This is a genomic window from Ferrimicrobium sp. (genome assembly GCA_022690815.1).
Classification (GTDB): domain Bacteria; phylum Actinomycetota; class Acidimicrobiia; order Acidimicrobiales; family Acidimicrobiaceae; genus Ferrimicrobium.
The window spans coordinates 57,672-115,342 of record JALCZJ010000003.1 but is presented as its reverse complement, the minus strand read 5'-3'; the positions used below and the strand labels follow the sequence as shown (position 1 = coordinate 115,342).

At 57.9% G+C, this 57,671-nt stretch carries 44 protein-coding genes and 1 tRNA gene (2 of these 45 cut by a window edge); 19 read left to right on the top strand and 26 right to left on the bottom strand.

The genetic code is table 11. From position 1 onward, the window contains the following. Both MP439_01815 and MP439_01810 read right to left on the bottom strand, forming a co-directional pair. Positions 1 to 1,514, bottom strand: the 5' portion of a protein-coding gene (locus MP439_01815; protein ID MCI2974801.1) for a hypothetical protein. The gene continues 4 nt to the left of window position 1, outside the view; only the first 1,514 of its 1,518 coding nucleotides appear in the window; the start codon lies at positions 1,512 to 1,514; its stop codon lies beyond the left edge, outside the window. After that, the gene (locus tag MP439_01810) at positions 1,511 to 2,119 is read right to left on the bottom strand and encodes a hypothetical protein (GenBank protein ID MCI2974800.1); all 609 of its coding nucleotides are present in this window, start codon (positions 2,117 to 2,119) and stop codon (positions 1,511 to 1,513) included. Before MP439_01810 ends, MP439_01815 begins: the two co-directional genes overlap by 4 nt. Positions 2,120 to 3,003: 884 nt before the next feature. Here MP439_01810 and MP439_01805 point away from each other — a divergent pair. Genes MP439_01805 through MP439_01795 form a run of 3 tightly spaced genes read left to right on the top strand, consistent with a single transcriptional unit; the run spans position 3,004 to position 6,363 of the window. Then, a complete protein-coding gene (locus MP439_01805; protein MCI2974799.1) occupies positions 3,004 to 4,557 on the top strand; it encodes a circularly permuted type 2 ATP-grasp protein in 1,554 nt (517 codons plus the stop codon). A gap of 1 nt (position 4,558) precedes the next feature. Further along, on the top strand, positions 4,559 to 5,515 hold the full coding sequence (locus MP439_01800) for an alpha-E domain-containing protein (GenBank protein MCI2974798.1): 957 nt from the start codon (positions 4,559 to 4,561) through the stop codon (positions 5,513 to 5,515). Next, complete coding sequence (locus MP439_01795; protein ID MCI2974797.1) at positions 5,512 to 6,363, top strand: transglutaminase family protein; 852 nt, start codon at positions 5,512 to 5,514, stop codon at positions 6,361 to 6,363. Before MP439_01800 ends, MP439_01795 begins: the two co-directional genes overlap by 4 nt. A 35-nt stretch (positions 6,364 to 6,398) precedes the next feature. Here MP439_01795 and MP439_01790 read toward each other — a convergent pair whose 3' ends face one another. From MP439_01790 to MP439_01775, 4 genes are all read right to left on the bottom strand, one after another. Then, the gene (locus tag MP439_01790; GenBank protein MCI2974796.1) at positions 6,399 to 9,932 is read right to left on the bottom strand and encodes an ABC transporter ATP-binding protein/permease; all 3,534 of its coding nucleotides are present in this window, start codon (positions 9,930 to 9,932) and stop codon (positions 6,399 to 6,401) included. Between the two features lie 79 nt (positions 9,933 to 10,011). Then, complete coding sequence (locus tag MP439_01785; protein MCI2974795.1) at positions 10,012 to 10,947, bottom strand: pirin family protein; 936 nt, start codon at positions 10,945 to 10,947, stop codon at positions 10,012 to 10,014. 68 nt (positions 10,948 to 11,015) lie between these two features. Then, the gene (locus MP439_01780) at positions 11,016 to 11,744 is read right to left on the bottom strand and encodes a GntR family transcriptional regulator (protein ID MCI2974794.1); all 729 of its coding nucleotides are present in this window, start codon (positions 11,742 to 11,744) and stop codon (positions 11,016 to 11,018) included. Between the two features lie 59 nt (positions 11,745 to 11,803). Next, entirely contained in the window at positions 11,804 to 12,442 is a 639-nt protein-coding gene (locus MP439_01775; GenBank protein ID MCI2974793.1) for a hypothetical protein, read from the bottom strand. Between the two features lie 326 nt (positions 12,443 to 12,768). Here MP439_01775 and MP439_01770 point away from each other — a divergent pair, with 326 nt between their 5' ends. After that, entirely contained in the window at positions 12,769 to 13,380 is a 612-nt protein-coding gene (locus MP439_01770; GenBank protein ID MCI2974792.1) for a hypothetical protein, read from the top strand. Beyond that, positions 13,377 to 14,144, top strand: coding sequence for a PIG-L family deacetylase (locus MP439_01765; protein ID MCI2974791.1), 768 nt, complete (start codon positions 13,377 to 13,379; stop codon positions 14,142 to 14,144). The genes MP439_01770 and MP439_01765 overlap by 4 nt, the downstream gene beginning before the upstream one ends. Before the next feature lie 169 nt (positions 14,145 to 14,313). Here MP439_01765 and MP439_01760 read toward each other — a convergent pair whose 3' ends face one another. The 6 genes from MP439_01760 to MP439_01735 form a co-directional block, all read right to left on the bottom strand. After that, a complete protein-coding gene (locus tag MP439_01760) occupies positions 14,314 to 15,861 on the bottom strand; it encodes an AMP-binding protein (GenBank protein MCI2974790.1) in 1,548 nt (515 codons plus the stop codon). A gap of 57 nt (positions 15,862 to 15,918) precedes the next feature. Beyond that, positions 15,919 to 16,725, bottom strand: a complete 807-nt coding sequence (locus tag MP439_01755; GenBank protein ID MCI2974789.1) for an enoyl-CoA hydratase-related protein — start codon at positions 16,723 to 16,725, stop codon at positions 15,919 to 15,921. Next, positions 16,667 to 19,024, bottom strand: a complete 2,358-nt coding sequence (locus MP439_01750; protein ID MCI2974788.1) for an MMPL family transporter — start codon at positions 19,022 to 19,024, stop codon at positions 16,667 to 16,669. Before MP439_01750 ends, MP439_01755 begins: the two co-directional genes overlap by 59 nt. Before the next feature lie 90 nt (positions 19,025 to 19,114). Continuing rightward, a complete protein-coding gene (locus MP439_01745) occupies positions 19,115 to 19,651 on the bottom strand; it encodes a MarR family transcriptional regulator (GenBank protein ID MCI2974787.1) in 537 nt (178 codons plus the stop codon). A 311-nt stretch (positions 19,652 to 19,962) separates the two neighbouring features. Continuing rightward, positions 19,963 to 20,352 carry a pyridoxamine 5'-phosphate oxidase family protein gene (locus tag MP439_01740; protein MCI2974786.1) on the bottom strand — a complete coding sequence of 130 codons (390 nt, stop codon included), beginning with the start codon at positions 20,350 to 20,352 and terminating at the stop codon, positions 19,963 to 19,965. Positions 20,353 to 20,424: 72 nt separating this feature from the next. Then, positions 20,425 to 22,446, bottom strand: a complete 2,022-nt coding sequence (locus MP439_01735) for a WYL domain-containing protein (GenBank protein MCI2974785.1) — start codon at positions 22,444 to 22,446, stop codon at positions 20,425 to 20,427. Between the two features lie 186 nt (positions 22,447 to 22,632). On the opposite strand from MP439_01735, the gene MP439_01730 reads away from it, so the two are divergent. The 7 genes from MP439_01730 to MP439_01700 all read left to right on the top strand — a co-directional run bounded on the left by MP439_01730 (position 22,633) and on the right by MP439_01700 (position 31,453). Continuing rightward, positions 22,633 to 23,526 carry a cytochrome c oxidase assembly protein gene (locus MP439_01730; protein ID MCI2974784.1) on the top strand — a complete coding sequence of 298 codons (894 nt, stop codon included), beginning with the start codon at positions 22,633 to 22,635 and terminating at the stop codon, positions 23,524 to 23,526. A gap of 68 nt (positions 23,527 to 23,594) precedes the next feature. Then, positions 23,595 to 25,415: a translational GTPase TypA gene (gene typA / locus MP439_01725; protein ID MCI2974783.1), complete on the top strand. Its 1,821-nt coding sequence runs from the start codon at positions 23,595 to 23,597 to the stop codon at positions 25,413 to 25,415. 139 nt (positions 25,416 to 25,554) lie between these two features. After that, on the top strand, positions 25,555 to 25,827 hold the full coding sequence (locus tag MP439_01720) for an NrdH-redoxin (GenBank protein ID MCI2974782.1): 273 nt from the start codon (positions 25,555 to 25,557) through the stop codon (positions 25,825 to 25,827). Positions 25,828 to 25,867: 40 nt separating this feature from the next. After that, complete coding sequence (locus MP439_01715; GenBank protein ID MCI2974781.1) at positions 25,868 to 26,323, top strand: MaoC family dehydratase; 456 nt, start codon at positions 25,868 to 25,870, stop codon at positions 26,321 to 26,323. Positions 26,324 to 26,382: 59 nt separating this feature from the next. After that, the gene (locus MP439_01710; GenBank protein ID MCI2974780.1) at positions 26,383 to 28,128 is read left to right on the top strand and encodes an FAD-binding protein; all 1,746 of its coding nucleotides are present in this window, start codon (positions 26,383 to 26,385) and stop codon (positions 28,126 to 28,128) included. 656 nt (positions 28,129 to 28,784) lie between these two features. After that, on the top strand, positions 28,785 to 30,677 hold the full coding sequence (locus tag MP439_01705) for a GGDEF domain-containing phosphodiesterase (GenBank protein ID MCI2974779.1): 1,893 nt from the start codon (positions 28,785 to 28,787) through the stop codon (positions 30,675 to 30,677). A gap of 98 nt (positions 30,678 to 30,775) precedes the next feature. After that, positions 30,776 to 31,453, top strand: a complete 678-nt coding sequence (locus tag MP439_01700; GenBank protein MCI2974778.1) for an alpha/beta hydrolase — start codon at positions 30,776 to 30,778, stop codon at positions 31,451 to 31,453. A 322-nt stretch (positions 31,454 to 31,775) separates the two neighbouring features. On the opposite strand, the gene MP439_01695 is transcribed toward MP439_01700, so the two are convergent. After that, positions 31,776 to 32,153: a hypothetical protein gene (locus MP439_01695; GenBank protein ID MCI2974777.1), complete on the bottom strand. Its 378-nt coding sequence runs from the start codon at positions 32,151 to 32,153 to the stop codon at positions 31,776 to 31,778. Further along, on the bottom strand, positions 32,143 to 33,123 hold the full coding sequence (locus MP439_01690; GenBank protein MCI2974776.1) for a flippase-like domain-containing protein: 981 nt from the start codon (positions 33,121 to 33,123) through the stop codon (positions 32,143 to 32,145). The genes MP439_01695 and MP439_01690 overlap by 11 nt, the downstream gene beginning before the upstream one ends. A 663-nt stretch (positions 33,124 to 33,786) precedes the next feature. On the opposite strand from MP439_01690, the gene MP439_01685 reads away from it, so the two are divergent. Together MP439_01685 and MP439_01680 are read left to right on the top strand one after the other, a co-directional pair. Continuing rightward, entirely contained in the window at positions 33,787 to 34,977 is a 1,191-nt protein-coding gene (locus tag MP439_01685; protein ID MCI2974775.1) for an FAD-dependent oxidoreductase, read from the top strand. Between the two features lie 4 nt (positions 34,978 to 34,981). Next, complete coding sequence (locus MP439_01680; GenBank protein ID MCI2974774.1) at positions 34,982 to 36,328, top strand: methylmalonyl-CoA carboxyltransferase; 1,347 nt, start codon at positions 34,982 to 34,984, stop codon at positions 36,326 to 36,328. Positions 36,329 to 36,487: 159 nt separating this feature from the next. Here the strand turns inward: MP439_01680 and MP439_01675 are convergent, their stop codons facing one another. From MP439_01675 to MP439_01665, 3 genes are all read right to left on the bottom strand, one after another. Then, positions 36,488 to 38,587 carry a relaxase domain-containing protein gene (locus MP439_01675; GenBank protein MCI2974773.1) on the bottom strand — a complete coding sequence of 700 codons (2,100 nt, stop codon included), beginning with the start codon at positions 38,585 to 38,587 and terminating at the stop codon, positions 36,488 to 36,490. A 157-nt stretch (positions 38,588 to 38,744) separates the two neighbouring features. Continuing rightward, entirely contained in the window at positions 38,745 to 40,106 is a 1,362-nt protein-coding gene (locus tag MP439_01670) for an aspartate aminotransferase family protein (protein MCI2974772.1), read from the bottom strand. 311 nt (positions 40,107 to 40,417) lie between these two features. Further along, on the bottom strand, positions 40,418 to 40,969 hold the full coding sequence (locus tag MP439_01665) for an Lrp/AsnC family transcriptional regulator (GenBank protein MCI2974771.1): 552 nt from the start codon (positions 40,967 to 40,969) through the stop codon (positions 40,418 to 40,420). Positions 40,970 to 41,447: 478 nt separating this feature from the next. Between MP439_01665 and MP439_01660 the strand changes: the two genes are divergently transcribed. Beyond that, entirely contained in the window at positions 41,448 to 42,881 is a 1,434-nt protein-coding gene (locus MP439_01660) for a gamma-aminobutyraldehyde dehydrogenase (protein MCI2974770.1), read from the top strand. Positions 42,882 to 43,258: 377 nt separating this feature from the next. Here the strand turns inward: MP439_01660 and MP439_01655 are convergent, their stop codons facing one another. From MP439_01655 to ald, 3 genes are all read right to left on the bottom strand, one after another. Then, positions 43,259 to 44,521 carry an aminotransferase class III-fold pyridoxal phosphate-dependent enzyme gene (locus MP439_01655; GenBank protein ID MCI2974769.1) on the bottom strand — a complete coding sequence of 421 codons (1,263 nt, stop codon included), beginning with the start codon at positions 44,519 to 44,521 and terminating at the stop codon, positions 43,259 to 43,261. 67 nt (positions 44,522 to 44,588) lie between these two features. After that, positions 44,589 to 45,938 (bottom strand): FAD-binding oxidoreductase, encoded by a 1,350-nt coding sequence (locus MP439_01650; protein MCI2974768.1) that lies wholly within the window; start codon positions 45,936 to 45,938, stop codon positions 44,589 to 44,591. 31 nt (positions 45,939 to 45,969) lie between these two features. Continuing rightward, positions 45,970 to 47,025, bottom strand: a complete 1,056-nt coding sequence (ald, locus tag MP439_01645) for an alanine dehydrogenase (protein ID MCI2974767.1) — start codon at positions 47,023 to 47,025, stop codon at positions 45,970 to 45,972. Between the two features lie 268 nt (positions 47,026 to 47,293). Here ald and MP439_01640 point away from each other — a divergent pair, with 268 nt between their 5' ends. Together MP439_01640 and MP439_01635 are read left to right on the top strand one after the other, a co-directional pair. Beyond that, positions 47,294 to 48,871, top strand: coding sequence for a gamma-glutamyltransferase (locus MP439_01640; protein ID MCI2974766.1), 1,578 nt, complete (start codon positions 47,294 to 47,296; stop codon positions 48,869 to 48,871). A gap of 95 nt (positions 48,872 to 48,966) precedes the next feature. Then, positions 48,967 to 50,550, top strand: a complete 1,584-nt coding sequence (locus MP439_01635; protein MCI2974765.1) for an acyl-CoA dehydrogenase family protein — start codon at positions 48,967 to 48,969, stop codon at positions 50,548 to 50,550. Between the two features lie 115 nt (positions 50,551 to 50,665). On the opposite strand, the gene MP439_01630 is transcribed toward MP439_01635, so the two are convergent. Both MP439_01630 and MP439_01625 read right to left on the bottom strand, forming a co-directional pair. Continuing rightward, positions 50,666 to 51,622 carry an XdhC family protein gene (locus MP439_01630; GenBank protein ID MCI2974764.1) on the bottom strand — a complete coding sequence of 319 codons (957 nt, stop codon included), beginning with the start codon at positions 51,620 to 51,622 and terminating at the stop codon, positions 50,666 to 50,668. Between the two features lie 10 nt (positions 51,623 to 51,632). Continuing rightward, positions 51,633 to 52,466 (bottom strand): aminotransferase class IV, encoded by an 834-nt coding sequence (locus MP439_01625; GenBank protein MCI2974763.1) that lies wholly within the window; start codon positions 52,464 to 52,466, stop codon positions 51,633 to 51,635. A 31-nt stretch (positions 52,467 to 52,497) separates the two neighbouring features. On the opposite strand from MP439_01625, the gene MP439_01620 reads away from it, so the two are divergent. Beyond that, entirely contained in the window at positions 52,498 to 52,884 is a 387-nt protein-coding gene (locus MP439_01620; GenBank protein MCI2974762.1) for a PPOX class F420-dependent oxidoreductase, read from the top strand. A gap of 85 nt (positions 52,885 to 52,969) precedes the next feature. Next, on the top strand, positions 52,970 to 54,205 hold the full coding sequence (locus MP439_01615) for an MFS transporter (GenBank protein ID MCI2974761.1): 1,236 nt from the start codon (positions 52,970 to 52,972) through the stop codon (positions 54,203 to 54,205). A gap of 236 nt (positions 54,206 to 54,441) precedes the next feature. Here the strand turns inward: MP439_01615 and MP439_01610 are convergent. The 4 genes from MP439_01610 to MP439_01595 form a co-directional block, all read right to left on the bottom strand. After that, positions 54,442 to 54,517, bottom strand: a tRNA-Glu gene (locus MP439_01610). Positions 54,518 to 54,649: 132 nt separating this feature from the next. Then, the gene (locus MP439_01605) at positions 54,650 to 55,666 is read right to left on the bottom strand and encodes a hypothetical protein (protein ID MCI2974760.1); all 1,017 of its coding nucleotides are present in this window, start codon (positions 55,664 to 55,666) and stop codon (positions 54,650 to 54,652) included. Beyond that, positions 55,663 to 56,556, bottom strand: a complete 894-nt coding sequence (locus tag MP439_01600; protein MCI2974759.1) for a cytochrome b N-terminal domain-containing protein — start codon at positions 56,554 to 56,556, stop codon at positions 55,663 to 55,665. Before MP439_01600 ends, MP439_01605 begins: the two co-directional genes overlap by 4 nt. A 244-nt stretch (positions 56,557 to 56,800) precedes the next feature. Continuing rightward, positions 56,801 to 57,671, bottom strand: partial view of an acyl-CoA dehydrogenase family protein gene (locus MP439_01595; GenBank protein MCI2974758.1) — the 3' portion only. It continues 320 nt past the right edge of the window; the window shows 871 of its 1,191 coding nt (coding positions 321-1,191); its start codon lies off the right edge, out of view; its stop codon occupies positions 56,801 to 56,803.

The window sequence follows — 57,671 nt, the reverse complement described above, 5'->3', positions numbered from 1 at the left end:
GCAAACGCCCCCTCAAGCCACCAACGTTGTGCCTCCCTCACCACAAGTTTGGTCCCTTGCGAGGTCATCACCATAAGCCGCACATAGCGCCGACGACGTCGCTCCCACCAACGCTCAACGACAACCCAAGGACCGATCGAGGACGAGACAATAAGCTCATCGTGGCCGACAACGAGCATCACTGGCTCCCGTGTCAGCACCCCATCTGCGGTGACCTCAACCGGGGTGCCCACCGCATCGAGCAGTCGAACCTCCCGAGGGCGTCGGTAGACCAGGCTTGGGCTCACGCCGGGAAGATGACCCGGCCAAGGGGCCTGATCATCCTTCGACTGATTTGGTAGCGGCCATTGGCCACTCCAGGGCATCCAGGTTCCTCGCTCATACAGAGAACGACCGCCCTGAACAACCGGCACCAAAACTCGATCATCACCATAGAGCGTCGCCAATCGGGTGAGCGTCGCAAGCACCGCTGACTCCTTACGCTCCTGGCGGTCGAAGGTGAGCTGTCGACGGCGTAACGGCGACCACTGCATCGGCTCGATACGCACCTCGACCAACGGATCACGATGTAATCGCGAAGCCTGCTCAAACCATCGCAGTCGGGCGATCAGCTCGGTTGCCCGGACCCCATCGAGCACCTCGACCGTCTTGGTTAGTTCACCCGTCGTTGTGACGAGCGTCAAATGAGCCTTGGTGAGTGTAAGACCACGCTGTTCGGCGGTGCTGACCAGCGCGTCAAGTGGCTGCATCAGACGAAACGACAGGTGTTCGATCGTGTCACCGTCAAAAACTGTCGTCGTGCACATTGTGGTGTCGGCTGGATCTCCATCGACGACACCGATATCAGCCTCAAGACGACAGAGACGATGCCAATGCAGACCCCTGCCACCAAAGCGTGCGGCCACCGTGGATGGCTCAAGACGTTGGAAATCAGCGACTAATGTCAACCCGACCTCGCGCAACAACGTAGCCATCGACTCAGGCAGTAGCTCCTCGACACGGCGCTCACCCGCAAACCGGATCGACTCACCCGGAGGGACTCGTTGACCGAGGGTAGCTGCAAGAGAGGCAATAAAGAGAGAGTCGCCGACACCGATCTTGGGCGTCAACTGGGGGTACGTCCGAGCGAGCACGGTACCAACCACATCGACAGCGGCCACCGCTCGCTCCTCCGTCCCAAAGTATCGCGCGATCGGGCCCGATGGGATAACCACCGCGTGCCGACTGCGACGCGCGTGAGGAGAGATGTCATCAAACATCCGCTGCAGCCGCGCCAACCACTGCTCCTCGCGATAGCCATCTCGTTCTCGCAGCTCTAACTCGGGGTACCGTGCCATCGCCTCGACGCAACGCATGCCAACGACAACACCGCGTGCTTGGGCAGCCTTGGTGAATGCCGCCACACGCCCCCGATGGGCGACCGCAACGCAATCATCCTGCGTTGCCTCGACTGCGAGCAGCGCAAGACCATCAAGGTCCACGACCACCACACGTCGGGGTTGCACAAGCATCATCGTGTCAACACCGTCGGTGCGCCGATGACAAGCCCATGCTCTTGGGTCAAGAGATGCAGTGTCGGGGCCCCAAATGGGCTCAATCGACTTGGCTCAGCCCAACCAAACTCTTCGACGATCAGCGTGACATCAGGAGTGACCTGCGGTCGTTGTCGATGACCTCCAATACGACGATCCTGATCGACAACGACCAAGGCGCTCTTGCGTTCCCTCGTTCGCGCTACGAGCCGGTGCCAATGGCGATCGATGAGACGAGCCTCGAAAACGACGACATCAAAGGCGGCGATCAGCAGGGCGATCACCTGAGCCATCTCAGGGCCGTCATCGACCATCACAACTCGGCTAAGATCCCAACCGGTCTGTGCCAGTGCCATCACCCCAAGGTCACACAGGGCGGCTAGGGCGACCGTAAAACCCGCCTGTGACGTCGTACTCAGCATCTCGATCGCCGCGGTGTAGGATCCGAGACCACTCACGGCCACGACCGTGCCCGTTACCAACCCACCTTTTGGCATCAGCCCTACAAACTCGTCCTTGACCGGCAACACCGTCGATGGCTGGTACTGGGTCGCATGAAGAAGTGACGAGACAGACGACTGTGACATAGGACCATAGTAATACATCTGTTCGCTTTTCCCTCCGATACCGTGCCCGCACCCACAATGCGGACCAATACCTTGACCGTCGCGAAGAAGGCCTCTTCACATCATCAGCGTGCCGCCGTGCCTGAGGCAATCACGATCTAGGACACCTTTGGTGAGGGGATGAACCCACTCACCAGGAACACCGATGTCGTCGAGAACCAAAGGTTGTCGTCGACCTTCATTCGTTCGGAGTCATGACATCAACAACACCTAGTTGCCGTCCACACTCACCTGATCGCGAGTGTCGATCACAGGGCATCAGCGTCTGCTCAACTACATCACACGACGCTTGATCGTTACAGGTTTTCTCGTTTATGACGATTATGGCTCGCTTGGCCCACCAGATCGTGCTACGGTAAAGAGCATGCGCCGCCACCCACTGAAGTTCTCGTCCCTTTGATCAGACAGCGAAGCGACACTCAAGCCTCCTCCCTCATGGTACCGCTCAACCCGCACAGCCCTTGAGCCCAGTCCAGGGATCGCCAGCTTGTGCAATCCTTGGGTCGACGTAGGCCAGGGCTTGTGGACCCATCGTCAGCCATCTTGACAAGGAGACGAGTGAGAACATTATCTACCTCGCTACGCACGAGAGAGCGAGACTCCTCGCCGCCTTTGGCATACCCTCGCAGGCAACATGACCATCAACATCGCCGATCCGGGCACGTCATTCGCCGCCACCACGACCGAAGCGCACCGGCCATCTCCCTCATGATCATCCACAACCTCAATCACGATCACACCAAACAGAATCCAAGCTTGTTCACGATCACGTGGAGGCACACCAGGAACGTGAACAATTCATGATATGAGAGCGTCGTAAGGGCGAGATCTGCTAAGGTTTCGACATGGAGAACACCCTCCTTGACGCGTACGCCGTCTCGAACACCTTTGATGAGGTGCTCGAAGGTCCAGGCGTGCCGCGCCCTAGTTGCGTCGAACTCTATAGTGCCCTGCAGGAGCTCAACGAAGCCGAGTTCGAGCAGCGTTGTCAGGAACGTGATCTCTCGTTTCGTGACCGTGGTGTCACCTACTCGTTTGCAGGGACGGAGGCTCCTTTCCCTCTCGATCCAATCCCGAGGATCATTTCCGCGCAGGAATGGATGTCACTTGAAGCTGGTGTGATCCAGCGCGTGCGCGCTCTTGAGGCCTTCCTTGACGACATCTTTAGCCAACAGCAGATCTTCAAGGATCGCGTCGTTCCTCGTCGTCTCGTCCTCTCCTCTTCGCTCTTTCTCCGCCATGCCTACGGTCTTACACCTGCCAATGGTGTCCGCATCCATATCTCAGGTATGGATATCGTCAGGGGCTCTGATGGTGCTCTGATGGTGCTCGAAGATAACCTGAGAACGCCTTCTGGAGTCTCCTATGTTCTTGAGAATCGACGCTCCATGACACGGATTTTTCCTGAGTTCTTCCGTGGACATCGTGTACGACCGGTGGCCAACTACCCCTCCGAGCTTCTCCGAGCCCTCGTCGCCGCGGCTCCGGCCAGTGCCACCTCCGATCCGAAGGTCGTTCTGTTGACACCTGGAGTCTATAACGCCGCCTATTTCGAGCACACGTTCCTTGCTCGGCAGATGGGGGTTGATCTTGTCGAGGGCAACGACCTCACCTGCCGTGATGGCGTTTGTTATCTCCACACCACCAACGGTGATCAACGAGTCGACGTCATCTACCGACGGATCAACGACGACTTTCTCGACCCGCTGTATTTTGAACCCTCCTCACTCCTCGGCGTGCCTGGCCTCCTTACCTGTGTGCGGGCGGGCAATCTCACCATTGCCAATGCCATCGGTAACGGTGTCGCAGACGACAAGCTCACCTACACCTACGTACCCGACATGATTCGCTATTACCTGGGTCAAGAGCCAGTGCTGGCCAATGTGCCGACATATCGGCTCGAAGATCCTGAGGCACGCGCTTGGGTCCTCGGCCGACTTGACCAGCTGGTACTCAAGCCAGTGGACGCCTCTGGAGGTGCCGGCATCGTGATCGGCCCCGACGCCGATGAGCCAACACTCACCGCCGTCGGCGAGGCGATCGAGGCTCACCCTAGAGGCTGGATCGCTCAAGAGGTTGTGAAGCTCTCAACGTGCCCGACCAAAGTTGCTGAAGGCATCGAAGCGCGCCACATCGACCTGCGCCCCTTCGCCGTTAACCAGGGCGACCGAATCTGGGTGCTCCCTGGCGGTCTCACCCGAGTAGCGCTTCCAAAGGGCTCCCTGATCGTTAACTCGTCACAAGGCGGGGGCTCGAAGGACACGTGGGTACTCGACGCCTCGGCCCGCGCCGTAGATCTCGACCCCACGATCGATCACCCTGTAACCGCAAACGGCAATGGGCGACAACCAGCGACCGTCGACCATCCGCTCCAGGTCGCCAAGCAGCAGGAGTCATGACGTGTTAGTCCGGATTGCAGAGTCACTCTTCTGGCTGGGCCGTTACCTCGAGCGCGCCGATGACACCGCTCGCATCCTCGAGGTGCACCTCAATCACGAACTCGAATCGGGATCATCTGGTCCACAGCAATCCTTTCTCTCCACCCTTGGCTTCGACGAACTCGACTCCAAGCAGATGGATTCGGCAACACTCTTTGCCACACTGGGCTTCTCCGTTGAGCATCCAAACTCCATCGCTTCTTCGATCGTGGCCGCACGACGCAATGCCGGTGGTCTTCGTGAACTGCTGCCGAGCGAGGTCTACGAGGCCATCAATATCGCGGATCGCCTCTTGGTGAAGATGCCCCGTAGGTCCACCTCACTCTCTGAGTTCTTTCGCTACGTCAGACTTGCACATGAGCGCGTCGCCATCACTGTTGGCCTCTTGGTTGAGAGCTTTCCACGAGACGACGGTTGGCAATTTCTCCAACTTGGCACCTTCATCGAGCGCGTGGACATGACGTTGCGTCTTTTGAAGTTTCGGCTAGTCCTAGCACCGGAGAGCCGCGATTGGGTGACGACGCTCAAATACTGCTCGGCCTACGAGTTCTACATCCGGACCTATCACGGACAGGTGGAGCCGGACTATGTTCTTGAGTTTCTCCTCGTCGATCGTCTCTTTCCCCGCAGCGTACAATTTGGCCTTATGACTGCGGAACGCTGCCTTGAACACATCGCACCTGACACGCATCGAAGCGCCGCGCCTCCACCGGCACAACGCATTCTTGGGCAAGCCCGGTCCACCATCTCGTTTCTCGCCAGAGAAGATCTCACGACACGAATTGAGACGCTCCTTGAGGATCTCAGTCTCGCGTGCTCGCTCGCCTCGGACGCCATCACCCAGCAATACTTTGGACAGGCACGCGCTCAATCGTGGCAACGCGAGGTAGCAACGATGGCGCCACGGAGTCTACGGTGAGTTGGACGCTCTCGATCGAGCACACCTCGCGATATCGTTACACTCGGCCCTGTGCCGGTTCGTTCAACGAGGCTCGCATGCTCCCCCAATCCGATCGATCACAGTTTGTCCTGGAACGAAGCCTCACGATCACGCCGACGGCCCACATCATTGGCTACCAGGACTATTGGGGAACCCTGACACACATCTTCGAAGTCCATCAACCCCACCTGGAACTCTCGATCGTCGCTCGATCACGGGTCCAGACCGGACCCGGACCAATGCCATTGACCGATCCCCCGGCATGGCAAGACTTCGAGGATCCTATCTTCTCTGACACCTTCGCTGAATTTCTCGATCCCACCGACAAAACCGCGATCCACGATACCGATGAGACCGTAACCGTACTTGAGACGCTCCGCGCAAGCGCATCTCCACGCGAGGCGGCTCAGCTGGCGAGTGACCTTATCAATGACCGTCTCACGTACGAAGTCGGCTCGACCGCCGTCTCCACCTCGGCCGAGGAGGCGTGGGCAATTCGCAAGGGTGTTTGCCAAGACTTCGCTCATCTCGGCATCGGTTTCCTCCGTCGCATCGGGATACCCGCTCGCTACGTCTCGGGCTACTACTACCCAGACCAAGCCGACACTATCGGCGAACCCATCGATGCCGAAAGTCATGCTTGGATCGAGGCGTGGGTCGGAAGCTGGCTTCCACTCGATCCAACAAACCGAGTCGTGACACCCGAACGTTACGTCGTGATCGGCCGGGGTCGCGACTACACCGACGTTCCTCCACTCGTTGGCATCTACAGTGGCGCCGGCGATTCAACCATGGAGGTCAATGTCCGCGTCATCCGAGAGGCGTAGACCTGTCGTGTGGGCCCACCCCTTTGAGCCCGGCGCTAGGCGGACAACTCCCACAGCGAGGCATACTGGCCACCTTGGCCAATGAGGTCGTCATGGGTCCCTTGCTCAACGATCTTACCTTGAGCGAGGACGTAGATCTGATCAGCCTGTAGGAGCGTCGAAAGCCGGTGAGCAATCACCACGGTCGTTCTCCCCACCAACACCTCGTCAAGGGCGGTCTGCATCTGCGCCTCAGCCACGAGATCAAGCGACGAGGAGACCTCGTCGAGAATCACAATCCGCGGATCCTGAACGATCAATCGAGCTAACACCACCGACTGTTTCTGACCAGCAGAAAGACGAGCCCCACGGTCACCGATCTGGTAATCAACGCCCTCGTCGTGGTGGTCTAAGAAGTCGCCCAGGCCGACCATCCTGCACGCGCGCTCCACCTCAGCCGATGTCGCGTCAGCACGGACAAAGGCGACGTTCTCCGCTATCGTGCCGGTGAAGAGAAATGGCTCTTGGGGAAGATAGGCAACCTGGGAGCGATAACTCGTAAGGTCTACTTCGCGAAGTGGGATCCCATCAACGGTGATCGAGCCCCCTGTTGGATCATAGAACCTGACCAAGAGCTTCGCGATCGTCGACTTGCCAGCCCCCGTCTCGCCTACAAAGGCGATCCGTGATCCGGCGGGAACGTCGAAACTTACTGAGTCCAGCGAGGGCCGGCCTGCTTGGGGATATTGGAAGGTCACTAACCGAAAAGCAACATCGCCCCGCAACATTGGCACCGCTACTGGGTTTTGCGTCGGATGAATGGAGATATCTTGAGCCATGAGCCGACGGATCTGACGGGCCGCCACCCTGGCCTGTTGGAACTGGTCGAAGGTTTGGGAGAGCTGTTGAATTGGTGAGAAGAACTGGTTGACATAGAGTGTCGCCGCGAGCAGGGTCCCAACTGCAAGCGTATGGCTCAACACCTGCGATCCGCCATAGAGGAGGGTGAGCGCGGTGGTGACATCGGCCAACATGAGCAGGAAGGGGAAGTAAATTGATATCGCCTTTTGCGCATTCATCCTCGCGTCACGATAACCACTGCTCAACGAGTCAAAACGGTTGATGGCCTCTCCTTGGCGATTCTTGGCTCGCGACGCCCGCACGCCAGAGACCTGCTCTTGAAAGTTGGCATTGACTGCAGCGATCCGCTCGCGAGCCATCGTGTAGGCGCGGTTCGAATACCGCTGAAAGATCACACTGGCAACGATGGTCAGTGGCAGGCTCGCCACGAGAACCAGCGCAATACTCGGTGCGATCACGATCACCACCACCAACACCAAGCCAAATGATACGACCGACACCAAAGCGGTGATCAGGCCATTTTGCACGAGGTTCGAAAACGCATCCACGTCGCTGATCATGCGGGTCATGATTCGTCCCGACATCTCAGTCTCGTAGTAGTCCATATCGAGTCGGAGGAGCTTCTGGAAGATCCGAGACCGCAAAAGCAGCAGAAACTTCTCTGCGGCCAAGCCAGCAATCACCTGTTCGAGGATGACGACGACGAGGTCGACCACAGAAACAGCCCCGAGCGCAAGAGCCGCAGCAAGCACCAACGAACGCGCGTGATGCAACACGCCAACATCGATGCCAGATCGAAGCACGAGCGGCGAGGCCAAACTCAAGAGCGCATCCAGGGCAACCAAGACCGCCCCCACGACGACCCCCACCCGAATCAGTCGAAAGAGACTTCCAAACCGAAAGCGCTCGTCGATCCAGCCAAGCTCAACGCGACGATCAATCATCTTTGGAATCGTGACCGACTCTTCCTTTGTCTGCGTCGGGGCCGGGGCATCACCTGCGACCAGGGCAATCCTTGGCGTCTCGACGATGGTGTCACTCTCGCCGCTCATGAGTTCACGATAGGCAGGTTCGGTTGCGAGCAGCTGCTCATGGGTTCCAGTCGCAAGGATCCGACCACCCTGCATCAGCACAATGCGATCGGCCAAGTGCAGGGTCGAGCGACGATGGGCGATGAGAATCATCGTTCGTCCACTTCCAGCCGCTCCAATCGCCGCCAGAATCTCTGCCTCAGTCGCGGGGTCAACCGACGACGTGGCATCGTCAAGAATCAGAATCGGGGGTGATCCTAGCAACGCACGGGCGAGGGCGATCCGTTGGCGCTGACCACCCGAGAGTCGGACACCCCGTTCGCCGACGACGGTTTCATAGCCCAGCGGCAATTGACGAATGAAGTCATCAGCGTGCGCCGCCTCGGCGGCTTGCACGATCTCGGCATCGGAGATGTCCTTCCGACCGAGAGCGATGTTGGACCGAATTGTATCTGAGAAAAGGAAACTCTCCTCGAAGACGATGCCGATCGACTGGCGCAGTGACGTGAGATCCCATTGGTTGACGGGCACACCATCGATGGTGAGAGCACCACGTTGGGGCTCATAGAAGCGAGGTACGAGCAGTGCCAGTGAGGACTTTCCTGATCCAGAGGCCCCGACCACGGCAACCGTCTCGCCACGCTCAATCGTGAGATTCAGTCCATCGAGCACCGGCACCCCGGGCTTGTAAGCAAAGGCGACGTCCTCGAACTCAATGGTGCCCTGGACAGCAACTGGAACGTAGGGGTTCGCTGGTTGAACAATCGCCGGATTGGTGTCAAGGAGTCCGAAGATCCGTTCAACTCCAGCTCGAGCCTGTTCAGAGAGGGCAACTAACACCGAAAGCTGACGCACCGGAAGGATCAACTCTACGATGTAGGTGGTGAAAAGAAGGAAAGCTCCGATGGTGAGGTCGCCATTGATGGCGGCATACCCACCGATCCCGATCACCAACGCCTCGGTGACCAGCGGCACCAGCTGCAAAAATGCTTGCAGTTTTGCCTGCCTCCAAATCGTCGCCACGCGTGCTCGGTACAGGCGCGTCGCCCTGTCATGGAGGCGATTAAGTTGCACGTCCTCAAGGGCTGAGCCCTTCACGACAGCGATGCCTCGTACCGTCTCTTCAACAACCTCGTTGACGGCGCCTTTTTCCTTTTGAGCAATGAGACTCACGGGGAAAATCTGCTTACGCAAGCGAATCGACGCTACCCCGATAATGACCAGGGATACAGCCACTATCAGGGCAAGTGGCCAATAAACCACCGCCATCACCACCATTGAAAGCAGTGCCAAGAGGGCATTGCCGAAAAGTCGTGGGAGGAATGACAAAAGACCCTGGATGAGCGAGACATCGGCATTCGCTTCGGAGACGAGCTGACCGGTCTGCAAGCTGTCATGGGCGGCGAAGTCAATCCGCTGGAGGTGGTTGAAGATCCGGGTTCGCAGGTAGTGCTGCACCCCGAGGGCAAGGCGTCCGCCGAAGTAGCGACGCAGGAACGCCAACCCAAAGGCAGCCAAGGCCAAGGCGATGAGGCCAACGAGCCAACCGTTCTCGGCGTGATGACTGCTGAGGCCATCGACAAAAGCTTCCTCAAAGATGGGGACCAACAGCGTCGCAACAGTACCAAGAATCGAGGTGGACAAGGCGATGATCAACTCCCTGCGTTGGGTCAGCACTACGCCGAGGAGTCGCGACATCCACCCTTTTGCCAACCTGTTACCACCTTATAAGTTGCTAATTACAACCACCCTAGCCGCTGAGGGCCTCGAAATGAGCTCAAAGGTGCGCGACAGGAATCTGACCCATACGCCCCGCCTGGAAGTCAGCAATCGCCTGTTCCAGCTCTTCTCGTGTGTTCATCACAAAGGGCCCGTAGTGAGCGACAGGCTCACCGATTGGGCGACCGCCCAGGATGACCACTTCGGCATCGATCTGGCCTGGATTCGCGATTGAAAAAAAGTCACCCTCAGCAAAGACGGCGAGTTGGGCCGCCTGGGCATCGATTCGGGTGGAGCCGTATTGAACGCGACCCTCCATAACGTAGGTCAAAAGGTTGAACGCACGGGGCCAATCGAGGCTGATATAGGCACCAGGGTGCAGCGTTGCGTGAACCATGTTGATCGGTGTATACGTGACCCCAGGTCCTTGCACCGGATCGAGAGAACCAGCGATGACTCGCAGCTCGACATCCTTGTGTGGGCTCGTGCCACGGCCGACCTGCGTGTGGCCGATATCTTGATACCTTGGATCAACCCACTTTTGTCTGGACGGCAAATTCACCCAGAGTTGCAGCCCGTGAAACAGTCCCCCAGTGACCACGAGCTGCTCAGGAGGTTGCTCAATATGGAGAATGCCTGCCCCCGCCGTCATCCATTGGGTGTCCCCACGTCCGAGACTACCACCGCCACCGATGGAGTCTTGGTGAATGAATTCACCTTCCATCATGTAGGTCACGGTCTCGAATCCCCGGTGCGGATGCCACGGCGTTCCCTTGGGTTCACCCGGCCCATAGTCGACCTCGCCCATCTCGTCCATGTGGACGAACGGATCCAGCTCCGACATGGGCACACCGGCAAAAGCCCTCTTCACAGGAAACCCTTCGCCCTCGAGGCCACTTGGCGCCGTCGTTAGACGACGCGGAAGTCGCTCAACACGGCCCTCCCCTGTCGTCGCCGTCACGACTGGGGTATTCACGAACTCTACCGATTCCATCGCACACCTCGAATCTCATTGCAGCTGCAACTATTATCCTAGCAGCTGCCGTGGGTTGCCAGGGCGTTCTAGCGGCCCCATTCGGCACGAAAGCGCACGCGACCCGGGACGAGCGTCGTCCTCCGGAACTCGACCAACTCATGGTGAGAATAGGCGCAACGCTCTACGACCAACACCGGATCATGCCCCGTGATGCCGAGCAGCTTCGCCTCCCGATCCGAGGGAATCGCAGCCGAGACCTCATCAAATCCAGCAGTGACGGTGATCCCAGTTCCCGACTGCAGCACCGAGTATAGAGAGCCAGCCTGCGTCAAGTCAACATCGTCAAAGCTCAAGGCGTTCACCCGCGGGAGATAGGCTCGCTCAAGTGCAAAACTCTCATGTTGTGAACCACGTAATCGCTCGATAAGAAAAAACTCATCCGAACCCAGCGCGAGGCGAGCCGCTAGCTCAGGATCACGTACCGACCCTTTGCCAAGCAGCCGGGCAACCTCCTCGAGGCCTGACTCGGCGATCCTCCCGGCCAGGGAAAATCGATGGCTGCGCAACGAATCGAAGCTCTCGCGAGCAACGACAAACGTCCCTTTGCCTTGGCGCGCCTCTAGATAGCCTTCTGAGCGTAGGTAGCGAATCGCCTCACGAACGGTCGACCTGGAGACCTTGAACTGCTCAACCAGCTCCGGTTCGGACGGAAAACGACCATCAAAGTCCCCGACTTCGATACCCTCTCGCAACGCCTCAGCAAGCTGAGCCCACAGCGGTAGCCCCGAATCGCCATCCAATCGATGCTCTAGCACAAATCATCATCCCTACTCAGCACCGGCCATCCCCATACGTCGTGATCACTGCACTGAGTTTACTTTGTGCGAACGGCGGAGGAGAAATGACCACTAGCTGGGAGCTGAAGTTCAGACATTGGGCGAAACGAACGGCGATGTTCAACAGAGGGACCCAACCAAGAGAGACCGAAGCGATGGCGTGGTGAACCGTAACCCTTGGAGGCTCTAAAATCCCAAAATGGCAGCTCAGCATCCAACATGATCATCCACTCATCCCGTGCCAACTTCGCGGCGATCGAGGCGGCTGCAATCAACGGATGGGTTCGATCCCCACGGACAACCATAACGGCTCCGGCGTCAGCCAGATAGTTGGCTGCTCCATCAAGCAACAGCTGATGATCGTCAATCCCAGTTACTAGTTGGGGGCCAAGATCCACGAGTGCTCGCCCTGCTGCGAGCGCGAGCGCCTTGGTCAATCCTTTAGCATCGATCTCATGGGCAGTCGCAGATCCTAGACCAAACACCAATCCGGCATCGACGAGCCGAGCAGCCATCACCGATCGTCGCTGTGGCGACAACGCCTTTGAATCGTAATAACCATCATTGTCGCGTCGCCTCAGGATCTGTGAGGCGACTTCGATGTCACCGCTGGCTGCTCCAACGACAAGCGGGCCCGCCCAGGCACCTCGTCCTACCTCATCCACTCCAATCGACATTGGACCAAGGTTAGCGTCTCGTATACCTACGTTCTCGTTGGTTCCCGACGAATCCAAGCAGGATACCCGATGCACCAACGACGGAGTAACCGCAGGGCTGCACATCGAGGAATAGTTACCAGCGTTCCTTGCCCGGCCGCATCCATCGTGACAGACGCAGGCTGAGACGAACAACATCCGCCAACACGAGACAGGTATGACCAGGAATCGGCAAACTGCAAAGGGGCGGCGCTGGCTGCTGATGACGTACGCACCGCTTTAGGCAAAGGGATTAGCACTTTAGCAACGACAGCGACCGTCGGCCCTTCGTTGCTAAGCTGTCTCACGTGTCCAAGGGCTCCAACGACGTCGCGTACCTAGTTTTACAGGGGGACCCTGCAACGTCGAAAACTCGACTGCGTGATGTGCTCTCCCAAGATCAGCGCCAACGACTCACGCGTTATTGTCTCGAACGCGTCAAGCAAGCTGTCGGGACGAGCGACCTCTACATGCTCGCCGAGAACCACGCTGCCGCCGCAGAGGGGACCCTGCTTGGGATACCTTCGCTACTGCAGCAGGGCAGTGAACTCAATGAGGCGCTCACACAAGCGGTAACCTCGACCGCACTTGGACGCTATCGGGCGATTGCCATCATCCCGAACGACCTCCCCTTTCTTACCAGCCTCACCACCTGTGAGACTCGCCCATCACCCCAGTGTCTCATCACCCCTGATGCCCACCTCAGTGGGACAAACCTCCTCCGCGTCCCTACCTCAATGCAGGCTCCACGCTTTGCATTCGGTGACAACTCGTTTTTTTCACATCTCGAGCTTGCGGCTGCGGCTGGCCTTGCCATTGAGGTTCACCCATCTTCTGGTGCCTTTGACATCGATACGGCTAGCGACCTCGTCCTCGCACGAGAGACGTTCCCGCACGCAGAACTCTGGAGCATATTGTGACCTCACAACGCGATGGGTTCGCCTCTTACCTGGTAGCTCAGAATCACGACACCACCGTTGATCTCGTCAATCCTGGCGTCGTGCTCGCCATCGGTGCACATCCTGACGACGTTGAATTTGGTTGCGGGGCAACCCTGGCGAAGTGGTCACAACGGGGCACCGAGGTTCATGTCGCGATCTTGACGGATGGACGTCGAGGAACTTGGAATGTAACCGAGGATCAGCTCGCACTCGCCGTCACCCGCGAAGCGGAGGCCAAGCGTGCCGCAGCCATTTTGGGGGCAACAACACTCAACTTCTACCGACAAATCGACGGTGAACTCAAGATGGCCGCTGAGATAGTGATGCAACTCGTTGCACTTATGCGTTCACTTTGCCCTGACGTGGTCATCACCCACGATCCGTGGAAACGCTATCGGCTTCATCCCGACCATCGTGTCACCGGCGAGATCGTCATCGATGCACTGGTAAGAGCCCGTGACGCGACGTTTTGGCCAGAGCTCTCGTCAACCCCCGCCCGACCAAACAATCTTCTGCTCTTTGAGGCCGATGTCGAAGACCATCACGAGACCCTCAGCCAGGAACACCTGACGACCAAGGCCGAGGCACTCGCATGCCACCAAAGCCAGTACCAATCGAGCTACGGATTACATCCCAACGCACCCGATGCAACGGAACAGCTCCTAGCCCGCCTCAGCGATGTCGCTCGTGACCCAGCTAGTGCCACCTATCAGGAGCACTTCAAACGAATCACCGACCTCTGATTGGCCCTCACCATCGATCAGGCGAGCTCCAATCCTGCTCTGCCTACAATCGTTCAGCCTACAATCGTTCGGCCTGCACTCGCTGGGTCTGCACTCGTCCGCCCCTCATGCGTACATCGGCTATGAGCTCCTGGATGTCATGACAACCTCAGGGGTCTATGGGCGAGACTCAATTGACGAGGCGCTCCTTGCCCTCCCAGTACGGCGCACGAAGCTTAAACTTCTGCAGCTTGCCGGTAGCCGTGCGAGCAAGTTCATCGCGGAATTCGATTGACGTTGGGCACTTGAAGTGCGCTAGCCGTTCACGGCAGAACGCCTGAAGCTCCTCCTGAGTTGCGCTTACCCCGCTTTTCAACACCACCAATGCCTTGACCGTTTCGCCCCACTTTGGGTCGGGAACCCCAATGACCGCCACTTCGGCGACTGCTGGATGCTGGAAGAGTACGTCTTCAACCTCGATCGACGAGACGTTCTCACCCCCAGTGATGATCACATCCTTCTTTCGGTCAAGAATGCGGAGGTAACCGTTCTGATAGGTTCCGCCATCACCGGTGTGAAACCAACCGCCCGCCAGCGCCTTTGCCGACTCTTCCGGCTGCTCCCAATATCCCTTAAAAACCTGATTACCCTGGGCCAACACCTCACCATCAACGTCTTCGGCAATCCGGACTCCGATACTCGGCGTTCCAGCCATCGAAAGCTTGCGAGCGAGCTCTGCTGGCTCCAACGTGTCCCACTCTTTCGGTCGTCGATTGACGGTGAGCAAAGGTGACGTCTCGGTCAGCCCATAGATCTGAATAAACTCCCAGCCAAGTTCGCCTTGGATGCGTTCGATGGTGCGCGACGGTGGCGGGGCACCGGCAGCGACCACACGCATGAGATCACGCCCTGGGATCGTTCGACCTTCGCTTGATCGCTTCTCAGCACCCCCCAAGGTCGCCGCCCAGACCGCTGGAGCGCCGCACGCCAGCGTGACACCTTCGTTTTCGACGTTGGAGAGGATACTCTCGCCATCAATCTTGCGCTGCACCACGTGGGTCCCGCCCATGCCGGTGACGGCATAGGGCATCCCCCAACCGTTACAGTGAAACATTGGTAGCGTATGCAATAAGACGTCTCGGTCAGTAACCGTCGTATGCCAACCAAGCGTGGAGGCATTGAGCCATGCGTTACGATGCGTCATCTGCACACCCTTAGGCCGAGACGTTGTGCCCGAGGTATAGTTGATCGAACAGGCGAAATCCTCATCACCTGCCCACTCTGGCATCGATGCCCCTTCTTTGAGAGGTGCAAACAGCTCACTGTCCTCGACGCCATCCATGATTATCCGGTGCTCGACCTCGACCTTGCCGAAGATCTCGGCGTACTCTGGATCGATCAGTAGCAGCCGGGTGCCTGAATGGTTGACGATGTACTGGACCTCGTCAGCGTTGAGTCGATAGTTAATCGGAACAAGGATACGCCCGTATCCTGACACCCCGAAGTACGAGATCAGAAACTTGCCCGCGTTCGGCGAGACGATCCCAATCCGGTCCCCTACCTTATAGCCCATGGCGTCCAACGTCGAAGCCATACCTTTGACGCGCTGACCAATGTCGGCATACGTCAACCGGCCGAGGGCGCCCTGCACCTCCGGATCGTCGACGAGTGCAAGCTTGTTCGGAAAAACCTCTACGGCCCGGTACAAGAAATCCAAGACATTGAGTTCGACTTTCATAGCTCCCCCTCCTACGAACTATGTCTACTGTAGCATGCACCGATGACGCGATGCGATTCACAATCCAGTGAATCGGGGAGAGCGACGCTCACTGAAGGCTCGCAAGCCCTCGTCATAATCGGAACTGGAGAAGATTGAGAGTCGCTCCTCTTCGCTTAAACGCCCCTCCATGGCCGCTTTTGCAGCCGCAATCGAGCGTGGGGCAAGAGCCGCGATATCGCTCAATGTGGCGGCCACTGCTTCGCTCGAGGGAAACGACACCGTCACGAGCCCGATGCGAAGCGCATCAGCGATCTCAAGCCGCCTCGCTGTGGCGATCATGTCAAACGCCTGTGCAGAGCCAACACGTTCACGCAGGCGCAAAAGCGCACCATCTGGGTAGGCGGTTCCCATGCGCGCCGCAGGGATTTGAAATCGTGCTCCCTCGACCGCATACACCAGATCACAGGCGACGGCGATGCTGACCCCGCCTCCGAGGCAGTAGCCTTCGACAAACGCGACGACCGGCATTGGCAGCTGACGAGGTATCGACAGCGCTGCCTCTGTGCGCTCATCGTAGGCGATGGTGTCGGCTCCACGCCGGTGTTCACCGAACTCGCTGAGGTCTGCACCAGCACAAAACGCGCCGTTAACTCCGCGAATGGCAACAACGCGTATCGCGCGATCGGTGCCAAGACCATGCAAGACCTCCGCCAGCCGATTCCACATGTGAATCGACATCGCGTTGACGCGATCAGGGTTATCGATCCAGACCGTGGCTACCTTTGTCGGGGCATCCACCTGGGCATAGATCGCACCTGGCATCTCAGGTGAGCTGCCCTTCAGGCTCACGATCGTCCTGATCGGCTGACGATAGCCCTGCATTATTATCATCTGCGCCTTGCGTGCGAGCAGGTGCCCCGTCGGGCTCGAGATCACTGAGCTTGGACGGCCACCAACTCCACCGACCCAACAACACGACTGCGGAGGGAACGAGCAGCGTCCGCACCAAGAAAGTATCCATCAAGACGCCGAGCGCTAACGAAATTCCGATCTCCTCCACCTCCGCCTGTCCAGCGGAAGCTAGACCGAGCACCAAGAACGTGCCCGCTAACACCATGCCAGCAGAGGTCACCGCCGGACCAGTGGCTCCAATCGCAGCGACAACCGCTTCCTTCACCGTGTGATGATGAGACTCCTCGCGTATTCGAGTCATGACCAGGATGTTGTAATCCTCTCCCAACGCCAACAGGAAGAGGAACAGCATGAAGGGCAAGATAAAGATCAACCCACTATGGCTCCCGATCTTCATAAAGATCAACACCGCCACACCAAGAGCGGCGAAGAAGGAGAGCCCGACGCTCACCACTAGGAACACCGGGGCCACGATCGATCGCAACACCAGCGCCAACAAGATGGCGATGATCAAAATGACCAACGGTACGATGTGGACTAGGTCATGATTCGACGCTGCTGAGACGTCGTACGAAGCCGGCGCCTCCCCTGCGACACCTGACTTGGTGGCGCCAACCTTGTTTGCCAAATTGGTCGTGAAGGAACGAATCGATGGCACGGCATTGATCGCCGGATTCTGCCCAGGCGAACCGGCCCGAAGCGTCGTCTCAAAGAGCACCTCGTGTCCATTTTTACTGATGTAGTTGCTTGTCGCCCGATAGAGCTGGTAGGCCCCGCCAGTGACCAGATGTTGCGTTGGCACCTGTGGCAGATTTGATGCCGATCCCAGCACCGCATGAAGCCGCTCGAGATTCGACGTCGCAAGGTTTACACCCGCTGGGTTGAGCGCGCCATCAACCTGGGTGAACAGCGATGAATGCGAGATATCGTCCTGCAATGTCGTCAATGTTCCCACGTGATCCCAAATCGGTGACGAGAAGCGGAAGATCAACTCGGTCGGATTAAACGAGGCTTTAGGAAAATACTTCGTGAGATCCTTGTTGCCGTAATAAGCGTTCGTACCCGAGGGTGCCGACGCATTACTTGCAAAGCCGGAGGGACGATTCAGCGGAGCGAAGAGAGCCAAGACGCCGAAGAAGGCCACACCAACAAGCAACGTCGCTGCCGGTCGCATCACCAACCGACCCGCAACCCTGCCCCAGAGTCCGTACTTGACTTCGGACCGCTTTTGAACCTTACGGCGTGGCCAAAACGCCGCCCGGCCAAAGATCGCAAGGAGCGCTGGCTGAAGGGTAAGACCTGCGAGCAACATGAGAAAGACCGCGATGGCAAGCGGATACCCAAGGCCACGATAGAAACCAAAGGTGGCGGTGATCAGCATGAGAACCGCTGCTATAACGGTCAGCGCCGAGAAAGTGATCGACTCGCCGACTTTTGCGAGGGCGTGCTCTACAGCCTCGCGGGTAGAGCGCCCTCGATCCAACTCCTCACGCGTTCGGAACACCAAAAACAGGCCGTAATCGGTACCGGCACCGAGGACAAGCACGATCATCAACAGCTGCGTAACGCTAGAGACCTGATAATGAAGGACCGAGGTCAGCCTAGCCACCACTGGACCTGCAAGCAGCGAGACGATAAGAGCAGGCAACAGGGTGAGAAACGGTGCGAGCACCGACCTGAAGACAATGAACAACAGCACCAGGATGAACAGCACCGAAAAGCCCTGGGTTGCGCTGGCGCTGGAATTGTTCTGGTCGGCTTGTGCGACCGCGGTCGCCACCGTGCCCGCGAGGTGTACTTGGAGCCCCGCAGGGGCGGGACTGGCCTTCAACTTGGCCGCCATGTCATTGACAAGCGTCTTAATACCAATATCATCGAACTGTGACGTCGACGATACGACTTCGATCTGCTCCGCCTTCTGATTAGCCGAGATTGCTGCCACGTTCGACTTGACCACCGATGGCACCGTCTTTAATTGCGCTGCCAGTGTGCTCAGATAGGCGGAATCTGCCGATGTAAGCGCAGCGTGTGGACTATCAGCTATGACCACCACCGTAGAATCGGTACTCTTTTGAAACACGTCGGCAAGTTGTGCCGCCTTAATCGAAGGAGAGTTCGTAGGCAAAAAGTTTGAGAAGTTATTTTGGACGACCGATCCGATCGAGGGCAGGAAGGCCAGCGCTGCGATGAGACCCACAATCCATACCACGACAATCGCGTACTTAAAACGGACCGTGAACAACCCAAGACGCTCGAAGAAACGACTCAACGTAGACTCCCATCGATAGATGTCTTTCTGCCAGAGGGGACAACCTCAGCCGACCACCTGTTATTCCTCATCGTCAACCCGTCGCTCGCGTTATGCTTCATCAAGCGTCTCGATCAACTTCATCGATAACAAGTGTGCAATTCGATCGAGGGCCACTCGATCGTCTGGGCTGAGGCCCGCAAGTGCCTGCATTAAGGGCTCAAAGCGCTGGACCAACACCTCACCAACAAACCGGTCGTATTCTGGGCCAGGACCAATCACAGTACGCCGGTGATCCTGAGGGTCCTCGTGGCGCTCGAGCAACCCGACCGAGGCCAGCTGCGAAGCGATCAATGAGACACTTGCCAAACTCAGTCGCAGCTGGTCAGCGAGTTCACTGACCGTCACCCGGCCCACCATGTACACCTGCATCAACACCTGCATGTGCCGTGGCGTCACCGACATTCCGTGAACTTGGCAGGTGCCAGCACGAGCCTTGATGGTCCGTACCACTGGCATCATCGCCAGTATCAGCGATACCGCCCCACCGAGTCTTGCATCGTTGACTCTTGGCCCAAGGGTCTGGTCAGGGGAACCACTCGGCGAGGGGGCATCACGTACAATCTGGTCCGATCTAACTTCAATCACCACAACGCAACCCCGGCCACTCGCTTGACAGCGCCAGTCATCACTTCATCGATTCGGCAAGCACCACGTGGCATCGCGATCTCCTCTCTATGCACCATTCTCTTGCGCTCGTAATCTAAACGAGCCACCAACACGTTGACGAGCGCCAGTGCATGCGTCACGCGCACAACCGGCATAGTTTAGTTAAAAACTGTTTTCAGATGGAAAGCATAGGTACAGGATCAACGAACTGCCAACACTGCCAGCGATTTGTGCTCCGAACTTCTTCAGGAACGTCCTACCATGCGGGCCGAGCGGCGATCTTTGATACGTCAACGCATGTCCAACGCCCCAACGGTGCGTTGGACATGCACGAGTATCAGAACCCGGTCGGATGCTTCTGCTGGAAATCGCTGATACTTCTTATAAAACGCATCGAAACAGTCCGCCACCCGGTCAGACTCCCCTACCAGACTCGCTGAGCCCATAAGGGAGAGATATCGGGTGTCGCGCACCAGCGTGATGGTCGCGACCGGCCGGTTGACGAGATTACTGATCTTTTGAGCTTTGCGTCTCGAGAATACTCCAACGGCTTGTGCATCCTCCACCCAAAAGGGGTTGACCAACACGGAGTGGACGAAACCGCCTGGCATGATGGTTGCCAACACCCCGTGGCGGTTCTCTTCAACGGCACGGACGATGGCTACTTGGGTCAACTTCATTGCTAGCACCAACGCCTGTGCCCAATCGTTGCATCCTGGGCACATGCAACACCCCAGGTGCTCTGCGGGTCTTCATTTCCCGTCATCTGTCCCGCTTTCATCTGCACTGCTTTCATCTGTACTGCCTCCCTGATCGCCTGGGCCAACTGACGCGGGTTCGGTCCAAGGGCTATCAAACTGAACCAGCGTCCGCTCTCCAATGTTGCGAAACATTTCGATCGTCGCACTCGGCAATGCGGCTCGCACTCCTGGGCCAAGAGCGAGCAACAGCCGTGCAAGCCATTCATCACGAAAGCTATACACAATGACCTCATCACCCTCAACATCGAACACGCCTCCAGTCAACGCCTCAAGGGTGGGCATTTGATCAGCCCTCAACCTGAGTCTCGTCGGCTGCCCGGCAGAGCGAAGACCTAAAGGATCGAGACGATCGATGGATTGGCGACCCTCACGAATTCGTAGGGCATCGTGGCAGCCATCGAAGGGGGTGAGTTGCACCTCGCGCATACGATCCAGACGAAAGTGTCGTTCTTTACCTTCAGAAAGTCCAAACAGATACCAACGCCCACCCACGACGAAAAGCGTCAAGGCCACCGCATGCCGGGTCGTTGTCTTCCCCTCGGCATCGGTATAGGCGAATTCGACACAATCTGGGACGACGACAGCTCGACGCAAGAGAGCCAGTGATTCCGGTGGGTTATCGAGGTTCACCACGTCACCGACGCGGACAAACTGACCCTCAATAGCGGAGCGCAATTTCCGTGAAGCACTCGTCAGCTCGGGGTCGTTGTTTTCCAAGAGACCCGCCACCGCATCCAGGGTCGCCAGCACCGTCATGGCTTCAACGACGTCGATGCGCTTGGTGCGTCCCAATTCAGTATCCACCGAGACCTCGACGAGATCGAACTCCTCGTCGACTATCACGTCTAACAACACATCCGGGCTGTAGGGCGGCAGTCCCGCCAACGACGCAGACTCCAACAGCTCCACAACCTCGTCGGCCGGCAACCCAGAGGCCTCAGTCAAGGCCTTGATCGTTGCCGAGCCTCCATTAATCCGTAGATATGAGAGCAGCTGTTGCACGGCCATGAAGCGATCCTCAAGTCGTTGATGACTACGACGTGGAGGCGGTCGGGTGGACACCCTCGCAACGACCGGCGACGGCGTAGATGTTGTGACCGTAAAGTTATTCTGCAACGCCGCTAGAGCCCCATGGACATGGTCTATGAAACGCACACGAACCTCAGGTGGGGCGATCGGAACGACCGGAGCACTCTCCATCATCAGATCCCCAAAGAAGGCCACCATGTTCGATACCTCAACCACTCCAGTGGAGAGACCGCTTGGATCTGGACTCAAATGATTGGGCGTCGCCCCAAGATGCTCCAGTTGGGCGCGCGCGCCCAAGAGGGTCACCTGAACCCTTTGATCGATCTCGAGGTGCCAGGGATGGGAGGGCAACGCTGATCGAAGATCGATCGGTCTCGAATGCGCCTCGTAGGGACCAAGCACATAGGGACCTTCGATTCGATCGATCCGAAAGCTCTTCTGTCGGTTTTCCTCTTCGGCCACCAGATACGTCTGTCCCCAGCGCATCAAAACCCCAAAAGGGAAGACGTCACGTTCACGTCCTCGATAGCCAAATCGAACGCGCTTGGAGCCAGCGATCGCCTCCGCAAGAGCAGGGTCAAGACGGGTCAGCCCTCCCATGTCCCACAGAATCGGGGCGACCTGACGATAGAGCAAACCGAGACGACTCTCGAAGTGCTGCCCATGCTGCCCGACAAACACTGCGCACCCAAGTGCCGCCTCGAGCGCCGCCCACTCATCACGAGTGAGATCAAGATCGAAGGCAAAATCATCTGGATCGATCCAATAGCCCACGTGCGCGCGCCCAGGCAACGCGGCCGTTCTGACAGGAATCCCGATCTCGCGAAGGCTCGCCTTAGCGCGCTCAAAGGCACGAGCGCGGGCAACGGGTGACTCCGGGAAGCCGGGAATCAGATCAGTGAGGGCCTCCTGTGTGAGTGGTTGCTTGCTGGTGCTGAGCAGCTCGAAAAGATTCACCAGCCGGATCAAAGGATCAAGAGCCACGACCGTTTTCTCCCTTCTAGAGTCTGCAACCGGAACCATCGAATCCCAGGGACCGATCCACTGGTTGGTACCGATCCACTCTCAAATGCCAGTCTATGGTTAGCGCGCACGCGAGCCTAGACTAGGAGGGTGCCATCTTTGCGGGGTCTCACTCGCTAGAGGCTTGTGTGTCGCTGGGAGGAGCTGGTGCTTGGCACCGTAACAGGAGAAGCCGTCATTCACATCACCCCACCGTACGGGGGGTTGATCGTCCTACTACTCGGGTGGCTATTCTACTATCAACTCGTGCCCAAGGTCGCCAGTCGGCTCGGCGACTCGCCGAAGCGAATACGCCTAAGAGATGTCGTCTCAGCGCGGCAACGTACGCTCTTTCTTGTAGGCCTTGTCCTGCTGGCGCTCATGGAGAGTTGGCCATCGCTGGAGCTTGCCCGATACGTATCAAGCCTCGCGTACCTGACCCACACCATGGTTATCGAATTGGTCGCGGTACCGTTGCTACTTCTTGGCACCCCAAACTGGCTTTTCCACAAGTTGACCGAGACGCCATTCGCCGATGCCCTCCTTGAACTGTTGACATCCCCAACCCTTACCACCATCCTCTATTGCGCGGTTCTCATGCTCTCGATGCTTCCGACCATCGTCCAGGCCCAAGCCACGTCCCTGGTTGTCTATACCTATCTCCAGGTCGTCTTCATCTTCGCCGGCGTACTGATGTGGATTCCCGCGCTGCGGTTGAATCCTGGTACCAAAAAACTGTCAACCGGTGGTCGGGTCTTCTACCTCTTTGCCCAAAGCCTGATACCCTCATTTCCAGCGGTGATCCTGATCTTCGCTCATCACTCCTTTTACCCCATCTTCGCTTCGAATCTACATCTCATCTTTCACATTTCCGAAGTCGCTGACCAGCAGCTTGCCGGTGGAATCTCCAAGGTCATTGACTTCGGGATTCTCTGGGCAGTCGCTATCGCTATAATGGTCAGGGCGCAAAAGCAGGAGGACCTGGGTGCAGACCCCGAGCCGATCACTTGGCTCGATGTCCAGCGCGAGTTCAAGCGGACTCGCAAAGACAACGGCGCTTAGACAACATCCAACCCACCTCATCATGCTCAAGATAAACCGCGCCCAAACGACTAGGAGTATTCATTACAGTGCCCAACGAATTACGCAATGTTGCCATTATTGCCCACGTCGATCACGGCAAGACCACGCTCGTGGACAAGCTTCTACGTCAATCGGGAGCCTTCCGAGAGAATCAGGCCATCGAGGATCGCATCATGGACTCGATGGACCTCGAACGTGAGAAAGGGATCACGATTTTGGCCAAGAACACCTCGGTGTTCTTCGAGGACTACAAAATCAATCTGGTTGATACGCCTGGACACGCCGACTTTGGCGGTGAGGTGGAACGAGCACTCTTCATGGTCGACGGCGTCCTCATGTTGGTCGATGCCGCCGAAGGGCCATTGCCTCAGACTCGCTTCGTGCTGCGCAAGGCACTCGAGCGCAAGCTGCCGGTGATCGTCGTCGTGAACAAGGTTGACCGGCCAGACGCACGCCCAGCAGAGGTCCTCGACGAAATCCTCGATCTCTTCATTGAGTTGGGCGCCGATGAGCACCAGATTGAATTCCCCGTTATCTATGCCTCCGCAAAGCAAGGGATTGCCGGCCGGAGTGCCGACGACCTCGAGAAGGACCTCACGCCACTCTTTCGCGCCATCATCGAGACGATCCCAGCACCGTTTGCGGTACCCGACGCTCCGTTGCAGGCCCAAGTTACCAACCTCGACGCCTCTCCTTATCTCGGTAGACTCGCCATCTGTCGCGTCTTTGCCGGTTCGCTCAAGCGTGGCGCCAGCGTGACCCGCATTCATATCGATGGCACGCAAACGCGCATTCGCCTGGGTGAACTCTTCATCACCCACTATCTCGAACGGGTGGCGGTTGACGAGGTCGCTGCCGGCGAACTCGCCATCGTCGCTGGACTCGAAGATGTCAACATTGGAGAAACAATTGCCGACTCCGAGGCACCGGTCGCCCTCCCCCCTCTCACTATCGAAGAGCCAGCGATCTCAATGACGATCGGGGTGAACACATCACCGCTTGCCGGCAAAGAGGGTAAGAAGTTGACTGCGCGCCTCATCAGCTCGAGGCTTGCGCAAGAGACCATCGGCAACGTCGCCATCAAGGTCGTGCCAACGGAACGCAACGATACCTTCGAGGTACAGGGGCGTGGAGAGCTCGCTCTCGCTGTCCTCATCGAACTGATGCGCCGGGAGGGTTTCGAGCTCACCGTTTCTAAGCCCAAGGCCCTCACCATGGTGGTCGACGACAAACTCCAAGAGCCCTTTGAACTCCTCGAAGTCGATGTTCCTGAGGAGTACTTTGGCTCGCTTACCCAGATCGTTTCAATGCGGCGGGCGACGCTTGATGCCATGCACCAAATGGCCTCCGGTTGGATTCGAGCGAGCTATCTGATCCCGTCCCGCGGACTGCTCGGCATCAGGAGCGAGCTGCTCTCGGCGACGCGAGGCAGCGCGATCATCCACCACACTTTTGAAAAGTGGGGTCCAGTTGTCGGCGAGATCAAGCCGCGAAGCCAGGGAAGTTTAGTGTCCGATCGAACCGGTGTCGCCATGACCTATGCGCTCTTAAATCTCCAGGAGCGCGGCGAGCTCTTTGTGTCGCCCCAAGATCAAGTCTACGAGGGAATGGTGATCGGGATCAACGCCCGACCAGGTGATATGGACGTGAACCCCACTAAGGAGAAGAAACTCACCAACGTGCGCTCATCGACTGCGGACGAGTTGGTGAGGCTCGTGCCCCCGATTCCTCTGACGCTTGAATCAGCCCTCGAGCTCATCACCGATGATGAGTGTGTCGAGGTTACCCCAACGCAGGTGCGTGTGAGAAAGGTCATTTTGGAAGCGGCGGCCCGCGCCAAAGCCCGACGCCCTGGTCAATCGTCCTAGTCCAGATTGCCGAGGGCCTCACGATCCGATCACGAGAGTACCGGAGTGGCGACTACCATGGCAACAAAGGGCTGACTAGTGCCCGGCCACGGCGGTTGATCAGTCTGCGTCGTCGTATCGAAAGGAAGGTGATATGCCCATGACGATTCGGGTGTATGGCGCCGATTGGTGCCCAGACTGTCGGCGGTCCAAGACACTCCTGATCGAGACGGAGACGACATTCGAATGGATCGATACCGATGCAGACTCCGAAGGCAAGGCGCTGATACGGCAGCTCCAAGGTGAAGAGCCAAGGATACCCACCATCATCTTCGACGACGGTAGCTTCCTCGTCGAGCCAAGTGATGCTGAACTTGCTGCGAAGCTTGGGGTCGCCGTCCCGCCCACAGGCGAATCAACGACTCCTCGCTAACGTCTTTGGTAGCGCTCGACATCTCGCTAAGATGACCACAATGGAGTCACGATTCTTTGAGGACTATCCCGTCGGAATGATCGAACAGTTCGGCCCGATCGAGATCGTTGAGACCGACATGATCGCCTTTGCCCGCGCGTGGGATCCTCAGCCCTTCCACATCGACCCCCAGGCAGCACGTACCAGCATCTACGGTGGGATCATCGCGAGTGGGTGGTTCACCTGTGTGGTCGCCATGAAGGAGCTGGTCACTCACTATCTATCGTCAGCGTCAAGTCTTGGGTCACCAGGGCTTGACCAGCTTCGTTGGCTCGCTCCAGTGCGTGGTGGAGACCAACTCTGGCTGTCCTGCGAGGTAGTCGAGGCACGCCCTTCACAATCGAAGCCAGATCGTGGAATCGTGAAGACCAAAATCGAACTGCACCCCGAGACCGGAGCTCCAGTACTATCGATGATCGCCAGCAACTTTGTGCTTCGGCGCGGTCATTCCAAATGACGGTGTGCGCCACCCAATCTGTTATCCCCAGCCCCACTTGTGTCCAAATGGAGTGATCGATGGATGGTCTACGTATTCTGGTTGCCGTCAAGCAGGTAAGTCGTGCCGAGAGTGCCGACTTCGACGCCAACGGCCAAATGGTTCGCCGACCACAAGACCAGGAGCTAAACCCGTTCTGTCGTCGCGCCGTCACCTTCGGAGTAGCGTTGGCTCGCCAACATCGTGGTACGTGCGACGTGGTCAGCATGGGTCCACCAACGGCACGACAGATCCTCAAAGAGGCGCTAGCCATCGGCGCCGATGAAGCCTTTCACCTTACTGATTCCGCCTTTGCCGGCGCCGACACGCTGGCAACCGCAGAGGTGCTTGCACGCTTCGTCAAGACTCACCCTTCTGCATACGACCTCATCCTCACCGGCAGATTTGCCGTCGACGCTAATACCGGCATCGTCGGAGCCCAACTGGCCGAACTCCTTGACATCCCGTACTCGGGAGCGGCTCGCGAGCTGGCACTCAAGGACCACATTGCGACGCTGGACACCGAACTCGATGATGGCACCCGTTCAGCATCCGTAACGCTTCCAGCCGTAATCTCGGTCGCTGAACGGATTTGTGCGCCAGCAAAGCCCACAGATGAAGAGATCGAGGCGATACCAGCGCAGCGCATTAGCACCTTAGGACGTTTTGAACTCGGCTTTGTCGAAGCCGTACCGAGCGCGCGCACCGTGGTCGACGGGATCAGCCATGACGAGACCCATCGCCTCAACATCGTCATCGACGGCAGGAGCGAACTTGACAAGGGACTTGCCATGATTCGGAATCGACCACTCCAACCCCTCGACGTCGTCACTCAGTCGGAATTGCTCGGTCTTGATCGCGTTGCCTACCTTTGCGATCCCGGACAACCCAAGCTCAATCGTCACTTAATCAACTACCTTGGGGCAGGAATCGACCCCATCAACGGCCAGCTAACCGTGTTATCCTTTCACAACGCACTTGAGGGTGGGGAGGACTTCGGTGGCGTCGACTACCTAGTTGAAATCGATGGAGCCCCCGTCGAGGATGACCTCGTCCCTGCCATCGCAAACTGGCTTCTTGCACATCCACAACAGCTGTTAGTCACCCCGGCTACCTCATTTGGACGCGAGGTGGGCGGACGTCTTGGCGCCCGTCTGAACGCCGGTGTCCTCACCGATCTCTCCCGGCTTAGTAGCGATCGTTCGCCATTGGTGAGTGGAGCAAAGAGTGTTGGATCGATCGCATCGGCGGCCAACGTATCCGCCGTTACCAGCCTCGGGATCGCGCTTCTTCGTCCAGATATGCCCCAACACCTACCATCTCGACGTCTTGCAACACCTACCAAGAGCACCCTTGTGGTCCAAAGGCGTGGTCGAGTCACCCTTAGCGCGAACCAGATACTAGATATCCTCGATTTTGCCAACGCTCCGATCATCTTTGGCGTTGGTGCCGGCGTCAGCGCTGAGGACCTGCCTCTAATCGAAGAGCTCGCGGCCAGCGTGCAAGCACAGCTCGGCTGTACCCGCAAGATCGCTGATCGTGGAATCATGCCACGATCACGGCAGATAGGCATCACTGGTCGCTCAGTATCTCCAGGACTCTACATCGCCATCGGAACACGAGGGAGCCATAACCATCTCGCTGGCGTCCGCGGAGCCCTGATGACCGTCAATCTTACGACGACGCCCCCAGATGTTGACCCAGGAGTCGATCTCACCGTCCTGGGTGATTGGCATCTCACACTACCACCTATCGTCAACCATCTACGCGAGCAAATCCGTCCTTGATGAGCAATTGCCTCCTTTCAGCATGGCTTCTCAAGTTATGTTGTGAGCCCTAGTGAATGCTGCTGGTCAAGATGATCTCGATGACCAGTCGCGCAAAATCAGATAGCTGCCTCGGGTCGCGCCACTCATTCACCGCAGGCTACGCCGGCGCAAGGAACCCAAGCCAGGGTGCCCCAATCCCATGACACCAGCATCAACAAGCTTGGCAGCAGTCACTCCATAACGAGCCAACCGGGAGCTTGGACTCATAAAGTACCGTGCAAAGTGATCCGATGAGGATCTATGCCAGCAACAATGAACACGGATCGGGAGGCATTGTACCGGCTCCAATCGCAGCCGATGACGCAATTCATGGCGCCAATCGTGCATTCCAACGATCCTTTGGGGCTCGCAGGCCACCGACAGGGGCAAGTCGTGTCACACCATAGGCGAAGTATCCGCCTGAGGGGGACAACCCCAGACTTGGGAAGGCTAACGAGGATTGCTCACTGGTCGGCGTCACTGAAGACAATGACAGTCGACACTGCCTCCCGCAACGAGGTCTCCGTCGATCCTTGTGATGTCACGTGAGACACACGCGGACCACTAGTAAGCGACCCGGCCGCGTAGCCACCACTTGGCGTGGATGGGGTGCTCACAGCGATAACGCCCTCACGGTGACAAGCTCCCCGCTCGCGGCCCACGCACCGGTGAAGAGTCGGCTAGCTCCCAAGATCCGCTCGTGGATCACACTTGGTGCACCACTCGAGCTCATGAGCCCACTCTCGATCTTACGGATCCTTTTCTTCATCGGATGCCTCTTCTGGCCGATCGTGGACCTCGCTTGGCGAGGCGATGCAACGTCTGTCCTTGTCATCACGAGCGCAGGGATCCTGATGCTCGCCTGCTGGGTGCTGCTGATCACGATCCGCTCGATTGGCCCACATGGCAGTTGGATCTTTAGTCTCTTGTGGATTGGCAACGCAATCTGTGCGGCCTGGCTCGGCCGTGGCCATGCCTTGACCACGGGCGCGGTCATGCTCTTGGTGCCCGGCATCGTCTTTGTCGCCCTCTTCCTTGAGTTCAAAGCAACCTTGGCCTACGTAGGTTCAGCCGTCATGGCTTTAGCGTTGGTGCTTGAACCATCTGTCGGGCTTATTGGCACGGCCAGCATACTCACGCTAACGACCACGAGTTTCAGCTCGGTTGGCCTTGTCGTTATCCTTCTTACGCGTACCGCACGCACCCGAGAATCAGTCGATGCCGATACCGGGCTGCCCAACATGTTCGGCATCGTCGCTGACATAGCCCCCCACATCGCCGATAACCACCCGATTGTCATTGCCAGCATCGTCTTCCAGGGCTTAGATGAGACTCGCGAAGCAATCGGACACCACGCAGGATCCGAATTGTTACGGCGACTTGTGGAAGATATTGGTCAAGTACTACCTGCTGATTCCCTGATAGGCCGTATTGACACTGACGAGATCATCGCAATCCGGTTCCTCGACGATACCCGCGCTCAATCGCAACACCCACAGAAGATCATCAGGGCTGGCGAACGGCTTGCCGCAACTGTCTTGGGCTCCCTACAAAGTGGCAACTATTCCGTTGGAGATTTGAAGGTTCGACTCCGTCCCCATATTGGCCTCACGGGCGCACCTTCTGAGCAGATCGACGCACAAGAACTGATCAGACGTGCATCGTTAAGCGCTCGCCGTGCCGCCCGCGAAAATATCGATCGGACATGGTGGGACCCAGACGCTTGGGCACTCACCGCAAGCGATCTCCGTCTCCTCGCAGAGTTGGAATCAGCCGGTTCACGAGGCGAACTCTGGCTCGCTTACCAACCCCAAGTCGATGTTCACCACAATAGACCGATCGGGGTGGAGGCGTTGATTCGGTGGCGACATCCTCAGCTCGGAGAGCTCGGGCCCAATCGATTTATCCCTCATGCAGAACGTACTGGACTGATCGACCGCCTGACAGAGTGGGTGCTCAAAGAGGCCTTGGATGCACAAGTCCGATGGCGTGCACAAGGGATTCAACTATCAGTTTCCGTCAACTTCTCGGCACAAACACTCAGCCGAGGAGATCTGTCCACCTGGGTCATGCGCGAACTCGACAGCCGAGGTCTTAACCCGCAATGCTTAACAATCGAAATGACCGAAACAACGGCCGCTAACCTTGGGCGTGCGGTACAAGCAATCAGACCCTTACACGCCGCTGGTGTTCGCATCTCGATCGACGACTTTGGCACCGGGTACACCTCGTTGGCTTCGCTGCGAACACTGCCTGTGGACGAACTCAAGCTCGATCTTCAATTCGTCCAAGGATCTGCGGTCTCAACCAATGATCTCGCCATCGCCGGAGCTGTCGGAGATCTCGCGAGACGCCTCGATCTCTGTGCTGTTGCCGAAGGAATCGAGGATACTCAAAGCGCAGAACGCATGAAGAGCGCTGGATACCAACTTTTTCAGGGTTACTATTTCGCCAAACCGCTCTCCGAAGACGCGCTATTGGCCTACCTGGCGACGGCTGCGACGACTCCGGAAAAGGCCAGCCCTTGAGTGGCTCCCATACCCTACTCCGCTACGGAACGAACCGAGCTCAGGTCGCCGACCTCTGGCTACCCAAATCAACTTCCCCTGCTCCAGTCGTGATCCTCGTGCATGGGGGTTTCTGGCGTGCCCACTACACCCGAAGGCTCATGCATCCGTTGGCGTGGGACTTATGGCGTCATGGCTTCGCGGTGTACAACATCGAGTACCGCCGCTTCGGCCTGCTGGGCGGCGGTGGAGGCTGGTCGACATCGATCAGCGACGTTGAAGCTGCACTTTGTTCACTCGACAAGCTTGCCGGCGTGGACATGGAGCGTATCGTCATCTGTGGCCACTCCGTTGGCGCGCAGCTCATGCTTTGTGCGCTCTCACGTCAACATCGCCGTCACTCGACGCGGCCAACTCTACGTCCTCGTCTCGCCGTTAGCCTGGCTGGGATCTTTGATCTGGTCATGGTCGCTGATGCAAACCTCGGACGTGGCGCCGCTCGGAGGTTCTGTGGTGGCCTGCCTCAAACGGTTAGCGAACACTACCGTGAATCGTCTCCTCTCGCACTGCTCCCTATCGGCATCGAGCAGTTGATCGTCCATGGCCTCGCCGACTCGGTGATCTCGCCGGCAAACAGCATCACCTACGCGCAGACCGCACGAACGCGTGGTGACCATGTCTCACTCGAACTGCTCCCGGATCAGGGGCACGTATCGATGATAAACCCCAAGGGTGATGCCTGGCACCTCATCATCTCACGACTCACGGAAACTCTAGACTCTACTTCGGCATCGTAGGTCCGTTAACCTGAACCCGCTCACAACCATCGATACCGGCTCGCAAAGGTGCGCAACTCGAAAGACTACGTATGTGACAAGGATCTCGGCAGCGATGCTCGCCACCGACGGACCATCTGCTGGGTGCCAATATCTTGCAGAAACACCCTTGAGCCCGTAAAGCAGGTGCGGCCTCAGCCGCGGATGCCAACCTTTGCGACCTCGTCACTCCTCCAGAAGGCCACGAGAGCGACCGTGATAGAGCCCTCAACCACACCGAGGCGTCGACCCGCCGGTCTGCATGCACAGGTCGATCACCCACGCATGCGCTGCTCAACCGCTTCTAGGCGAGATCCAACAGCTTGGGGTGCTTACGGTCGTGTCGCACATGACCAACGAAGTCAACCGGATGCTCGGTATAGCCGTAGAGGTCGAGGACAAACCGATGAGAATTGGAAAGGTTCCGGTTCAAGAACATCACCACGCAGTACTGTCCCGCGGCGACCTGGCCAAACCCCAGGTGGGCCAATCCCTTGGCGTTCACCTGAGCCAACCCGCGGAATTCGTCCTGATGTGGTACCGTGGTGATCGCTCGCTGCAACGCACCAACGCAGTTCGCCGCCGAAGTGCCTCCCACCGAGCGAGCACCACCGCATGCTGCAAGCGCCATCGTGCACACTAACACCATGCACAGCCAGATCTTCTTCACGCTACCTCTCATGCAGACCACCTAACACAAAATAGCTGATCCAACCGATCGGAATCCAGACCCAGAAGCTCACCAAACGATACAGCAGTACAGCCGCGAACATCGCCGATGGTGCGCCACCAAAGGCCACTAGAGCGACCGTGATAGAGCCCTCAACCACACCGAGGCCTCCAGGCGTGATCGGGAGATTGGCCGCCAACGCGCCAAGAACGTAGGCCGCCGTCACGCCAACCAACCCCACGTGAGCATGCACCGCTATGAGGCTCAACACCAAGGTCGCGAGGTCGAACAACCAATTACCGAGTGCCCCGAAGGACGACTTGAGCAAGGCGGGGCGCGTGAACCGCATCTGGCCTGCCGAGCGCCGATTCTCCTGTGTCGCCTCAACCTTCATATGTAGGAGGGAGCGCACGCAGCTTGCTGCCCAAAACGCCAGAACCAAGAACCGATCAATTCGAACAATCGCACCAGCGGCCAACAATAACAACAACAACAGAATGACGATGTCAACGCCACTAAGGACGCTGGTGGCCTGTGTGTGGGCAACCAAAACAATCCCGAGTAACACGAGCAGTGCAACGATCGCCAACAGGTTGCCAGCCAGCAGCGCTGCAGTAGCCTCCAGGACACTACAACCTCGACCGCGTAACTTGCGATAGAGATATGCTACCGAGAAACCGGCCCCCAGTGGTATCGAGTCATTCATCGCGATCGCCGCCAACGATGCGCCGAGGAACCATCGGCGCGTAATTTTGGCAAGTCGCGTTGGCAAGAGATAGTACGTCATCAGGGCGTACGAGACATCCGACAGGACTTCAAGTCCAAATCCGACAACGACGAGACCAAGGGTCGCACTCGCGAGCACCTTGGCCGTACCACTGAGCTGACCGCGCTCACCATAGAGGACCGCTCCGGCAACGACCAACGCAAGAACACCGACGCCGATCTGCAGCACGCGTCGAGGCAAAGTCTTCACCGCCACGGAACCGAAGGACCGTTCGAACGCTGCTCCGTATCTACCTACCCGACTCGATAAACGTTTTTACTTACAGCAGACTAGAGGGCATACCGGGTCGTCCAGACCAGGCCACGAGCGACATGTTCGACCTCACTCATCGCCCCGTGGTATCGCAGGAACAGCAGGGCCCTACAAAACTTCGCCTCCAAAGACTATCTCCACCTACGACTCATCACCAGGAGCCCACAAGCACCTGAGCTGGTGTACCCTATGTGATGGAAGGTCTCGCCATGTCTTGATGATCACCGCAAACGGCTGCCCTTAGATCCCATGCCCACGAACCGACAAACAGGACCTCCACTCCTATCGACCAGCGCCGATCAATCGTGGACGGCGTCACGGCATGTAATCCTCTCTTGCGTTGACCAGAGATCTCATCGATCAGTGTCGATTGACCCTGCCAAATGGCCCTTACACTATTGCAAACCTGATAGCACCATGACGCTGGCTGGCGCCCCTAGCGCGTCAGCGTAGATCACCCACAACAACGCTCAAACACGTGACCCCGATCCTGCATGGACGAGGGCGAGCTGTGGCGATATTAGCGTATGGTTAGTGCGAACCCACCTTGCTCACAGGACGCAGGTGGGCTGGTCGATTAGGAATCGGTGAGAGAGAGGGATGCGAGTGGAGGAGTCTCCAACGGTCGCGATCGTTGGTGCAGGCATGGCTGGCTTGGCCACCGCGCACTATCTGGCGATCAACCACATCGACTTTGTGATCTATGAGGCCTTAGGTCGGCCCGGAGGACGCGTGGCCAGTTCTCATGTCGATGGTCTTACTCTCGATCGAGGATTCCAAATCATTCTGGAGGACTACCCGGAACTGCGTCGCCTCGTCGCGGTGCAAGAGTTGCCATTGCACCGCCTCTATCCGGGTGTCTACATTCCTCAACCTGGCGAACCACTGCTGCTTTCAGACCCCCGACGCGTTCCAGGAACCTATCGTGCCATGGCACAGACCATCACGAGCCTGGTGGGCATGCCAGGCCTGCGAGCGCTTGGCCGCTATCTTGGTGCGTCGGAGCCGACCATCGCCGATCTAGTAGCCCTCCTCCCTAAGCACCTCGGGGCTTCAGTTGTCGCCCCGCTCTTGCGAGGCATCACACTCGATCCAAGTCTCGGTAACCCATCGGACTTTGCGCGCTTCGTCATGGGTCGCTTCTTGAATGGCTACGCCTCGTTACCCACCGAGGGAATGGAACAGCTGCCTGCGATTCTCGCTTCTGAACTCAACGGCCATATCGAGTATCACCACAGAGTCACGTCGGTGGCGACGGGCACGCTGAGCTTCGAAGATCAGGTAAGCGCGCATCCCGACTGGATCGTCCTCGCCGTCGACCCTCCAGAGCTGGAACCACTTGTGGGACTTACCCTACCTCCAATGCACCGTGTTGGGTTTATCCACGTTTTGAGCGACACGCGCCTCTTTGGGGTGCCAGCGGTACTCTTACCTCCGCCAGAAAGCCCGATCTTCACCGCCGCACCGATGAGCGACATCGCACCGAGCTACGTCAACTACGACGCCCAACGACACCTCATCACCGCATCCTTTGACCCCAAGGCGTCTCCGGCGCAAGTCCATCAGGCCCTCGCCGATACCCTTGGGTGCCGGGCTGAATCCTTAGAGATCGTTGAGCTTGGCATTATCGAGCATGCACTCCCTCGACCCGCTCGGTGCGTTAGTGAGGTAGGCCACCACGTGTTGCTCGCTGGCGACTACCTCGAATCGCCGTCAATGAACGGCGCAATCGCCTCCGGTCGCAAAGCGGCCGAACGCATTATTCGTTCCACCGCAATCACGCCAAAGGAGCCCTAAATTCATGCTCAGAAAAAGTCCTCACCTTGAGCTCAAGGCCTCCTCGACGGGATCGACCCGTTCCGAGCTTCGGACCTTTGGTGATCGCAAGGTCATGTGGATCTCGTCGCGAGCAACGACCCGCCGCGGGGCACTCTCCGAACGCGACGGTGAACGAATTGCGCATGCCGCCTCCACGGCCGCCAGCATCGGCATCCCGATCGTCTGCGAGTTCTCCACCTCGGGAGCGAAAATCCAGGATGGTGTCGCAGCGCTGCACGGTTGGGGGGTCGCCGCCCGTGCACTTGCCCACTGTTCAGGAAGGGTGCCTATCCTGCTGGGGCTGACGGGACCAGCGGTGTCGGGGCCGGCACTGCTCCTCGGCCTCGCCGACTACGTCATCATTGCTCCAGACTCCTTCGCCTTTTTGAGCGGCCCCCAATCAGTCGCTGAGTTTACGGGGGTTTCGGTGACCAATCAGGAGCTGGGCGGAGCATCGGTGCTCCTCAATCGCTCCGGAGTCGCCTTTGATGTCGCTAACGATCGCCGCGATATCGAAGAGTCGATCTTGAACCTTCTCCACTACCTGCCCAACTCGACCGATGAGTTACCCACCAGGATCGAACCTCGAGACCCCGACGATATCGACCTCGCAGATCTGATGCCTAACCAGCCAACGGCGGCTTATGACGTCCGAGATCTCGTCAAAGGCCTGGTCGATGCCGATTCATTCTACGAGCTACGTGCCTCCTGGGCCAACCAGCTCGTGATCGGTCTCGCCCGTCTCGAGGGGCGCACGATCGGTATCATCGCGAATCAACCGAAAATCATGGCCGGTACCCTCGATATTCCGGCGGCCCAAAAGGGGGCAAGATTTGTCCGCTTCTGTGACTCATTCAACATTCCAATCCTGACACTGGTCGACACCCCTGGCTTCTTACCTGGTAAGGACGTAGAGTGGCGCGGGATGATTCGCCATGGGGCAGAGCTCGCCTTCTCCTACGCCGCCTGTAACGTACCAAGAGTCTGCCTGATCACCCGAAAAGCCTATGGCGGAGCCTACATCGTCATGGACTCCAAAGGAATCGGCAACGACATCACGTTTGCCTGGCCATCTGCCGAAATCGCCGTCATGGGTGCGCAGGGAGCCGTCGAGATCATCTACCGGCGAGCGCCAGCTGAGGAGCGCCTACGCCACCAACAAAAATACGAGGACGAATATCTCACACCTTGGCTCGCCGCCGAGCGTGGCTACGTCGATAACGTGATCGATCCCAACCTCACGCGTGCCCACCTCGTCCGCACGTTCGATCTGCTGGCCACGAAAAAGGAACAGCTGCGGAGGGCCAAGCACGCGAACTCTCCACTGTGACCAATCCTCTCACTCAAGGTGCAATCACAGTCCGTTGGACCTAACAACCAAGCAAGCCCTCGCTGCGGACGCTCCCATCACCTCCTTGGACACGCCAGCACCTCCCACGCTCGCGTCATCCATGCATACCATCAGGGCAGCGCGCCCAATTATCACGGGTCATAGCTGACGCGCCCTCTGGCGGCCAGCCATCTCGCGAGAGAGTCCGAGGCGCTCGTCGATAATACGATCGCGCCCACGTCGCTCATCAAGGCCTAACTCCGAAGCCGAATCGTAGACTCGACTTAATACCGTCGTAATAGCTCGAAGGCGATAGAGTTCCTGCCCAACGAATCGACCATTCGTGCGCTCCAATTCGCGCATGCGAGCGGTCGAGATCGATCGAACCGCCCCCTCGCGAACCCAACAAACCCCTTGACCATCCACGTTCAGGTCAAGACTCCTCACCAGCTCGTTTACTCCCGCCTCACAGATGTAGGCACGCTTCGCCTCGTGGTTTCCCTCCCGAGCCGGCCCGTAACGGACCACGTCAGTGCCCATCAATTGTGAGCCAAACGACGCCAGCCGTGTGGTCGACACACTGACCAATTGACGAGTCTCCTCAATATCGACCACCAGCTCACCACCCTTGATCCCACGCAGTGCCCCTTGTCGTCCATCATCTAATCTGACGAGCTCGCCATCAAAGAGCGGCATCGCCCCGAGAAATCCGGCTATCGCATCAGGGGAACGCTCTGCAACCTCGCGCCTTAGTTTGGCCGTCAACCCAGGCGATGGTGTCGCGAAATGGACTTGCTCACCACAGCCGGCCTGGACCCAGCGGTGACAGTCGTCAACGAAGGCATGCCAAACCGCGATTGCGCTTTCAGCAACCACAAGTGCCCGGCCCTGGTCATCTTGCATACCCATCAACATCGTGGAGCCGGCAGTTTGGGTACCCAAACCATTCTCGCGCACAATCGTACGCGACCTCGCCACCAAGGTTGCCAGTTCAGACGGCGAACAAACGTTGGCATCAACCACCAGTGTCGGCCCAATCGTCGATCGCCGATATTGACTGAATCCGACGACGAGTGCCTCCTCTTGCACAGTCCGAGTCGCCACTTGAACTGGCGTTCGGGCCGTGAGCCCGTTCGCCTCCAGCTCCCGGACCATCGCTGTCACTTCACGAGGTGCACGAACAACCTCAAGGTTGGCCATCGGCGTCTCCATCAACGCAAGTCGCTCCCTCACTGATAGCGAGCGATAGGCTTGACACAGTGTCCCGTTAAGGCCAGCCTTGACGCCACCCAGGTCGACCGCTTGCCCCAGGATCAGCTCCCTAGCCCGATCGGCACCCAATGCTCGACAGAATGCAATCTTGGTGGCTGCCGATATCCCAACAGCACCCTCTTCAATCGCAAAGGCGACCTCATTGAGCAAAGGGGCGTTCACCCGAACCCGAACATCCTTGCTAGCCATCGCCGGTGACCTCTCTCGGCTGTTCGCGTGTGCCTCGGCCTCCCATTGCTCGCGCAACTCCGTCTCAACATGGATCGTCTTTGGTTGACGAGTCGTGATCGCAGCAAGCTGGCGCGCTCGGCTCGAAGCATTCTCGGTGCTGAGAGCGAGCACCTCTCTCCGGCGCTTTGAAAACACCTCGTTCAGTCCTGGGTGTTGACCAACGATGTGCCACGGCTCTAGACCACGCCCGATCAGTTGGAGGCCAAGCGAGGCTAGTCCGGCCGCCAGCTCCGACCGATAGGCCAGCTCGTAGACGGCGAGTCCCCGCTGCCAACGGCCGTGCTCAAGCGCTACTCGATGTCCATCAGCCTCACCGACATTGGGAATAATTACGTGCGAATGCAGATGCGGATCACCGGCCCGCGAAAGCTTGTGCCCAACATCAAAAGCCCGCACTCCTTCGATCGGCCGAAGTCCACCGTCGGAGCCAACTTTCGCCGCGTCAACCCACAGCATCAAGGTTAAGGTCCGAGCAACGGCGTCATGATGCGCGCGCTCGATGTCCTGGCGCTGACTATCACTGGCCAATGCCCATTGGATCGACACTGCCTTCGGGGCAGCAACCGTGATATCGAGCGCTTTGATAGGGTAACGAATACCCAGGGTGGAGTCAAGGAGCGCCTCGACACCGACGGAATTAGCCTGAACCCGATCCCCAGCCCGTCCATACGCCAAGCAGAGGACATCACCTGATTCGTCGCTCAGCTCACGCTCGGAATAGTAGCTAAGCGATCCCCGTATCTTCGAAAGGCGCATCCCCACCCCCCTTTGGTTCTTCAACCGATGAGGGTGGGAGCACCACCAATACAGCACTTACCCTACAGGATCAAGACCTGCAGTGCATGACGCTACTGAATCCGACCTATCCACCGCCAATGTTAACAGCAGTGACTAGCTCGAATACTGCAATCGCCTAGAGAGCGGCTTGAGCAGCCTCAAACGCCTCCCGAAGAATTGCCACCATCTCGTCAAACTGCTCTGATTCACACACCAGCGGAGGTGAGAGTTGCACCACTGGGTCGCCACGATCATCAGCACGACAAATCAACCCGAGCTCAAAGAGTTTCGGCGTCAAGATGCCTCTCAGCAACCGCTCGGACTCATCATCGTTGAAGGTCTCACGAGTACTCTTGTCCTTGACGAGCTCAATGCCATAGAAGAAGCCGGCGCCACGGATATCGCCAACGATGTCAAGATCGCTCAACGTCTCAAGCTTGGCGCGGAACTCGCCCTCCTTGCTCTGAACATGTTCAAGCAGCTGATCGCGCTCGAAGATGTCGAGGTTTGCAAGGGCTACAGCGGCACTCACCGGATGCCCCGCAAAGGTGATTCCGTGCAAGAAGCTATTTTGCTCCTTCAAGAATGGCTCCATCAGCCGATCAGAGGCGAGCATGGCACCGATTGGCGAATAGCCCGAAGTCAGACCCTTGGCGCAGGTGATGATGTCCGGCTGATAGCCGTACTTCTGTGCGCCAAACCAATAGCCAAGACGCCCAAAGGCTGTGATTACCTCATCAGAAACTAACAAGATGTCGTATTTATCACAGATTTCGCGCACCCGCTGGAAATACCCCGGAGCTGGAGTGAAACAGCCACCGGCGTTCTGAACAGGCTCCAGGTATACAGCGGCAATCGTCTCTGGGCCTTCGAATTCGATCCGCTGCTCAATATCGTCGGCACAGGCGAGGTTGCACTGATCCAACATCGCGCAATCGATGCATCGATAGTGGTTGGTATTCTGTACCTTGATCGCACCCGGGACCAGCGGCTCAAACGGTGTCTTGATCCCTGGTAGACCAGTCAACGAGAGCGCCCCAAAAGTCGTTCCATGATAGGAAAGATTGCGAGAAATCACCTTCGTCTTCTCTGGCTTACCCATGAGCTTGAAGTACTGACGGGCAAGCTTCCAAGCCGACTCGACCGCTTCAGAGCCACCGGTCGTAAAGAACACCCGGTTGATATCACCGGGAGCAATAGAGGCCAACCGGTCCGCTAGCTCCACCGCGGGTTGATGCGCATAACTCCACAAAGGGAAATAAGCGAGCTCACTCGCCTGCTTGGCCGCCGCCTCCGCCAACTCGGTGCGTCCATGTCCCACCTGGACGACGAAGAGGCCTGCAAGCCCATCAAGATATCGCTTACCCCGACTGTCATAGACATACGGCCCCTGGCCCCGGACCATCACCGGAACCTCGTGGTCGGCATACGAGGACATCCTCGTAAAATGCATCCAAAGATGCTGACGCGCTGAATCTGAAAGTTCGTCTGTATTCATATTTCCTTTTCCTTTTCCTTCTCTGGGCACCACGGGTGCCACATCTTATGAGCACCAGAGGTGCCATACCTCACCGGCACCAGAGGTGCCATACCTCACCGGCACCAGAGGTGCCATACCTCGCAAGCAGCGCCGCACATGCAGCGAAGCCGCCTCCTGTTCACGACCAAACACACTCACATATGGGTTGCGACCAAACCTATCCAAACCTTAACCTCTCGACGTCAGCTGAAAGTGTCAGAGTAGGCAACGCATGTCGCTGTTAGGTTACCAGTAGTTGACATTTCCGTCGAGCATCCTTTAACAAGGCCTCAGCGCGTTCCCCAACTATAGGTCTGCTTCTCCAATCGCAAGTAGACATTTACTTCAGTCGAAACCACCCCCTCTAGCGTGCGAATTCGATCACTCATGAGCTCGAGCAGGTGCTCGTCGTTCTCACAAACCACCTCAAGAAGAAGGTCGTACCTACCAGCCGCAATCACGACATAATCGACCTCCGGCAACGCTGCGCATCGCTGGGCAACCGACGAGAGGTTGCCAGCCACCTTGAGCCCAATCATGGCTTGACGCATAAACCCCACTCTGGTGGGATCGGTCACCGCCACGATTTGCATGACTCCGTTGTCGATAAGACGTTGGACTCGCTGACGAACAGCGGCCTCGGAAAGCCCTACTACCTTTGCGAGCGCCGCATATGACGCCCTTCCATCCTCCTGCAGGAGCTCGATCAGCCGCTTTGATGTTTCGTCGAGGTTCATCGTCGGTGGGTTCGCCGCGCCCATCTCGCGGACCGCCGGTAAACCCTGTCCTCGAATGAGCGGAAACGTACGCTCCGCTCTATCGGCCCCGCCCCGATCTACCATTGGCTTACCCCCTTGACACCTTCACAACCTCCGCTCGACCGCAACTGCCTGGTACCGCTCACCTCACTCACGACGTACGCACCAAATCAAGTCTCAACCCAATCACGTCTCCATCGGATGACATCTTGAACGATACCGACGCCCAAACTCGGGGGGCATCGATCGACGTCAATCGAATTCGGACCGATCCTTCCAACTATTCTTATCCATAAATCCGGCTTCGTCAACCGAAAGCGCAATTTTTTAACCATAATTCTGCGAAATCCTTCGCATCGCTCGCCAGCCCAGCCTAAATGGTGTAGTGTAAGGTTCGGGCTGAAGTTACAGCTCTGCGCTCGAACAGCCTGGCGACGGTCAGCGGCGACTGTGTTGTGAAGGTGAAGGGTATCGGATTGGAGAGGTGCGAACAGCATCCGGTCAGACCATTAGATTTCAGCTCACGACGCCATACGAGCGAACCAAAAGTAGAGGAGGGTCAATGAGCGAACAGTTCAAAAATTACATCGGGGGTGACTTCGTTGAGGCACATTCCAATGAAACGATGAAGATCGTCAATCCGTCAACCGGTGAGGTCTATGCCACGTCGCCGGCTTCACGAGAGGCCGACATCGACCAAGCATTCCAGAACGCAGCGGCCGCGTTCGAGAGCTGGAGGGATTCAACCCCTTCCGAGCGAAGCCTTATGATGTTTCGACTCGCTGATGCCATCGAAGAGCACGCCGAGGAGCTCGTCCAGGCCGAGACGACCAACACCGGAAAGCCTGTTGCCCTTACCATGAGCGAAGAGATCCCTCCCATGGCCGATCAGATTCGATTCTTTGGAGCAGCAGCTCGAAACCTCGAAGGCAAGAGCGCTGGCGAATACATGGCGAACCACACGTCTTATATCCGCAGAGAACCAATCGGCGTTTGTGCTGCAGTCACACCCTGGAACTACCCGATGATGATGGCCATCTGGAAAATTGGCCCCGCCTTGGCAGCCGGCAACACCCTCGTATTGAAGCCCTCCGACACAACCCCGGCGAGCTCCACGATTCTGGCCCGTCTTATCGGAGAAATCTTTCCTCCAGGCGTCTTTAACGTCGTCCTCGGCGACCGAGATACCGGCCGTCTCCTCGTGAGTCACAAAATCCCTCAACTCGTCGCCATCACCGGCTCGCTGCGCGCTGGGCGTGAAGTTGCTACCGCCGCTGCCGCCGACGTCAAACGAGTCCACCTCGAACTCGGTGGCAACGCCCCTGTCGTTGTCTTTAACGACGCGGACATCGCCCGCGCTGCTGAGGGGATCGCTGGAGCAGGCTACTTCAACGCAGGCCAAGACTGCACCGCGGCTGCTCGCGTTCTCGTACAACGTGGCGCACACGACGCTTTTGTCGAGGCGCTGTCAAAGGTCGCAGCCGACACCAAGGTCGGTTCCCCTTCAGAAGAGGACGCCTACTTTGGCCCTCTAAACAACGTGAATCAGTACGATCGCATCCTAGGGCTGGTCGGACGCCTTCCCGATCACGCAACAGTAACCGCGGGCGGTGCTCAACTAGATCGTAACGGATACTTCTTTCCTGCCACCGTGGTTGATAACCTCCGCCAAGACGACGAGATCATTCAAAGTGAGATCTTTGGCCCGATCATTACCGTCCAGACTTTCGACACCGAAGAAGAGGCAATCCGACTCGCAAACGACGTAGAGTATGGCCTTGCTTCGAGCATCTGGACGCGCGACCATGGAACCGCGATGCGAGTTTCGCGGAGCCTAGACTTCGGTGCCGTTTGGATTAATACCCATATTCCGATCGTCGGAGAGATGCCGCACGGAGGCTTCAAGCACTCTGGATACGGAAAAGACCTGTCAATGTATGGGTTTGAGGACTACACCCGCATCAAGCACGTGATGAGCTATATCGGCAAGGACTAGCGACCAGCTCGTCCCTTCATCCCCCTAACAGCCCAAAGGGGGCCTCGACAAATCTGTAGAGGCCCCCTTTGGCTAGATTCCCGCCAACAACACCCGTCCTGTTCTACGCCATCCGCGAAGACTATCAGGGACGGCGCCCCGGCGATCCAAGCCATCGACCGGCAATACACGCCTAAGGGCGCACCCTACCCAAAAGACGAACCTACTCGAGGTGACCCACACCATGTGTGGCGCACCTAGTCACCAGATGGACCCACAAGTACTAAACGGTACCTATTGGCTGCTCATTCGCTCGGCGATAGATCAAACTGCTACCGCGCCCGAACCGGTGCAAGGCTTGGCGTACCCAGCAACCAGCCCAAGAGAGCAAGCCTGATCTAGCGGTGTGCTGTCGCCTCCACCGAAGCATTAAATCCGTCAAGGATGGTTGCAATCTGTTCTTCAGTAACGATCAGCGGAGGCATCCATCGGATGATGTTGCCAAAAGTGCCTGCATTCATCGCGATGATTCGGTGCGTCGAGAACAACTCGGCAAGGATCGCTGACGTTCTTGTGGCATCCGGTGCGCCAGTCACCGGATCGACAATCTCGACCCCAACCATCAGGCCGAGTGCACGAATCTTCCCGATCTCCTTGTGTGACTCAGCAACCTTTCGTAACCCCGCTTCTAGCTGAGCCCCGCGCTTCGCCGCATTCTCTACCAAGCCCTCATCCTCGATAACATCAATGGTCGCGATGGCTGCCGCCACACCGATCGGGTTGGCACCATACGTTCCACCGTGGCTACCGACTGTCCACTCCTTCATAATGTCGTAGGAGGATCCAATGCCAGAGAAGGGGAAGCCAGAGGCGATGCCCTTGGCCATCACCAAGATATCTGGGGTCACCCCGGCGTGCTGTACCGCGAACATCTTTCCAGTACGACCAAAGCCCGTCTGAACCTCGTCTGCGACAAACAGAATCCCATGACGGCTGCAACGCTCACGAATGGCCAGCAAAAACTCAGCAGGCGCAGGTAAGTAACCACCCTCACCGAGTACCGGTTCGATCACCATGGCTGCCGTCTCGCTAGGAGCAGTTTGGGCCGCCAACAAGTAGTCGAGGTAGTCGATAGCCTCTTGGAGGCTCGCTCCATCAGCACCACCCGCCCTTGGGAACCCAGGGAATAGCGAGACGAACACTCCGCTTGGAAGCGGTTGATAACCAGCTCGATAGCCAGTCCTCGAGGTCGTCATAGCCATCGCCTGCGCTGTGCGTCCATGAAAGCTACCTTGGAATACAATCACATTCGTTCGCTTGGTGTACTGACGAGCGAGCTTGACGGCCGCCTCGGTTGCCTCGGCTCCTGAATTCGAGAAGAAGAAGGTGTCGATCCCGTCTGGCGTAATTCTTTCCAAGCGATCAGCCAACTCCTGAAGTCGGTGATGCGTATAGATGTTCACCTGAGCGTGAATGAACTGCTGAGCCTGGTCAGCGATGGCTTTGGCCACTTTTGGATGGCTGTGTCCCGTCGAGGTCACGGCGATACCGGACGTCGCGTCAAGGTAGCTCGTCCCTTCAACATCAAAAACAACTGCCCCCTCCCCGCGAACGACGGTGAGTGGGGTCAACTTCGACCATACCGGTGCTAAATGTGCCATATCTCCTCCTGTTGCATCTTCGTCAATGACCCTATCCCAAATCTCTCGATACTTCTCTCGGCTGGGTCTAACCCAGTTGACCGATCAATGCACGCCGAAGCGTATCAAGCGAGGCGACCGGCAAACCTCGGTGCTCCAAAACATCCACAAACTGAGTCATCGCGAGCCCAGTGTTGATACCAAGATATCGCAAGGGCTCTGGCTCCCAAAGGCGCGGTGGACGGCGAAAGACCTGGCTAACTGGTGGGAGCGACGTTGGCGAGACCAACTGTTGTGCCACCAATCGGCCCATGAAGTTTGTCATCGCCACCCCGTCACCCGCATAGCCATATACCTTGATCGGCCCTCCATTGGCCTCAACCTCCATCCGTGGGAACCAATCCCGCGAAACGCCCAACGTCCCGCCCCAAAAGTCGTCAAAGGCCACATCGCTTATCTCAGGGAACAGCTCGCGAACGGTCGCCTCGAGCCTCGCGCGCATACCCTTCCCCTGCTGGGGGGCAGGAAGGATGGCAGATCCATAGCCGTAGGGTGCACCTCGACCCCCAAAGGCGATCCTCCGATCGGAGGTGATCTGCCCGTAGACTACCAAATTCCTCTCGTCGGCAAAACTCAAACCGAGCTCGGGGCTCCCGATAGCTCCATATTGATGATCGTTGAGCGGAGCGGTGACGACCATCATCGAATACAGCGGTAGGACAAGTCGGTGCCAATCGTTGAATTGAGCGGTATAAGACTCCGTGGCCACCACAATAGCATCAGCCTTGACACGCAATCCATTGGCCAACAAAACGTGATCACCAACGTCACTGACCTCGGTCTGTTCATAGATGCGCACCCCAAGCTCCTCAACACGATCAGCAAGGCCCCGCACGAGCTTGGCGGGTTGCACGGTGGCGCATTGAGGCTCGTAAAGGCCACCGATGACCTGGCTGGCTTTGAGACGGCGCTCGACACCACGAGCATCGAGTACGGTAGCACCTGATCCAGCCTCGCCTTGCAAGCGTCGCCACTGGACCCGATCACGGGCCAAAAGCAGGGTCCCTGCCTTGACGAAATCACAATCGATCGCAAGATCCTTGACCTGTTGAGCGACCTCATCGACCGTGGCCGCAAGTGCGTCACGCAACTCGACGGCGAGCGAATCACCGTACAGAGACCGCACCTTGGATAAGGACACGGGGAACAAGGCTGAAACCCAGCCACCGTTGCGCCCCGACGCTCCAAAGCCAGCAAACGATCGCTCGAAGACGGCGATCCGAAGATTAGGGTCACGCTCGGCAAGGTACCGCGCAGTCCACAACCCAGTCAACCCTCCACCAACGATAGCTACATCAAGATCGAGCGGTGAGCAAAGCGAAGCCCGCAGCCTCTGTTCACCAAGCTGGCGAAGCCAAAAACTCGGTAACGTGACCACGAGCTATCGCTCTCCCACTCGGTCTCGGCGACTACTTACCGAGAGCAGCCGCGACGACAGGGTGCACGATCGCTCCCTTGGCAACGTTGAGTGACCCTTGCAATGCGGGATCCTTGGGGTCCCGAGCAAGTCGCACAAGCTTCGGAGCAACCGCTGCTGACAGGGCCCTTGATGCAGTTCTGGGGTATTGACCAGGCACGTTGGTCACGCAGTAGTGGATCACCCCGAGCTCCTCATAGATCGGATTCGAATGTGAGGTGGGTCGTGACGTCTCGATGCAACCACCCTGGTCAATCGCCAAGTCGACGATCACCGAACCAGGCTTCATGCTGGCCACATGGTCACGTGACACGAGTTTCGGGGCCTTTGCGCCGGTGACCAACGCTGCGCCCACCACGAGGTCGGCATCCTTAACAGCCTGGCTGATGGCATGCTCCGAGCTTGCAAGCGTGGCGGTAATCGTTCCCTCTTGTTGTGCCATATAGAGCCTGTGTAGATCGATGTCCACGCCAGTCACCTCGGCGTCCATTCCTCGAGCGCCCCGTGCTGCCATCGTGCCTGCAACGCCCATACCGATGACGACCACTCGCGCAGGAGGTACGCCAGCAGATCCCCCGAGGAGTACTCCGGAGCCGTTAGCAAGATAGTGCGCCCCAACGATAGCAGCCGTACGCCCAGCGACCTCGCTCATCGGTGCGAGTAGCGGAAGACCGCCCTTCTCCTCAAGTGTCTCGTAGGCAAAAGCATCGATCCCACTATCGATCAAGGCTTTGGCGAGAGCTGGTTCGGCCGCCAGATGGAGATAGGCGAACAGGGTAAGGTCCTTGCGGAAATAACCCCACTCCGACTCTTGTGGCTCCTTGACCTTCACTACGAGGTCGGCTGCCCATGTCTCTTTGGCATTCGGCGCGATCTTGGCACCAACCGCCTCGTAGTCTGCGTTCGCAAAGCCCGCACCGACCCCGGCATTTGTCTCCACCCAGACGTCGAAGCCCGCCTGCACACAAGACTTGACGGCTGACGGGTCTAGAGCGACCCTACGCTCCCCGTCCTTAATCTCCTTGGGAAGACCGATCGACTGAACCATTCACTTACTCCTTCATCACTTGAGGCGACAGCTATCGCTGACGACAGCAGCCATCGCGGGAAAACGCGAGCGCTAATTAACCCACTCCTATGCTAGAACATCTCCTCCAGGGGTGCAAGCGATTCCCGCAAAAACCCTAATCCATTCGATCGATTCAATAGCGAAATCTCCAAAAATCACGGTTTTCCTCATGGTACCAGCTGACCGAACGCACAAAGGTGGAGGCAGGAGACGAATGAAGGGGCTATAAAAGCTATTCTAAGGGCCAGTGTCGTACTTTTCACCATCATTTAGCCAGCCATTCCCTCGGGCAGCAGTCTCCTCGATTGACCCGCTTGCGTCCCAAGCTGCGATTGACCTTTTGCGTCAGGGCGGATCCGCTGTCGATGCCGCCATTGGCGCCAATGCTGTCTTATCAGTCACCGCGCCCGACCAGTGTGGCCTCGGGGGTGATCTGGTCGCGCTTATTTTCTCTCCGCCCTCAGCGAGAGGACCTGCCCAGGTCCAATCGCTGCAGGCGATAGGACATGCAGGTGCAGGAGCCTCCGCCGATGCAGTACGGGCCGAGGGACATCAATCAATACCTCGCTCGTGTCTCGGCGCACTGACGGTGCCAGGCGCCGTCGATGGATGGCTTGCCTTGCATCACAAGTTTGGCAAACTTCGCTTCGATCAGGTAGTGGATAACGCGATCGGCTACGCTAACGATGGCTTCCCTGCGTCACCTCGTCTTCAAAGGAATTATGCGCAGCTCCGCGGGTTTGCGTCCGGCGAACCTCTCAGCGCCTTTCTCGCAAGGACAGCTACCCCAACACCAATTGTTCGGCGTCCAGGGGTAGCCCGTACGCTCGCGGCAATCGCAAAACTCGGTCGAGAAGGGTTTTACGCCGGCGAGTTCGGCGCCGAACTCATGAAGCTGGGCGAGGGCGTCTTTCGCCCTGACGACCTTGCTACCCCGATCGCAAGGTTTGCCGATCCATTGACGGCCACGATCTTTGGACACACACTCTCAACAAATCCGGCGCCAAGCGCCGGGTACCTCATTCTCGGGGCCTTGGCAAAACTCGACGCCATGCCGACCAAGGTCGGTACCCCAGACTGGTATGCCAGCCTGATCAATGCCTTCGTCACCACCTCATGGATGCGTGCCTACCATCATGATACAAGCGATCTCAAGGCGGTGTTGGACGGTACCGTCCCTGCCTCCACCCCGCGCACCAAAACGATCGCCGCTGGTCCTGACACGACGGCCATCACCGCAATCGACGAGACTGGGCTGGGCGTCGTCATTGTCCAATCAAATGGACACGCCTTTGGCTCACGACTCGCCACCCCAGACACCAACATCTTTATCCATGATCGGGGGGCAGTAGGGTTCAACCTCATATCCGGTGATGCCAACGAGCTTGCACCAAGAAAGCGTCCACGCCATTCACTCGCACCTATCATCGCCCAAACCAAGAGTGGCGAACTCGCGATGCTGGCCGGGACCATGGGAGGGGATCGACAGCCAAGCATCCTAGCCCAGGTCGTTACCGCGGCACTTCGCGACGGACTCGGACCCAGCGATGCGCTCATTCAGCCGCGCTTTGCCTTTAGCTCCCCCTCGTCGAACGAGCTATCGGGTTTTGATACCTTTGATGGCAACGACAAACCGCTCCTTACGATCGAAGAGCATCTCGAACCCTCGGTCCTAGCAGAACTCAAGGAGCAACTGGGGCCAATCGCACAAACCCCTGCATTCGCCTCAGAGTCTGGGGTGGCACATCTGAGCATTCGACACGTAAGCGGCTGGATCACCGCCTCGGATCCGCGCTCAGAAGCGGTTGGTATCGCTGGCTACTGACCACACGTTGGGATCGACCGCGGTCGCGATCGACTTCGCTGAAACTGGTTCATCTTGGCGAGCAGCGTCGGCAAAAGCCGAGTACGGTTGACACCATGGGGATCAGAGCCGTACCAGCCATCACCAGCCCTTTGAGCTACAGCGTCGGAATCAACCACTACACCGTGGATCCTGCCGTCGTCAAGATAACCACCGGTATCGTTCCTGATGCCTTTCGGTCCGAACTGACCGAGCTTGGCCAATTCGTTGGTGATCAGCTGCTACCAGTCGGCAACGATATTGATCACAACTCTTCGGTGGAGCTCATCAGCCACGATCTCGATGGCAACCGCATTGACCAGGCACGACTCACTCATGCCCATCGCGCCATCTACGAACAGCTCCGTGACGTCATCGACACATGGCAAAGAACTGCGGGCTTTGTCGGACATTTCCTTCAGGGCTACTTGATCGCCGATCCTGGGTTCTACTGCCTCCTCACGCTTTCGACGCAGGTCGCCAATGCACTAGGGCTCCTGCACCCATCGCCAGGGAAGTATCTGCAACGGCTGACGAAGGGTCCCAGCTGGGGTGGGACCTGGTTTACCGAGACGCATGCCGGAAGCGACCTTGCAGCAAGTCGCACTCGAGGAAGGCGAACCGCGAATGGCTGGCAGCTCTTTAGCGGCGACAAATACTTTGCCAGTGGCGCTGGAATGACCGATCTCGCCCTCACGAGCGCCTATCCCGACGGCGCAACGTCTCTGCGCGACCTCCATCTCTTTCTTGTGGACCGCGATGCCAGCGAACAAGGTCCAAGCTTCACCGTTCGGCGACTCAAATCGAAGCTCGGCACCAGAGCCATCCCAACCGGAGAGGTCGAACTCGACGAGACTCCCGCAATCCTGTTGGCTGGTGCCAACGATGGTATCTATCGTGTCCTCCAAAGCCTCACGCTCGCCCGTATAGCCAACGCCATAGCCAGCGCGGGCGTCGCAAGGATCGCCACAATCGAAGCCACAATACGCGGTGACCGCAGGAGTGCATTCGGAGCCCAGCTTGCCCAACACGCGCTTTTCTCGCGAGACTTGCTCACCATGCGCCTGGCCCATCTTGGCATCACCGCGCTCGCGCTCTTGGGTGCCATCTCCTTTGCCTCAAGCTATGACTTTACTGATCGCAACGATCCCGACTACCTCGTGTTGCGTCTGCTCAGCCACGCCACCAAGACTCACACCGCCCAACACGCCATCTCCATCACGCAACAGGCACTTGAGTGTTTCGGTGGCCTTGGGTTCCTCGAGGACTTTGCGATCGCTCGCTGGCATCGTGAGGCACTCGTCTTGCCGATCTGGGAGGGTAGCTCCAACATCCATGCGCTCGATGCCGCAGAAGTCATCCGTCATCCGGAGGCGGCCAACGGTATTCGCCATCTTCTGGGCACTTGGGTTCCCGACTCACTGCGGTCGATGGTTCTCAAGCAGGCGGAACAGGCAATCGGTAATTTTAACGGTGAACCCTGGCACTTCAAAGAAGCACTCGCAGCGCTAGGACAGTGTCTTGAGATTGCGGCACTCGGCCGATTCGCTTCGCTCGTACCTGAGCTCGAAGATGTCGCGGCACTGCGCTGGAGTTATCTCCAGACAGGGACGTTGCCGACATGGCGCCTCCCCGAAGCCCTGCAACTCAACTGCCAATAGTCAACAGCCGACGATGAGTCACGGGCGTTGAACTATCCTGACACTGCTAATGGGGATCTGTCAGCCAAGATCCGTCCACCGAGATGACCATCACTCGCTTTGACCGCGATCGACATCAACCGTTGATTGGGCCGTCTACGCTGCGCAGGCTTATCGCAGAGCGCCCACGTTGCACGCTGACAAACTCGGCGATGATCGCCATCGCGGTCTCAGCACTCGTTCGTGAACCAATATCGAGCCCAGCGGGTCCATAGATCCGCGCAAGCTCATCTTCGAGACCAACATCGGCGAGTCGTCGTCGTCGTTCGGCCTGTGTGCCCCTCGATCCCAGGGATCCAACGTAGTCCACCTCGGTGTTGCGCAACAGGTCTTCAAGGATTGGGGTCACCCGATCGTGATCATGGTCGAGAACAACGACGCCGTCGGCTGGTCCCAAGATCGGAATTGGACCCTCTTTGTCGAGCACCACTGTCTCAAAACCCAGCAACGCCCCTTGTTCGCAAAGCGCCCCGGCGAGGGCTCCCCCACCGATCACCACCAGTCTTGAGCTCGGCACAAAGCATTGGAGATGATAGCGCTGGTCGTCAAATTCAACGACACTCACGCCGCTACGCCCCCGCGCCAAGAGGGCGAGCGCAGCGTCAACCGCCTGACTCTCTACCCGATCACCCGGACCGACGACCGTAACCGAAACCGGGCAGAGTTCGGCATCGACATGAGTCACCAGCGCGAAGGGGCGACGAGCGACGAGGTATCGGACCATGTCGCTCACCCAACTCCATGGATGTACTATCACGCGAACCGTCCCGCCACAAGCGAGTCCACTTGCGACGGCCTCAGGGTCGCCAATCTCGCCAATCACACTCCGAGGTCGAGAGGATCCATCGCCAGCGACCAATCGCTGCGATAGCTGTGGAGCCAGCACGGCACCGACGTAGTGATCACCTATCGCCACCATGAAGTCACTCGCGCGATCACCGCCACCGAAACCCGTTATTTCATAGAGGCGCATCACCGCGGCATCGGAAGCAGGCCCAGCCTGCTGGAGCGGACTCAACTCTTCAAAGGTCATAATCTCACCTCTATGGGTCTATGCGATCGCGCATCAGCTCAGCGAAGTATCCCTGCGCCTTCTGGGTTACCGGTCCCGGAGCCCCTTGAAAACGGCGACCGTCGATTTCGGCGACACCTTGCACCATCCGCAACGTGGAGGTCACGAAGACCTCTGCAACAGAGGCATCCGCCAGCACAGCGGCTGGGATATCCTCTTCCATGGCACCAATTCCCTCGATCACGAGATCACGGGTGACGCCTGCCAAACAACCTGCACTCAGCGGTGGTGTCACGACGCGACCATCGCGAACCACAAAAAGATTCGAACCGGAGCCCTCACAGAGATTGCCAACGGTATTGGCGAACAGAACCTCGTTAGCCCCGCGTTCGAGGGCCCAGGCCAAGGCGACAACGTTCTCGGCATACGAGGTGGTCTTCAGTCCAGCGAGCACTCCACGCTCGTTGCGTGGCCAAGGAGCGAGGGCAAGCCTCGTAGTCGCTGGCTCCAGCGTGATCTCCTCGGACGCAATCACCGACCGCGGCTGCATGGACGGCGGCCGACCCGAGCCGAGGCCCGCGTTGCCGGCGGTGTAGGTGATCCGAATTTTAGCCGTCACCAAACGATTACGATCGATGAGCTCGACGACACCCTCTCGGAGGCTAGCAATCGGGGGGAGGGGGAGGCCCATGCCATCTGCCGTGCGAGCGAGTCGATCGAGGTGACGCGTCAGGGCAAACGGCTGACCGCCGACAACCACCAGGGTCTCAAATGCACCATCGCCACACACCAGACCATGATCGACAATGGGAACCCCCGCGGTGTCGGCATCCTGAAGATATCCGTCAATCCATACAACTGCCATGGCTTTGACCTCCTTGGGTTATCCTAGTGGTATGCTCGATCCAGCCCTTGAACAGCTCGCCCACGGACCAAACTTCGCAGTACTCACCACCCTAACTCCACAGGGCCAGGCCCAATCCTCGGTCATGTGGGTCGATTGCGATCACGAACATCTCCTCATCAACACTGAGGTAGGGAGAGCCAAATTCCACAACATTACGCGCCAGCCAAATGTAACGGTACTGCTGTGGGACCGCGACAACCCATACCATTATGTGGAAGCGAGAGGAGTCGTGACCGCTACGATCACTGGCTCCACCGCAGACCAACAGCTTGAACAGCTCGCACAAAAATACACCGGGCAAGCCTTTGCTGGCGACATCGAAACAGAGCGAGTCATTCTTAAGATCACGCCCCAGCGGACCCGGGTCGTCGATTGAGATCACGGGTTCTCTTCGATCGCCAACTGACCTCAGCTAATCGCTCCTCGCACCTAACCAACGTCGTCTTTACACCCGAAACGATATGAGTTCCTCGACACGACACGACGATCGACGGCGTCTTCGAGACCTTATCGTTGTCGGATGGTCTCACGCCGGCCAGCATGCCTACATTGCGTCCCTCGGCATTGCAATCCCGTACGTCTTGATCGCCTTCCACACGACCTATGCCACTGTGGGTATTCTCCTCTCGATCGCCGCAATCGTCGGTAGCGCGCTACAGGCGCTCTCACTGGTCATACGACGGACCTCGGCCCGCGTGCTGTTCACTATCCAAAATATCGGGTCGATGATCGGGGCGGTAATCGCAGCGATCGCTCCCGGCATCTACGTCTTCATGGCAGGTCGGCTCATACAATCGGGCGCGGGCTGGCCACAACATCCCGTTGGTGGGGCCTATCTGGCCAGTCGCTATCCGACCAAACGCGGAACGACACTGAGCTGGCATGTCACCGCTGGCAACCTTGGTACGCTGCTAGCTCCTCTTGTCATGCCATCCATCATCGTTGCCTACGGCTGGCGTGCCGCCTTCTGGGCCCTCTCGATCCTTCTGGCCACCACCATTGTGGTCGTCGCGCTCTGGTTGCCATCTCCCTGGCACCGGTTGCAAGAGCCTAGCGATACCACGAATCAGGGACCCCAGGACAGCTTCTGGCACCGGCTACGATCCCTGATGCGTCAGCGCCCCATCTTCGCATTGCTGCTTGCCGGCACTATCGCCGCAGGGGGCCAGGGTATCGGGATCGTCGGCGTTTACACCCCTGGTTATCTTCACACCTCGTTACATCTGTCGGCCTTAGGCCTCACTGTTATCTTGACCCTGCTCTACGCAGGAGCTGTGGTCGGTCCCATCCTCATGGGTTCAATTGCCGATCGCACCAACCACAAGGTGGTGTTGATCGCCAACTATGGTCTTGGAGCAGCAGCACTGATGCTCTTTGTCCTGATCGGACGAGGTCTGTTTGGGCTTGCGCTCGTCGGGGTCGCGATCGGCATCTTCTCCTACTCTGAACTCTCGTTACGCCAGACAGTCTTCGCCGACTACCTACCGCTTGGCATGTCACGAGCCGCCTTTGGCATCTTCTTTACCGTCTCCCAATCGATAGGGGCGCTGTGGATCGCCATCATCGGAATTACCGTCACCGACGGCGGTTTTCGGGCCGCCTTCCTTTTGATGGCAATGACCTTTGTTGTGGCTGCCCTCGTTGTGCTTTGGGGGACTCGATTGCAATCTGCGAACATCTCCGATAGCAACGAATAATCAGCTGCACGGCCGCTCCATGCATCGGCTGGACATGAACAGCCAGACACCAGAGACCTCCTCAAGCAGACTGGCCTGGCTGAGGTGAGCCAGCAGGGAAAGCGTAGTTTCACCACAGCGGCGCGCTTATCGTCATTTTTTCCAGTGTTGCTCTTGCTACGTTGTCACAACAACGCATGACCGACGCACCAAGAAGGTCAAAAATGCCAATGACCTGCAACTAGGCAGGTCACGCTTGGCAGCCCCAACGGGATTCGAACCCGTGTCTCCACCTTGAGAGGGTGGTGTCCTGGGCCTCTAGACGATGGGGCCTCAAGGAGACTCGATCCACTCTAATGGCTCGTTATTCAGAAGTCGCCACTTCTTGGTGTCAAGCACCTTTCAGCACCGAAGGTGCCTCCAACGAATCGCTGGGGGCGCCTTCAACATCATGTGACAACCTCGCTAGGCCTTGTGTACCGGGACCTCCACATTAGTGAATTCAGGGTCGCGATAGTAGTTGCGCCAGATAAGTCGATACAGCGGTATCTTCTCTGGGATTTTACGAAGCCCCGGGATCACGGGAACCAACAGCAACACCAGGCTCAGGACCGTCATGATCGCCAGCACCTCAACATCGCCATTCCCCGACGTCGACATCGGCGGCACCTGATACCACATGGTATAGAGCCACATCCATGGCTGACCTGGCCATGAACCAGTCTCATTCATCACGCCCCATTGGTCACCCGCTAGGTGTTGCGCCGTGACGATCTTGCCCCAATAGCTCGCGGCATGCTGGGCTTTCCAAGAGTCTCCGATGAACAAAATCGGGTTGGTGTAGTTAGTGGTGTAAAAGCTCGACTTCGTCAGCAGCTGGGCATCGAGTGCCCCAGACTGAGCCATCGCCAAAAGGTGTGTCATCAGCACGGGCACAGGGCCAGCCGAGGGCATGTTGCCGATGACCGCCGAACTGCTAAGGGGCAGCTTGTTGAGCTTGGCCTGATAGTTGCTAACCCAACGGTCCTCGGTTGCTCGTGATGCATGCTCATAGGTGGCTATCGCGGTCGTCAGTGCCGGGAAGTCCGGCAACGTGGCGAGCGGATTGAGTACGAAATCTTTGGCGGTGTTGAGCGGGTACTTTACACCAAAGAACTTCTGAACCGAAATCGGTCCAAGCGACTGTACAGAGTCCGTCGCAGGGTTGCTGGCCGTGTTGTACGGAGGTCCATAAGTTGCCGAATCACTCGTTCCGTTTAACTCGGTCAGGGCGATATCGACGAACCCCACCGGTTGTGCCTTGGCCCATGACTGGACTGTGACCGGCGGAACGTCGGGCGATGAGAACGTGATGGCCAAGATAAAGACCAGCACCAGCACCACGACAAACCCAATGGTCGCCTCCTTCAAGATGTCATAGTGGCGAAGCGGTCCCTGCCATGGACGGCCGTACTTGCGTTCGCTCTGGCTCCATTTACTCATTGTTCTACCTCCATCGAAGCGTCACTCGCCTGTTGCGTGGTCGCCGAAGCTGCAACAAAACCGGCCTCACCAAGGTGCGCGGGCTCAGCACCAATCGGTGGGACAACACCACGAATCCGCACCATCAACACATGAACCCCAATGATGAGAACCAGAATGATCGGGACCAACACGATATGAAGCATCAGCGCTTGGCCGAAGTTCATCGCGTTGAAGAAGGCGCCGATACCACCTGAGTTGAAGGCATCTTTGGACTCGAAGGCGATCCACTGCGAATCAAAGTTCGTCTGCGAAAGATAGCCGGTGAAACACTCGACAATGGAGACCAGAAAAGCCACCACGCCAGTCATCCAGGTCAGCCACCGCTTGCCGCGCCAGGCCGCCATCCAGAACTTGGCCCAAAGATGGACCGTCATGAAGCCCATAAACAGCTCAACTGACCAAAGGTGTAACGAGTTGACGAAGTGACCGATATCGCTAAGGTGCCACCAGGTCGGGCCTTCAATCGCTAGCACCATCCCGCTCAAGATCGCCATGATCAGAGCACCGATGGTTAAAACCCCGAACACATAGACCCATGACGACACGTACGACGGTTGGCCATCTGGCAACAGCTTGTCTGGCGGAAGGTACTTGAGTCCGAGGTGCCGACCACGGCCAGTCCAACCCTCGGACGCCCCAACTTCATCGCCAGCAGCAACCGGCTGATACGCTTTTCGCTTGATTGGCTTACCCTTGAGAAAGGGAATGCTGATCGCAAGGATAAATAGCACCACCAAGATGACGATGACAATGAAGTTCGCCATCGAGATCAAGATGAATCCCCAGTGAATGTAATGGTCCGGATGATTGAGATTGACAATCGCTCCAACAATCGGATGATCGTTCATCACGTTATCCCTTCTAACGCTCACGCGTCGTGACTACCCAACAACAGCGCCAGATCTTTCAACGCGCTCTGGATATCATCCTATGAAGGTAACGTCTCGACTTTTAGGGACTTTCGTCACACAACAGTCAGCCAACTCACCCTATGCACTGAGCGTACACCCAGAACATCCTCATAAAACTGCCGTCCACCAACGGATGGACCGGGTCTGAGTCGATGAGGTCGTAGCAATCGAGGAGGGTCGGTTAGCCCTTCGGGATCGTTGACCAGGGGAGATCCTTGTCCACGCGTGGCTCACCCGGAAGCCCGAGGACACGCTCACCTAGAATGTTGCGCATGACCTCTGATGTGCCACCCTCGATCGTGTTCGCGCGTGAGCGTAAAAATGCTTGGGTTGCTGTCCTTGGCTGCACCTCACCGTTGACACCGGCAAACTCCGGACGCCGCATGGTATAGTCCGGATAGAAGAGTGCGTTGCCTTGCTGCAGATCGACGCAATATTCGTAGATCCTTTGGTTGAGCTCGGCATTGGCCAGCTTGACGACGGAACCTTCTGGACCGGGGTTCCCCTGCTGTCGCTGTGCGGCCGCTCGAAGCGACGTCAGCCGCAGCGCTTCAGCTCCACACCACAACTGCATCAGATCATCAAGCGACTCGACGGGGCTACCCAACGATCGGAAGGTCGTGATCGCCTCTGCGATAGGGCCGCCGCTACGCGGCAAGACTAGGCCCCCAATGGACGCCCGCTCATTCATGAGTGTGGTAATCGCCACCGACCAGCCCTTCCCAACGTCACCAAGCCTCATCGCATCCGGCACGTGAACATCACTCAGGTAGACCTCATTGAATTCAGCCTCACCAGTGATTTGACGGAGTGGCCGAACCTCAACACCGGGGGCGTGCATGTCCAGCACAAAGTAGGTCAGGCCTCGGTGTTTTGGCACATCCGGGTCACTGCGCGCCACCAACATACCCCAACGAGCCACATGAGCCAAGGTCGTCCAGACCTTCTGGCCGGTAATCGTCCACTCATCACCATCCCTAATGGCCCTCGTGGCCAGTGATGCGACATCAGAACCAGCACCGGGTTCAGAGAATAACTGACACCAAATCTCC

Bases quoted from the DNA above. Each gene is read 5' to 3' on its own strand.
- MP439_01615 (MCI2974761.1), top strand. From the start codon at position 52,970: ATGAGTTCCTCGACACGACACGACGATCGACGGCGTCTTCGAGACCTT.
- MP439_01635 (MCI2974765.1), top strand. From the start codon at position 48,967: ATGGGGATCAGAGCCGTACCAGCCATCACCAGCCCTTTGAGCTACAGC.
- MP439_01720 (MCI2974782.1), top strand. From the start codon at position 25,555: ATGACGATTCGGGTGTATGGCGCCGATTGGTGCCCAGACTGTCGGCGG.
- MP439_01775 (MCI2974793.1), bottom strand. From the start codon at position 12,442: ATGTCGATTGGAGTGGATGAGGTAGGACGAGGTGCCTGGGCGGGCCCG.
- MP439_01785 (MCI2974795.1), bottom strand. From the start codon at position 10,947: ATGGAATCGGTAGAGTTCGTGAATACCCCAGTCGTGACGGCGACGACA.
- MP439_01625 (MCI2974763.1), bottom strand. From the start codon at position 52,466: ATGGCAGTTGTATGGATTGACGGATATCTTCAGGATGCCGACACCGCG.
- MP439_01755 (MCI2974789.1), bottom strand. From the start codon at position 16,725: ATGCAGGGCTATCGTCAGCCGATCAGGACGATCGTGAGCCTGAAGGGC.
- MP439_01710 (MCI2974780.1), top strand. From the start codon at position 26,383: ATGGATGGTCTACGTATTCTGGTTGCCGTCAAGCAGGTAAGTCGTGCC.
- MP439_01605 (MCI2974760.1), bottom strand. From the start codon at position 55,666: ATGAGTAAATGGAGCCAGAGCGAACGCAAGTACGGCCGTCCATGGCAG.
- MP439_01660 (MCI2974770.1), top strand. From the start codon at position 41,448: ATGAGCGAACAGTTCAAAAATTACATCGGGGGTGACTTCGTTGAGGCA.
- MP439_01665 (MCI2974771.1), bottom strand. From the start codon at position 40,969: ATGGTAGATCGGGGCGGGGCCGATAGAGCGGAGCGTACGTTTCCGCTC.
- ald (MCI2974767.1), bottom strand. From the start codon at position 47,025: ATGGTTCAGTCGATCGGTCTTCCCAAGGAGATTAAGGACGGGGAGCGT.
- MP439_01810 (MCI2974800.1), bottom strand. From the start codon at position 2,119: ATGTCACAGTCGTCTGTCTCGTCACTTCTTCATGCGACCCAGTACCAG.
- MP439_01655 (MCI2974769.1), bottom strand. From the start codon at position 44,521: ATGGCACATTTAGCACCGGTATGGTCGAAGTTGACCCCACTCACCGTC.
- MP439_01805 (MCI2974799.1), top strand. From the start codon at position 3,004: ATGGAGAACACCCTCCTTGACGCGTACGCCGTCTCGAACACCTTTGAT.
- MP439_01630 (MCI2974764.1), bottom strand. From the start codon at position 51,622: ATGACCTTTGAAGAGTTGAGTCCGCTCCAGCAGGCTGGGCCTGCTTCC.
- MP439_01715 (MCI2974781.1), top strand. From the start codon at position 25,868: ATGGAGTCACGATTCTTTGAGGACTATCCCGTCGGAATGATCGAACAG.
- MP439_01680 (MCI2974774.1), top strand. From the start codon at position 34,982: ATGCTCAGAAAAAGTCCTCACCTTGAGCTCAAGGCCTCCTCGACGGGA.
- MP439_01675 (MCI2974773.1), bottom strand. From the start codon at position 38,587: ATGCGCCTTTCGAAGATACGGGGATCGCTTAGCTACTATTCCGAGCGT.
- MP439_01790 (MCI2974796.1), bottom strand. From the start codon at position 9,932: ATGTCGCGACTCCTCGGCGTAGTGCTGACCCAACGCAGGGAGTTGATC.
- MP439_01670 (MCI2974772.1), bottom strand. From the start codon at position 40,106: ATGAATACAGACGAACTTTCAGATTCAGCGCGTCAGCATCTTTGGATG.
- MP439_01760 (MCI2974790.1), bottom strand. From the start codon at position 15,861: ATGAAAGTCGAACTCAATGTCTTGGATTTCTTGTACCGGGCCGTAGAG.
- MP439_01740 (MCI2974786.1), bottom strand. From the start codon at position 20,352: ATGAAGTTGACCCAAGTAGCCATCGTCCGTGCCGTTGAAGAGAACCGC.
- MP439_01600 (MCI2974759.1), bottom strand. From the start codon at position 56,556: ATGAACGATCATCCGATTGTTGGAGCGATTGTCAATCTCAATCATCCG.
- MP439_01695 (MCI2974777.1), bottom strand. From the start codon at position 32,153: ATGAGAGGTAGCGTGAAGAAGATCTGGCTGTGCATGGTGTTAGTGTGC.
- MP439_01620 (MCI2974762.1), top strand. From the start codon at position 52,498: ATGCTCGATCCAGCCCTTGAACAGCTCGCCCACGGACCAAACTTCGCA.